Origin of the sequence: Halomonas beimenensis (assembly GCF_002549795.1) — a bacterium.
GTDB classification, from domain to species: domain Bacteria; phylum Pseudomonadota; class Gammaproteobacteria; order Pseudomonadales; family Halomonadaceae; genus Halomonas; species Halomonas beimenensis.
Genome location: NZ_CP021435.1, coordinates 3,540,970 through 3,595,955, shown reverse-complemented (window position 1 = coordinate 3,595,955; position 54,986 = coordinate 3,540,970). Strand labels below are relative to the sequence as shown.

Annotated in this window: 56 protein-coding genes and 1 tRNA gene (2 of these 57 only partly in view); 35 read left to right on the top strand and 22 right to left on the bottom strand. The window is 68.9% G+C overall.

The genetic code is table 11. The annotated features are described in order from the left end of the window. The 8 genes in view from BEI_RS16720 to BEI_RS16685 are tightly spaced (at most 10 nt apart) and all read left to right on the top strand, a layout consistent with a single transcriptional unit that may run on beyond the window. Positions 1–484 carry the 3' end of a carbon-phosphorus lyase complex subunit gene (locus BEI_RS16720; RefSeq protein WP_097790570.1) on the top strand. It extends 686 nt beyond the left edge of the window, so 484 of the gene's 1,170 nt are visible here — the last part of the coding sequence; its start codon lies beyond the left edge, outside the window; its stop codon occupies positions 482–484. Continuing rightward, positions 481–1,314, top strand: coding sequence for an alpha-D-ribose 1-methylphosphonate 5-phosphate C-P-lyase PhnJ (locus tag BEI_RS16715; protein ID WP_097790569.1), 834 nt, complete (start codon positions 481–483; stop codon positions 1,312–1,314). Before BEI_RS16720 ends, BEI_RS16715 begins: the two co-directional genes overlap by 4 nt. Then, positions 1,311–2,099 (top strand): phosphonate C-P lyase system protein PhnK, encoded by a 789-nt coding sequence (phnK, locus tag BEI_RS16710; protein WP_097790568.1) that lies wholly within the window; start codon positions 1,311–1,313, stop codon positions 2,097–2,099. Before BEI_RS16715 ends, phnK begins: the two co-directional genes overlap by 4 nt. Positions 2,100–2,109: 10 nt before the next feature. Beyond that, a complete protein-coding gene (gene phnL, locus BEI_RS16705) occupies positions 2,110–2,856 on the top strand; it encodes a phosphonate C-P lyase system protein PhnL (protein WP_227644506.1) in 747 nt (248 codons plus the stop codon). Beyond that, entirely contained in the window at positions 2,856–4,004 is a 1,149-nt protein-coding gene (locus BEI_RS16700) for an alpha-D-ribose 1-methylphosphonate 5-triphosphate diphosphatase (RefSeq protein WP_097790567.1), read from the top strand. The genes phnL and BEI_RS16700 overlap by 1 nt, the downstream gene beginning before the upstream one ends. Beyond that, a complete protein-coding gene (gene phnN, locus BEI_RS16695; RefSeq protein ID WP_097790566.1) occupies positions 4,004–4,546 on the top strand; it encodes a ribose 1,5-bisphosphokinase in 543 nt (180 codons plus the stop codon). Before BEI_RS16700 ends, phnN begins: the two co-directional genes overlap by 1 nt. Next, positions 4,543–5,340, top strand: a complete 798-nt coding sequence (gene phnP / locus BEI_RS16690; RefSeq protein WP_097791137.1) for a phosphonate metabolism protein PhnP — start codon at positions 4,543–4,545, stop codon at positions 5,338–5,340. The genes phnN and phnP overlap by 4 nt, the downstream gene beginning before the upstream one ends. Beyond that, positions 5,337–5,972, top strand: coding sequence for a DapH/DapD/GlmU-related protein (locus BEI_RS16685; protein WP_097790565.1), 636 nt, complete (start codon positions 5,337–5,339; stop codon positions 5,970–5,972). Before phnP ends, BEI_RS16685 begins: the two co-directional genes overlap by 4 nt. Before the next feature lie 15 nt (positions 5,973–5,987). Here BEI_RS16685 and BEI_RS16680 read toward each other — a convergent pair whose 3' ends face one another. After that, on the bottom strand, positions 5,988–7,418 hold the full coding sequence (locus BEI_RS16680; protein ID WP_097790564.1) for an amidase: 1,431 nt from the start codon (positions 7,416–7,418) through the stop codon (positions 5,988–5,990). A gap of 213 nt (positions 7,419–7,631) precedes the next feature. Between BEI_RS16680 and aptA the strand changes: the two genes are divergently transcribed. Then, positions 7,632–8,981, top strand: coding sequence for an omega-aminotransferase AptA (aptA, locus tag BEI_RS16675; RefSeq protein ID WP_097790563.1), 1,350 nt, complete (start codon positions 7,632–7,634; stop codon positions 8,979–8,981). A gap of 124 nt (positions 8,982–9,105) precedes the next feature. Next, positions 9,106–10,593: a CoA-acylating methylmalonate-semialdehyde dehydrogenase gene (locus BEI_RS16670; protein WP_097790562.1), complete on the top strand. Its 1,488-nt coding sequence runs from the start codon at positions 9,106–9,108 to the stop codon at positions 10,591–10,593. Between the two features lie 80 nt (positions 10,594–10,673). Here the strand turns inward: BEI_RS16670 and BEI_RS16665 are convergent, their stop codons facing one another. From BEI_RS16665 to BEI_RS16640, 6 genes are all read right to left on the bottom strand, one after another. After that, on the bottom strand, positions 10,674–11,060 hold the full coding sequence (locus tag BEI_RS16665; RefSeq protein ID WP_097790561.1) for a RidA family protein: 387 nt from the start codon (positions 11,058–11,060) through the stop codon (positions 10,674–10,676). 16 nt (positions 11,061–11,076) lie between these two features. Next, positions 11,077–11,844, bottom strand: coding sequence for a DUF3726 domain-containing protein (locus BEI_RS16660; RefSeq protein WP_097790560.1), 768 nt, complete (start codon positions 11,842–11,844; stop codon positions 11,077–11,079). After that, positions 11,841–13,592: a hypothetical protein gene (locus BEI_RS16655; RefSeq protein ID WP_097790559.1), complete on the bottom strand. Its 1,752-nt coding sequence runs from the start codon at positions 13,590–13,592 to the stop codon at positions 11,841–11,843. Before BEI_RS16655 ends, BEI_RS16660 begins: the two co-directional genes overlap by 4 nt. Further along, complete coding sequence (locus BEI_RS16650) at positions 13,585–15,174, bottom strand: BCCT family transporter (RefSeq protein WP_097790558.1); 1,590 nt, start codon at positions 15,172–15,174, stop codon at positions 13,585–13,587. Before BEI_RS16650 ends, BEI_RS16655 begins: the two co-directional genes overlap by 8 nt. A 66-nt stretch (positions 15,175–15,240) precedes the next feature. Further along, positions 15,241–16,248, bottom strand: coding sequence for a dipeptidase (locus BEI_RS16645; RefSeq protein ID WP_193765129.1), 1,008 nt, complete (start codon positions 16,246–16,248; stop codon positions 15,241–15,243). Positions 16,249–16,259: 11 nt separating this feature from the next. Then, the gene (locus BEI_RS16640; RefSeq protein WP_097790557.1) at positions 16,260–17,699 is read right to left on the bottom strand and encodes an aldehyde dehydrogenase family protein; all 1,440 of its coding nucleotides are present in this window, start codon (positions 17,697–17,699) and stop codon (positions 16,260–16,262) included. 115 nt (positions 17,700–17,814) lie between these two features. Between BEI_RS16640 and BEI_RS16635 the strand changes: the two genes are divergently transcribed. Both BEI_RS16635 and BEI_RS16630 read left to right on the top strand, forming a co-directional pair. Next, positions 17,815–18,705, top strand: a complete 891-nt coding sequence (locus BEI_RS16635; RefSeq protein ID WP_097790556.1) for a LysR family transcriptional regulator — start codon at positions 17,815–17,817, stop codon at positions 18,703–18,705. 125 nt (positions 18,706–18,830) lie between these two features. Continuing rightward, complete coding sequence (locus BEI_RS16630; RefSeq protein WP_097790555.1) at positions 18,831–19,340, top strand: SixA phosphatase family protein; 510 nt, start codon at positions 18,831–18,833, stop codon at positions 19,338–19,340. Positions 19,341–19,420: 80 nt separating this feature from the next. Here the strand turns inward: BEI_RS16630 and BEI_RS16625 are convergent, their stop codons facing one another. The 4 genes from BEI_RS16625 to speB all read right to left on the bottom strand — a co-directional run bounded on the left by BEI_RS16625 (position 19,421) and on the right by speB (position 24,947). Further along, the gene (locus tag BEI_RS16625; RefSeq protein WP_097790554.1) at positions 19,421–20,869 is read right to left on the bottom strand and encodes an aldehyde dehydrogenase family protein; all 1,449 of its coding nucleotides are present in this window, start codon (positions 20,867–20,869) and stop codon (positions 19,421–19,423) included. 21 nt (positions 20,870–20,890) lie between these two features. Continuing rightward, positions 20,891–22,534, bottom strand: a complete 1,644-nt coding sequence (locus BEI_RS16620) for a 5-guanidino-2-oxopentanoate decarboxylase (protein ID WP_227644505.1) — start codon at positions 22,532–22,534, stop codon at positions 20,891–20,893. An 11-nt stretch (positions 22,535–22,545) separates the two neighbouring features. Next, entirely contained in the window at positions 22,546–23,931 is a 1,386-nt protein-coding gene (locus BEI_RS16615) for a YjiH family protein (RefSeq protein ID WP_097790553.1), read from the bottom strand. Between the two features lie 65 nt (positions 23,932–23,996). Then, positions 23,997–24,947: an agmatinase gene (speB, locus tag BEI_RS16610; RefSeq protein WP_097790552.1), complete on the bottom strand. Its 951-nt coding sequence runs from the start codon at positions 24,945–24,947 to the stop codon at positions 23,997–23,999. Between the two features lie 174 nt (positions 24,948–25,121). Here speB and BEI_RS16605 point away from each other — a divergent pair, with 174 nt between their 5' ends. After that, positions 25,122–26,552, top strand: a complete 1,431-nt coding sequence (locus BEI_RS16605) for a sigma-54 interaction domain-containing protein (protein ID WP_097790551.1) — start codon at positions 25,122–25,124, stop codon at positions 26,550–26,552. A 99-nt stretch (positions 26,553–26,651) separates the two neighbouring features. Beyond that, positions 26,652–26,993: a YbjQ family protein gene (locus BEI_RS16600; protein WP_097790550.1), complete on the top strand. Its 342-nt coding sequence runs from the start codon at positions 26,652–26,654 to the stop codon at positions 26,991–26,993. An 86-nt stretch (positions 26,994–27,079) separates the two neighbouring features. Here the strand turns inward: BEI_RS16600 and BEI_RS16595 are convergent, their stop codons facing one another. The 7 genes from BEI_RS16595 to BEI_RS16565 all read right to left on the bottom strand — a co-directional run bounded on the left by BEI_RS16595 (position 27,080) and on the right by BEI_RS16565 (position 33,218). Next, on the bottom strand, positions 27,080–27,433 hold the full coding sequence (locus tag BEI_RS16595; RefSeq protein ID WP_097790549.1) for a RidA family protein: 354 nt from the start codon (positions 27,431–27,433) through the stop codon (positions 27,080–27,082). Position 27,434: 1 nt separating this feature from the next. Further along, entirely contained in the window at positions 27,435–28,844 is a 1,410-nt protein-coding gene (locus BEI_RS16590) for an FAD/NAD(P)-dependent oxidoreductase (protein ID WP_097790548.1), read from the bottom strand. Beyond that, positions 28,831–29,163: a (2Fe-2S)-binding protein gene (locus tag BEI_RS16585; RefSeq protein WP_097790547.1), complete on the bottom strand. Its 333-nt coding sequence runs from the start codon at positions 29,161–29,163 to the stop codon at positions 28,831–28,833. Before BEI_RS16585 ends, BEI_RS16590 begins: the two co-directional genes overlap by 14 nt. Then, entirely contained in the window at positions 29,141–30,265 is a 1,125-nt protein-coding gene (locus BEI_RS16580; RefSeq protein ID WP_097790546.1) for an NAD(P)/FAD-dependent oxidoreductase, read from the bottom strand. Before BEI_RS16580 ends, BEI_RS16585 begins: the two co-directional genes overlap by 23 nt. 66 nt (positions 30,266–30,331) lie before the next feature. Further along, a complete protein-coding gene (gene dctP, locus BEI_RS16575; RefSeq protein ID WP_097790545.1) occupies positions 30,332–31,330 on the bottom strand; it encodes a TRAP transporter substrate-binding protein DctP in 999 nt (332 codons plus the stop codon). A gap of 30 nt (positions 31,331–31,360) precedes the next feature. Next, positions 31,361–32,659, bottom strand: a complete 1,299-nt coding sequence (locus tag BEI_RS16570; RefSeq protein WP_097790544.1) for a TRAP transporter large permease — start codon at positions 32,657–32,659, stop codon at positions 31,361–31,363. Then, on the bottom strand, positions 32,652–33,218 hold the full coding sequence (locus tag BEI_RS16565; RefSeq protein ID WP_097790543.1) for a TRAP transporter small permease: 567 nt from the start codon (positions 33,216–33,218) through the stop codon (positions 32,652–32,654). Before BEI_RS16565 ends, BEI_RS16570 begins: the two co-directional genes overlap by 8 nt. Before the next feature lie 136 nt (positions 33,219–33,354). Between BEI_RS16565 and BEI_RS16560 the strand changes: the two genes are divergently transcribed. Continuing rightward, the gene (locus tag BEI_RS16560; protein ID WP_097790542.1) at positions 33,355–34,305 is read left to right on the top strand and encodes a LysR substrate-binding domain-containing protein; all 951 of its coding nucleotides are present in this window, start codon (positions 33,355–33,357) and stop codon (positions 34,303–34,305) included. Between the two features lie 106 nt (positions 34,306–34,411). Here BEI_RS16560 and BEI_RS16555 read toward each other — a convergent pair. Continuing rightward, a tRNA-Pro gene (locus tag BEI_RS16555) sits at positions 34,412–34,488 on the bottom strand. Between the two features lie 86 nt (positions 34,489–34,574). Beyond that, positions 34,575–35,582, bottom strand: a complete 1,008-nt coding sequence (gene ispB / locus BEI_RS16550; protein ID WP_097790541.1) for an octaprenyl diphosphate synthase — start codon at positions 35,580–35,582, stop codon at positions 34,575–34,577. 287 nt (positions 35,583–35,869) lie between these two features. Between ispB and rplU the strand changes: the two genes are divergently transcribed. From rplU to BEI_RS19065, 18 genes are all read left to right on the top strand, one after another. Next, positions 35,870–36,181, top strand: coding sequence for a 50S ribosomal protein L21 (rplU, locus tag BEI_RS16545; RefSeq protein WP_097790540.1), 312 nt, complete (start codon positions 35,870–35,872; stop codon positions 36,179–36,181). 34 nt (positions 36,182–36,215) lie between these two features. Continuing rightward, entirely contained in the window at positions 36,216–36,473 is a 258-nt protein-coding gene (rpmA, locus tag BEI_RS16540; protein ID WP_097790539.1) for a 50S ribosomal protein L27, read from the top strand. An 85-nt stretch (positions 36,474–36,558) separates the two neighbouring features. After that, a complete protein-coding gene (cgtA, locus tag BEI_RS16535) occupies positions 36,559–37,746 on the top strand; it encodes an Obg family GTPase CgtA (protein WP_097790538.1) in 1,188 nt (395 codons plus the stop codon). A 72-nt stretch (positions 37,747–37,818) separates the two neighbouring features. Next, complete coding sequence (gene proB / locus BEI_RS16530; RefSeq protein WP_097790537.1) at positions 37,819–38,958, top strand: glutamate 5-kinase; 1,140 nt, start codon at positions 37,819–37,821, stop codon at positions 38,956–38,958. A 229-nt stretch (positions 38,959–39,187) separates the two neighbouring features. Next, positions 39,188–39,454 (top strand): 30S ribosomal protein S20, encoded by a 267-nt coding sequence (gene rpsT, locus BEI_RS16525; protein WP_097790536.1) that lies wholly within the window; start codon positions 39,188–39,190, stop codon positions 39,452–39,454. A 208-nt stretch (positions 39,455–39,662) separates the two neighbouring features. Then, positions 39,663–41,186 carry a murein biosynthesis integral membrane protein MurJ gene (gene murJ / locus BEI_RS16520; RefSeq protein WP_097791134.1) on the top strand — a complete coding sequence of 508 codons (1,524 nt, stop codon included), beginning with the start codon at positions 39,663–39,665 and terminating at the stop codon, positions 41,184–41,186. A 63-nt stretch (positions 41,187–41,249) separates the two neighbouring features. Then, positions 41,250–41,861, top strand: coding sequence for a LemA family protein (locus tag BEI_RS16515; protein ID WP_097790535.1), 612 nt, complete (start codon positions 41,250–41,252; stop codon positions 41,859–41,861). Between the two features lie 2 nt (positions 41,862–41,863). Further along, positions 41,864–42,847, top strand: coding sequence for a TPM domain-containing protein (locus BEI_RS16510; protein ID WP_097790534.1), 984 nt, complete (start codon positions 41,864–41,866; stop codon positions 42,845–42,847). 104 nt (positions 42,848–42,951) lie between these two features. Then, on the top strand, positions 42,952–43,974 hold the full coding sequence (ribF, locus tag BEI_RS16505; RefSeq protein ID WP_097790533.1) for a bifunctional riboflavin kinase/FAD synthetase: 1,023 nt from the start codon (positions 42,952–42,954) through the stop codon (positions 43,972–43,974). A gap of 10 nt (positions 43,975–43,984) precedes the next feature. Then, a complete protein-coding gene (ileS, locus tag BEI_RS16500; RefSeq protein WP_097790532.1) occupies positions 43,985–46,819 on the top strand; it encodes an isoleucine--tRNA ligase in 2,835 nt (944 codons plus the stop codon). 10 nt (positions 46,820–46,829) lie between these two features. Next, a complete protein-coding gene (gene lspA, locus BEI_RS16495) occupies positions 46,830–47,357 on the top strand; it encodes a signal peptidase II (RefSeq protein WP_097791133.1) in 528 nt (175 codons plus the stop codon). 70 nt (positions 47,358–47,427) lie between these two features. Continuing rightward, the gene (fkpB, locus tag BEI_RS16490; RefSeq protein WP_097790531.1) at positions 47,428–47,883 is read left to right on the top strand and encodes an FKBP-type peptidyl-prolyl cis-trans isomerase; all 456 of its coding nucleotides are present in this window, start codon (positions 47,428–47,430) and stop codon (positions 47,881–47,883) included. Positions 47,884–47,967: 84 nt separating this feature from the next. After that, positions 47,968–48,948: a 4-hydroxy-3-methylbut-2-enyl diphosphate reductase gene (ispH, locus tag BEI_RS16485; protein WP_193765128.1), complete on the top strand. Its 981-nt coding sequence runs from the start codon at positions 47,968–47,970 to the stop codon at positions 48,946–48,948. A gap of 502 nt (positions 48,949–49,450) precedes the next feature. Beyond that, the gene (locus BEI_RS16480; protein WP_097790529.1) at positions 49,451–49,813 is read left to right on the top strand and encodes a type IV pilin protein; all 363 of its coding nucleotides are present in this window, start codon (positions 49,451–49,453) and stop codon (positions 49,811–49,813) included. Further along, complete coding sequence (locus BEI_RS16475) at positions 49,800–50,306, top strand: GspH/FimT family pseudopilin (protein WP_097790528.1); 507 nt, start codon at positions 49,800–49,802, stop codon at positions 50,304–50,306. The genes BEI_RS16480 and BEI_RS16475 overlap by 14 nt, the downstream gene beginning before the upstream one ends. Beyond that, positions 50,242–50,733, top strand: coding sequence for a type IV pilus modification protein PilV (pilV, locus tag BEI_RS16470; RefSeq protein ID WP_338035683.1), 492 nt, complete (start codon positions 50,242–50,244; stop codon positions 50,731–50,733). Before BEI_RS16475 ends, pilV begins: the two co-directional genes overlap by 65 nt. Then, the gene (locus BEI_RS16465) at positions 50,730–51,332 is read left to right on the top strand and encodes a PilW family protein (protein ID WP_097790527.1); all 603 of its coding nucleotides are present in this window, start codon (positions 50,730–50,732) and stop codon (positions 51,330–51,332) included. Before pilV ends, BEI_RS16465 begins: the two co-directional genes overlap by 4 nt. A gap of 24 nt (positions 51,333–51,356) precedes the next feature. Further along, positions 51,357–52,568: a hypothetical protein gene (locus tag BEI_RS19065; protein ID WP_153045806.1), complete on the top strand. Its 1,212-nt coding sequence runs from the start codon at positions 51,357–51,359 to the stop codon at positions 52,566–52,568. Positions 52,569–52,608: 40 nt separating this feature from the next. On the opposite strand, the gene BEI_RS16455 is transcribed toward BEI_RS19065, so the two are convergent. Then, positions 52,609–53,172, bottom strand: a complete 564-nt coding sequence (locus tag BEI_RS16455; RefSeq protein ID WP_097790525.1) for a GspH/FimT family pseudopilin — start codon at positions 53,170–53,172, stop codon at positions 52,609–52,611. A gap of 95 nt (positions 53,173–53,267) precedes the next feature. Between BEI_RS16455 and thiO the strand changes: the two genes are divergently transcribed. Beyond that, positions 53,268–54,371 (top strand): glycine oxidase ThiO, encoded by a 1,104-nt coding sequence (gene thiO / locus BEI_RS16450; protein ID WP_097790524.1) that lies wholly within the window; start codon positions 53,268–53,270, stop codon positions 54,369–54,371. 157 nt (positions 54,372–54,528) lie between these two features. Here the strand turns inward: thiO and BEI_RS16445 are convergent, their stop codons facing one another. Beyond that, positions 54,529–54,786, bottom strand: coding sequence for a PP0621 family protein (locus BEI_RS16445; protein WP_097790523.1), 258 nt, complete (start codon positions 54,784–54,786; stop codon positions 54,529–54,531). 100 nt (positions 54,787–54,886) lie between these two features. Between BEI_RS16445 and BEI_RS16440 the strand changes: the two genes are divergently transcribed. Continuing rightward, positions 54,887–54,986, top strand: partial view of an NAD+ synthase gene (locus tag BEI_RS16440; RefSeq protein WP_097790522.1) — the start only. 1,532 nt of this gene lie beyond the right edge of the window; the window shows 100 of its 1,632 coding nt (coding positions 1–100); its start codon is at positions 54,887–54,889; its stop codon lies off the right edge, out of view.

Here is a 54,986-nt window from a genome sequence, read left to right as displayed (position 1 = left end):
GGTGGAGGTGGAGATCGTGGTCGAGGAGCACGACGGCCCGGTGTGCATCGGCGAGATCGCCATCAGCGAGTGCCAGATGATCAATCAGTTCGCCGGCTCCCGGGAGATGGCGCCGCAGTTCACCCGCGGCTACGGCCTGGCGTTCGGCCGCAACGAGCGCAAGGCCATGGCCATGGCGCTGGTCGACCGGGCGCTGCGCGCCGAGGAGCTGGGGGAGCCGGTGGAGAGCCCCGCCCAGCAGGCGGAGTTCGTGCTGGCGCACGCCGACAGCGTCGAGGCCTCGGGCTTCGTCTCCCACCTCAAGCTTCCCCACTACGTGGACTTCCAGTCCGAGCTGGAGCTGCTGCGCCGCCTGCGTCGCGCCCATGGCGAGCCTCAGTCCGGCGGCGACGAGGACAGCAGCGAGGTGGCCGATGGCGGAAGCGGGGCGCAAGCACCGGCGGACACCCACCCCCCCAGCGAAACCGAGCAGGTGGCCCCATGAATGGCTATAACTTCGCCTATCTCGACGAGCAGACCAAGCGCATGATCCGCCGCGGCCTGCTCAAGGCCGTGGCCATCCCCGGCTACCAGGTGCCCTTCGGCGGCCGCGAGATGCCCATGCCCTACGGCTGGGGCACCGGCGGCATGCAGCTCACCGCCAGCATCCTCGGCGAGGACGACGTGCTCAAGGTGATCGACCAGGGCGCCGACGACACCACCAACGCGGTGAGCATCCGCGCCTTCTTCGAGCGGGTCGCCGGGGTCGAGACCACCACCGACACCGCCGCGGCGGACGTCATCCAGACCCGTCACCGCATCCCCGAGACCCCGCTCTCGGCCGGCCAGGTCCTGGTCTTCCAGGTGCCGATCCCCGAGCCGCTGCGCTTCATCGAGCCCAGCGAGGAGGAGACCCGGGTGATGCACGCCCTGGAGGAGTACGGGGTGATGCACGTCAAGCTCTACGAGGACATCGCCCGGCACGGCCATATCGCCACCACCTACGCCTACCCGGTGAAGGTCGACGGCCGCTACGTCACCGATCCCTCGCCGATTCCCAAGTTCGACAACCCCAAGCTGCACATGAGTGATGCGCTGATGCTGTTCGGCGCCGGCCGGGAGAAGCGCCTCTACGCCATCCCGCCCCACACCCGGGTCGAGAGCCTGGACTTCGAGGATCACCCCTTCGAGATCCAGGCCTGGGACGCACCCTGCGCGATGTGTGGCGCCCGGGACAGCTTCCTCGACGAGGTGATCACCGATGACGCCGGCGGGCGCATGTTCGTCTGCTCGGATACCGACTACTGCCAGAAGTGCCGCGAGGAGGTGGCATGAAGCGTCCGCAACTCGAGCGTCCCGCCCTGCTGGAGGCGCGGGACGTGACCCGCCTCTACGGTCCCGGCAAGGGCTGCGAGGCCATCGACTTCACCCTGCATGCCGGCGAGGTGCTGGGCATCGTCGGCGAGTCGGGCTCCGGCAAGTCGACCCTGCTGCGCACCCTGTGCGGCATGGAGGCCCCGGACGCCGGTCGGGTCCTCTACCACGGCCACGAGGGCGAGCTCGACCTCTACGCCATCGGCGAGGCACGGCGCCGGGCGCTGCTGCGCATGGAATGGGGGCTGGTCCACCAGAACCCCCGCGACGGCCTGCGCCTGGGCGTCTCCGCCGGCGCCAACGTCGGCGAGCGGCTGATGGCCCTGGGCCAGCGGCACTACGGCCAGCTGCGCGCCGCCGGCCAGGACTGGATGGGGCGCGTGGAACTCGACCCGGGCCGCATCGACGATGCCCCCCAGCACTTCTCCGGCGGCATGCAGCAGCGACTGCAGATCGCCCGCACCCTGGTCACCCGCCCGCGGCTGGTGTTCATGGACGAGCCCACTGGCGGCCTGGACGTCTCGGTGCAGGCACGGCTGCTCGACACGCTGCGTACCCTGGTGCGCGAGCTGGGCCTGTCCGTGGTGCTGGTGACCCACGACCTGGCCGTGGCCCGGCTGCTCGCCGACCGGCTGCTGGTGATGCGCCGCGGCCGGGTGGTGGAATCCGGCCTGACCGACCAGATCCTCGACGACCCGCAGCATGCCTATACCCAGCTGCTGGTGTCGTCGGTGCTGACGCCCTGAGGAGCTCGAGATGACCGCCATGAACCAACCCTTCCTGAGCGTCGAGTCCCTCGACAAGACCTTCGTGCTCCATGGCCAGGACGGCCTGCGCCTGGAGGTGATGCGCGACCTGTCGCTGACCCTGGCGCCGGGCGAATGCCTGGTGCTGGCCGGGCGCAGCGGCATCGGCAAGAGCACCCTGCTGAAGATGCTCCACGGCAGCTACCGGGTCACCGGCGGCCGCCTGCGCCTGCACTTCGAGGACGGCGAGCTGGACCTCGCCGACCTGCCGGCCCATGCCTGGCACCAGTTGCGGCGGGACGTGATCGGCTACGTCAGCCAGTTCCTGCGGGTGGTCCCGCGGGTGCCCGCCGTGGAAGTGGTGATGGAGCCGTTGCTGGCCCGCGGCGCCGATGCCGCGGAGGCCCGCGGCAAGGCCGAGGCCCTGCTGGCCCGGCTCAACCTGCCCGAGCGGCTATGGTCGTTGCCGCCGGGGACCTTCTCCGGTGGCGAGCAGCAGCGGGTCAATATCGCCCGGGGCTTCATCGGCGAGCATCCCCTGCTGCTGCTCGACGAGCCCACCGCCTCCCTGGACGCCGCCAACCGCGACGTAGTGGTGGAGCTGATCCGCGAGGCCAAGGCCCGTGGCACCGCCATGCTCGGCATCTTCCACGACGAGGACGTCCGCGAGCGAGTCGCCGATCGCCTGCTGCCCCTGGACCGCCACATGCGAGCCCGTACCCGCCTGCCCGACACCGATCCCCAGGAGACGCCGTGATGACCGCCACCGAACAGGTCCTGACCAACGCCCGCCTGATCCTCGAGGACGAGGTCGTGGCGGGCAGCCTGGCCATCCGCGATGGCATGATCGCCGGGCTGGATTCCGCCTCCAGCCGTACCACGACGGCCATCGACTGCCAGGGCGACTTCCTGATGCCGGGGCTCGTGGAGCTGCACACCGACAACATGGAGAAGTACTTTCAGCCGCGACCCAGGGTCGCCTGGCCGAGCCGACAGGCGGCGCTGGCCCACGACGCCCAGATGGCCGCCAGCGGCATCACCACGGTGTTCGATGCCGTGGCCATCGGCGACGTGGACGAGCAGAGCATGCGCCATGGGGCGCTGCACGAGATGGTCGGCGCCCTGGCCGGCATCGTCGACGATGGCCTGGCCCGGGTCGACCATCGCCTGCACCTGCGCTGCGAGGTCTGCCATCCCGAGACCCTGGCGCGGTTCGACGAGCTGGCCGACTCGGCGTTGCTGGGGCTGGTCTCGTTGATGGATCACGCCCCGGGCCAGCGTCAGTTCGCCAGCCTCGAGGCCTACCGCACCTACTACCAGGGCAAGTACGGCCTCGACGACCAGGCCCTGGAGACCTTCATCGCCAAGCAGCTGGCCAACAGCGAGCGCTACAGCGGCGAGCATCGGCGAGCCATCGCCGAGCGCTGCCGCGCCCGCGGCCTGGCCCTGGCCAGCCACGACGACGCCACCATCGCCCACGTGGCGGAGAGCCGGGAGTACGGCACCCGGGTGGCCGAGTTCCCCACCACCCGCGAGGCGGCCGAGGCCTCCCACCGCCAGGGCATGGCGGTGATGATGGGCGCGCCGAACGTGGTGCGCGGCGGCTCGCACTCCGGCAACATCGCGGCCAGCGAGCTGGTGCGTCTGGGCGTGCTCGACATCCTCTCCTCGGACTACTACCCAGCGGCGCTGCTCGATGCGGTCTTCCGCATCGCCGAGATGGAAGGCGGCTACTCCCTGCCCCGCGCCGTGGCCACCGCCACGTGGCATCCGGCGGCCGCCGTGGGGCTGGACGATCGCGGCCGGCTGGCCGAGGGACTGCGTGCCGACCTGCTGCGGGTCAAGCCGGTGGACGGTCACCCCCTGGTGCAGCGAGTCTGGAGCGCCGGCAGGCAGGTGCACTGATGGGCCGCCTGGTCTACCTGATGGGGGCCAGCGGCGTCGGCAAGGACTCCCTGCTCGACGCCGCCCGGGCCCGCCATCCCGACTGGCTGGTGGCCCATCGCTACGTGACCCGCGACAGCGGCGGCACCGAGAACGGCGTGGCCCTGACCCCGCACGAGTTCGCCGCGCGCCGTCGGCTGGGCCTGTTCTGCCTGACCTGGCAGGCCCATGGCCTGGACTATGGCCTCGGCATCGAACTCGAGGCCTGGCTGGCCCGGGATCAGACAGTGCTGCTCAACGGCAGCCGGCGGGCCCTGCCCGCGGCCCGGGCACGCTTCGGCGAGACCCTGATGCCGGTGCTCGTCACCGCCCCCGAGGCGGTGATCGCCGAGCGGCTTAGCCGCCGCGGCCGCGAGGACGAGGTCCAGATCGCCGCCCGGCTGGCCCGCCATCGCGAGCTGGCCGCGGCCCTGCCCGAGCTGCCCCGTCTCGACAATGGTGGCGCCCTGGACGACGCCCTGGTCGCCCTGGGGGCCTTGCTCGAGGAGGCATGCCGGGCATGAACTTCCGCTTCGTGGGCACCGGCGACAGCGCCCAGGTGCCGTGCTTCGGCTGCGACTGCCCGGCCTGCGCTCGGGCCCGGGTGCTGACCAGCCACCGGCGCGGCCCCTGCTGTGCCGAGGTGCGCCTCAACGGTCGACGGGTGTTGCTCGATGCCGGTCGCCCCGACCTGGCCGACAGCTGCGAGGGCGAGCGCCCGTCCACCATCCTGCTCACCCACTACCATGCCGATCACGTCCAGGGGCTCTTCCACCTTCGCTGGGGGACCGGCGCGCCGATCCCGGTGCATGGTCCCAAGGACGCCCACGGCTGTGCGGACCTCTACCGACACCCCGGCGTGCTGGACTTCCGGCCCGGACTCAAGCCCTTCCGGCCGCTCGAGGTGGAGGGGCTGACGGTGACGCCGGTACCGCTCAACCACAGCAAGCCGACGCTGGGCTACTGCCTGGACGACGGGGAAGGGCGCCTGGCCTATCTCACCGACACCCTCGGCCTGCCCGCCGAGACCGAGCGTTTCCTGCGCGACTGGACGCCGGATCTGGTGGTCCTCGACGCCACCCATCCGGCCGCCCACCGCGAGCCGCGCAACCACAACAACTTGCCCCTGGCCCTGGAGATCCTCGAGCGCCTGGGGACGCCCCAGGCCTACCTGACCCATATCGGCCATGACCTGGACGCCGAGCGACTGGCCGCGGCCACGTCGTTGCCGGATCGGGTGGCCCTCGCCCACGACGGCCTGTCGCTGCAGGTGCTGAGGGGCGGAGCCATGGCCTGCGACACGGAGACCGCCTCATGACCCAACCACCCTCCGCCCGACTCTCCCCGGCCCCCCGGGTCGCCGACTCGGCTCGCCTGCATGCCGCCGAGCTGGGGCGCTGGACCGAAGTCGGGGAACGCTGCGTGCTCAACCACGTCACCCTCGGCGACTACAGCTACATCGAGCGCGACGGCGACCTGATGTACGCCGGGGTGGGCAAGTTCACCTCCATCGCCGCGAGCGTGCGTCTCAACCCCAGCAACCACCCCTGGTGGCGGGCCACCCTGCACCATTTCACCTACCGGCCCGGCAAGTATGGCCTGGGTGACGCCGCCGAGGGCCTGGACGCGGAGGTGTTCCAATGGCGCGAGGGCAACCGGGTGATGATCGGCCACGACGCCTGGCTCGGCCACGGGGTGATCGTGCTGCCCGGCGTGACGGTCGGCAACGGCGCCATCGTCGGCGCCGGCAGCGTGGTCACCAGGGACGTGCCGGCCTACCACATCGCGGTGGGCAACCCCGCCCGGGTACTGCGGCCGCGGTTCGAGGACCCGACCCTCGCCGACCGACTCGAGGCCCTGGCCTGGTGGGACTGGCCAGAGGCGCGCATCCGCGATTGCCTGCCGCTCTTCCAGCAGGGGGCCGAGGCCTTCCTGGCGGCGGTGGAATAAGCCGACGCCAGTCGCTTACTCATTCCCGGCACGGCACGCGGTCTCGGGGAAGGAGCGTGGCAGTCGGGGCTCCAGCAGGCGGGCCGCGTGAAGCACCCTCAGGTCGTCGAAGCGGGCGCCGACCAGCTGCAGGCCCACCGGCAGGCCCCGGTCGTCCAGGCCGCAGGGCATCGAGAGGGCCGGCTGCTGGCTGAGGTTGAAGGGATAGGTGAAGGGCGTCCACTCCATCCACTCCTGGTAGGGGCCGTCCGGGGGCACGTCGTGGCCCGCGGCGAAGGGCGACAGCGGCAGGGTCGGCGTGACCAGCAGGTCGAAGCGCCGGTGGAAGTCCGCGAGTTGTGCGGTCAGTCGCTCCCGGGCCCGGCAGGCGGCCAGGTAGTCGCGGAGGGGGAGGGTGGCGCCGCGACGGGCGATGTCCAGCAGCCCCGGATCGAGCCGGCGGCGCTGGGCCTCGCTCCAGGCGTCGAGCAGCTGGGAGGCCCCGGCGAACCACAGGGTGTTGAAGGTCGCCAGGGGGCAGGCGATGCCGGGGGCGGCTTCCTCGACCCGGGCACCGAGCTCCCGCAGCCGTGTCGCCGCCTCCCGCACCCGGGCGGCGATGTCCGGGGCCACCTCCACGTAGCCCAGGTCGAGGCTCAGGGCAATGCGCCAGCCCCGCAGGTCGGGAGGCGGCGGCGTCCGCCAGTCGGGCCGCCGGGGATTGCCCAGGTGGCCGTCCCGGGCATCGGGCCGGGCCATCGCCTCCAGCATCAGCACGGCGTCCTCGACGCGGCGGGCGATCGGGCCGAGGTGGGACAGGGTGCCCATGGGGCTGGCCGGCCACTGGGGGACCCAGCCGAAGCTCGGCTTGATGCCGACGGTGCCGGTGAAGGCGGCGGGGATGCGAATCGAGCCGCCGGCGTCGCTGCCCTGGTGCAGCAGCCCCAGGTTGAGCGCCGCGGCGGCGGCGGCCCCACCCGAGGAGCCGCCGGGCGTGAGGCGGGGGTTCCAGGGGTTGCGGGTCACGCCGGTCAGCGGCGAGTCGGTGACCGCCTTCCAGCCGTATTCCGGGGTGGTGGTCTTGCCGAGGATCACCGCCCCCGCCTCGCGCAGGTGGGCGGCGACGGGGGCGTCCTGCTCCCCGAGGCCCTCGGCCGGCGTGGTTCGCGAGCCCAGCCGGGTCGGCATGTCGGCGGTGCGGGTCATGTCCTTGAGGGTGACCGGGAGGCCATCCAGGGGACCGCGGGGCGTGCCGGCCTTCCAGCGCGCCTCCGACGCCCGGGCCTCGGCCCGTGCGGCGTCCGGCGACAGGTGGGCGAAGGCGTTGATCGCGGGGTTCTCGCGCTCGATGCGGGCCAGGCAGTCCTCGACCAGCGCCAGCGGCGAGAGGGCGCCGCGGCGGAACCGCTTGAGGGCCTCGGTCGCGGACAGGGAGATCAGGCTCTCGTATGGCCGGGGGGATGACATGGCGGCACTCCTCGGCGTCGGCGACATTCGGCATCACGGCAAGGGCACCCCGGAGCGCCGCGCCTGCCTTCAGTGTGGCCGATGGGAGCGGCATTCGGCAGGTCGAGGGGATAACGTTAGTCAAGCCTGACGTTAACGACAGTAATGTACGGTTTTACCAATCTGTCGCCGGGGCCATGCTGAGGGTGTCCCTTACTCGACAGGAGCCGAACCATGCTGGAGCCGGACACCTACCGGGATCCCGTGGCCGATGGGCCGACCCGGCTGAACGACCACTACTGGATGCCGTTCAGTGCCAACCGGGACTTCCGCGATCACCCGCGGATGATCGTCGCCGCCGAGGGGCGTTACTTCATCGACGACCGCGGTCGGCGGCTGTTCGACTCGCTCTCGGGGCTCTGGACCTGCGGGGCCGGCCACAACCGCGAGGCGATCCAGCAGGCGGTGGCCCGTCAGCTGGGCCGCCTCGACTACGCGCCCGGTTTCCAGGTCGGTCACCCGCTGGCCTTCGCGCTGGCCGAGAGGGTCGCCTCGCTGACGCCACCGGGGCTCGATCACGTCTTCTTCACCGACTCCGGCTCCGAGTCCGCCGACACCGCCCTCAAGATGGCCAAGGCCTACTGGCGGCTGAAGGGGCGTCCCGAGAAGACCCGGCTGATCGGCCGCGCCAAGGGCTACCACGGCGTCAACATCGGCGGCACCAGCCTCGGCGGCATCGGCCCCAACCGCAAGCACTACGGGCCGCTGCTCGATGCCAGCCACCTGCCGCATACCCTGCAGGCCGATCGACGCTTCACCCGTGGCCAGGCCGAGACGGGCGCCGAACTCGCCGACGCCCTGCTCGAGCAGATCGCCCTGCATGACGCCTCGACCATCGGCGCGGTGATCGTCGAGCCCATGTCCGGCTCGGCGGGGGTGATCGTGCCTCCCCGGGGCTACCTGGAACGCCTCCGCGAGATCTGCACCGCCCATGACATCCTGTTGATCTTCGACGAGGTGATCACCGCCTTCGGCCGCAGCGGGGCACGCACCGGCGCGGAAGCCTTCGGCGTGACGCCGGACCTGATGACGGTGGCCAAGCAGCTCACCAACGGCGCCGTGCCGATGGGAGCGGTGATCGCCTCCCGCGAGATCCACGATGCCTTCATGGCCGGCGGCGGGCCCCGCCATGCCATCGAGTTCCCCCACGGCTACACCTACAGCGCCCACCCGGTGGCCTGCGCCGCGGGCAGGGCCGCCCTCGAGCTGTTCGAGCGCGAGGATTTCCCGGCCCAGGTGCGGGCCATCGCCCCGGCCTTCGAGGACCGGCTGCATGCCCTCAAGGGCCGGCCTCACGTGGTGGACATCCGCAACTACGGGCTGGCCGGCGCCATCCAGTTGGCGCCCCGAGACGGCGATCCGACGATTCGCCCCCGGGACGCCCACCTGGCGCTCTGGGAGGCCGGCTTCTATGTCCGCTACGGCGGCGACACCCTGCAGTTCGGCCCGCCCTTCGCCAGCACCGCGGCCGAACTGGAGCGGCTCTTCGACGCCGTGGCCACCACCCTGGACCGGCTCGACTAGTCAGGCCGGTTCGTTCCGACGACGTCTTCAGACCCGCACCGCCGTGGCGGTGCGGGCCGGCCGCCCCGATGCCGGGGCGGCCCCCATCGACGCATTTCCCCCCCTCATGACAGGAGATCACTTCATGACCCGGATCCCCCACTGGATCGACGGCGAGCGCCTGACCGGCGAGCGCAGCCTGCCGGTCAGCAATCCCGCCACCGGCGAGACCATTCGCGATGTCGCCGACGGCGACGCCGCCACCGTCGCGCGGGCGATCGCCGCCGCCGAGGCCGCCTTCCCGGCCTGGCGCGACACCCCGCCGGCCAGGCGCGCCCAGGTGATGTACCGCTTCAAGCGGCTGCTCGAGACCCATGCCGACCGGCTGGTCCACCTGGTCAGCGAGGAGCACGGCAAGACCCTGGAGGACGCCCGGGGCGAGCTGCGCCGCGGCATCGAGAACGTCGAGTACGCCTGCGGGGTGCCGGAGCTGCTCAAGGGCGAGTATTCCCACAACGTCGGTCCCGGTATCGACGCCTGGTCGAACTTCCGGCCGCTCGGCGTGGTGGCGGGCATCACGCCCTTCAACTTCCCGGCCATGGTGCCGCTGTGGATGTATCCCCTGGCCATCGCCTGCGGCAATGCCTTCATCCTCAAGCCTTCGGAGAAGGCGCCCTCCGCGGCATTGGCGGTGGCCGAGCTGCTCGAGGAGGCCGGCCTGCCCCGGGGCGTGATGAACGTGGTGCAGGGCGGGCGCGAGACCGTGGAGGCGCTGCTCGATGCCCCGTCGATCAAGGCGGTGTCCTTCGTCGGCTCCACCCCCATCGCCGAGGCGCTCTATGCCCGGGGGGCGGCCGCCGGAAAACGCGTCCAGGCCCTGGGCGGGGCCAAGAACCATGCCGTGGTGCTGCCGGACGCCGACATCGACAACGCCGCCGGCACCCTGATGGGGGCGGCCTACGGCAGCGCCGGGGAGCGCTGCATGGCGATCTCGGTGGCGGTGTGCGTGGGCGACGATACCGCCGACCGGCTGGTGGAAGCGCTCAAGCCGAGGATCGATGCCCTCAGGATCGGGCCCGGCACCGCGCCCGGCCTGGACATGGGCCCGCTGGTCACCGCCGAGCATCGCGATCGGGTGCTGGGCCACATCGAGGACGGCCTGGCCGAGGGCGCCGAGCTGGTGGCCGATGGGCGGAGCCTGCGCGTACCCGGACACGAGGACGGTTTCTTCGTCGGCGGCTGCCTGTTCGACCGGGTGACCCCGGCGATGCGGCTCTACCGGGAGGAAATCTTCGGCCCGGTGCTGTGCGTGGTGCGCGTCGCGAGCCTCGACGAGGCCATCGCCCTGACCAATGCCCATGAATACGGCAACGGCACCTGCCTGTTCACCCGTGACGGCGAGGCGGCCCGGCGCTTCGCTGACGCCATCGAGGTGGGCATGGTGGGCATCAACGTGCCGCTGCCCGTGCCGGTGGCCCATCACAGCTTCGGCGGCTGGAAGCGCTCGCTGTTCGGCGACCTGCATGCCTACGGCCCCGATGCGGTGCGCTTCTACACCCGCCGCAAGGCGATCTCCCAGCGTTGGCCGTCCCGCTACGAGGCCGGTCAGGCGGAGTTCGCCTTTCCTTCCTGAGGAGTCCGGCACGCCACGGGGGAGACCCAGGCCTCCCCCGCGGATGTCGCCCCGGTGTTGCCGGAGGCGGGCCTGGCGCCTCAGGCCTCGCCTGGCGCGACGGCGGCATAGGCCACCATCTCGACGAGCATCTCTTCCCGGGCGAAGCCGGAGACGATGATGGCGGCCCGGTTGGGGTAGGGCTCGCGGACGTACTCGGCGTAGACCCGGTTGACCGTGGCCAGGTCCTCCCGGGCGGTGACGTAGATCAGCACCTGGGTCAGGGCCTCCGGGCCGGCGCCCGCCTTCTCCAGGGTGTGGACCAGGTTGTCCAGGGTCTGGCGAGTCTGGGCCTCGATGCCGCCTTCCACCACCTGGCCATCGGCACCGATGGGGATCTGGGCGGTGAACAGGATGCCGTTGCCGACGACGGCCCATTCCAGGGGCGCCTTGGAGGCGAAGAGGTCGGTGCGTACGGGATGAATCATCGGTCGGTGTCTCGTCTCAGTCGTTGTCGTGGGTGCCGGCGCCGGCGCCTTCGCGGGAGGCGTCGGTGGCCTCCACCAGCATGCGGGTGGCGAGGTGCTTGAGGCGTTCCCAGACGGCCTCTTCCACCTCGATGCCCTCTTTCAGCGCCTGGTTGCGGCAGGCCAGCAGGTCCGATTCGTCGTGGCGCGCCAGCAGGTCGTAGCGGTAGTCCGAGCGCATCGCCGGCAGCAGGTCGACGTGGTTGGCCATCACCAGGGTGATGCCGTCGTTGGGCTCGTTCTCCTCCGGCACCTCCTGTACCGCGTAGACGCGGATCTCCGGCGCCGAGCCATTGGCCCGGAAGCCCACCACCTGCTCGGTGAGCGGCTGCTGGACGTTGCGCCAGAAGGCGGTGACGTTCATGCCGCGGCCGGCCAGGCGGGCCAGGTAGCCCATGATCAGCTGGCGGTTGTGGCAGTGGCGGATCTTGGTCACCGAGAGCCCGCGGGCCCGGGCCTTGGCGAAGCCGAGCTCCAGGGCCAGGGTGGAGCTGCGCAGCACGCTCTGGCCATGGCCGTCGACCACCGCCAGGTCGCCGTCCTGGTAGAGCACGCTGGGCAGCTCGTCGGGATCCTCGTCGAGCAGGAAGTCCAGGCCGCGGTTCAGGGCGGCCAGGCCGCCGAGGCCGAAGCACTGCATCCAAGCGACCATGTCGGCGGCATCCGCGGCGTCGGCCTCCTCGAAGCCCATGCCGATGAAGGCCTTGCGGCACAGGCCCTGCAGCTCGTTGTAGGACGCCTTCATGATGTCTCTCCTGCGCCTTGTGGTTGTGCCTGCCCGATGCCCTCGGGCTCCAGCGGGAAGCTCCAGTCGTCGAAGTCGGCCAGGTCCCGGGGCTCGGCGTTGAGCTCCTCGACCAGGGGCGCGCCCTGGAAGAGGGTGATGCGCACCCAGCGGTCCGACTTGGGATCGAAGCGGCTGGCGCCGAAGAACGCCAGCTTGGTGCGCAGCAGGTGCATGGGTTTCATGTCCCGGTGCCAGAGGTTGGCGCGGATCTCCCCGTAGGGCGTCTCCACCATCGACTGGATGCGCCGCACGATGTCCTTGTGGCGCGGGTGGGCGATCAAAAACTCCACCACCAGGGCGCGGGGGTTGGCCTCCAGGAAGTCGCTCAGGACCCCGTGGGTGTGGTGGACCCGGGGCGCGATGGCCAGCGGCAGTTCCTTCTCGGCGCCGGGCTCCTCGCCGCGCACGCCGAGCCGGGGCTCTTCCTTCTCGGCGGAGCGATACCAGAACCAGTGGCGCGCCTCGGGACGGTCGAAGTCCTCGGCCAGGGCCCAGTCATAGTGCGTCTCGATCAGCTGCTTGAGGCGCACCAGCGGCATGTCCGGGGTCAGCTCCAGGCGCTCCTCGGTGCCCATCCGGTCCTCCAGCGGATCGACCCGCTCGGGGTAGAGCTCGATCAGCAGGGTGTTGACCAGCTCCTGGGCCTCCAGAGGCAGGGTGCGCGCGCTCCAGGCCACCAGCTGTTGCCAGAGGTCCGGCTCCAGCGGCATCTCCTCGAGCCAGGCGATCACCTCCGGCAGGGCCGCCCCCAGGGCGGCGTTGCGCGCGCCCTGGTCGGCATCCTCGCTGACCGTCTGCGCCAGGTGCCGCATGGCGCGCCGGGTCAGGGCGATCAGCCGCCGGCGGCTGTCCTCGTCCGGCGTCTGCGCCAGGGCCAGGGCCAGGGCGGTCTCCCGACAGGTCACCCACTGCTGGATCAGCTGGGGATGGTTGATCAGGAAGGGGGCCATGCCGAGCCCGGTGGAATTGCCGATGCCCAGATAGCGACGCAGCTCGGTGGCCATGGGCACCGCGGTCTCGGGCGCCCGGCGGCGGGCGATGTGCTCCACCTGCTCGATGGAGAAGTGGCGCAGCAGGTAGACCGCCAGCATCTGGGCCGAGAAGGGCCGCTGGAAGTCGGGATTGTCCCGCAGGCGGACGTAGTCGGCGATGCCGAACTTGCCGTTGCCGTAGACCGCCGTGGTCCGGTAGAGGTAGCCGACCCGGGTCAGCCAGGCCGGGTCGGGCTGGTCGCCGGCGGACAGCGCCTCCACGAAATGGGTGAAGTTGCGCAGGCTGCGGTTGGCCCGTGACAGCACCAGCAGGCGCGGATGCTGGCGCCCGGCCTCCTGCAGCGGCACGTTGGCGGCCATCTGCTCGAGCAGGGCGTCGTCCACGTCGCCCTCGACCACCCCGAAGGTGACGTCCCAGGCCTGGGCGATCACCCGGTCGGAGCGCTGATCGTCCTCCAGGTGCTGGGAGAAGATCACCCCGTGATAGCGGCCCTGGGGCGTCTGCAGCCGATAGATGGCGATGCCGTGCCCCTGATCATCCAGGTCGAAGCGGGCGCGGCTGATCTGCCAGCGCTGGCGGGCCATCTGGCGGATGAGGCTGCGCACGAAGCTCAGGCGGCTGGCCGGCAGGCTGCCCAGACGCTCCAGGTCCATGACCTCCTCGGCGGGGCGCAGCGGCACCGAAGCGGGGGTCGGGTAGGCGAACTCAGTCATGCTTCTGCTCCAGATTGCGACGCGTGGACAGGCCCTGGGAGCGGGCCATGGCAAGGGCGGCCTGGGGCCCGGTCCACAGGGAAGGCAGCAGCACCAGCGACACCGGAATGGCGGTGAGCACGATGAACTGCTGCAGCACGCTGATCTGGCCGGCCCCCATGTACAGCAGGATGCCCGCCATCAGCGCCATGGCGATGCCCCAGAAGGCCCGCACCAGGGTGCTGGGACGGTCGTGGCCGGAGCCCACCACGGCGATGGCATAGCTCATGGAGTCGCCGGTGGTGGCGACGAAGATGGTGGTCAGCACCAGGATGGCCAGCGCCATCAGGGTGCCGCCGGGCAGCGCCTGGGCCACGGTGAGGGTGGCCACGTCGAACTGGAAGTTGTTCAGCGCCTCGGTCAGGTCGATGGCCCCGGTCAGCTGGTAGTGGATGCCCGAGCCGCCCAGCAGGGTGAACCAGACGGTGGTGGCGATCGGCGCCATCACCGCCACGGCCAGGATCATCTGGCGGATGGTGCGGCCCCGGGAGATGCGCGCCACGAAAATCGCCATCAGCGGGCCATAGCCGATGAACCAGGCGAAGAAGAACACCGTCCACCACTGCATCCACCAGTCGGGCGCGGTCTCGGCGGTCATGGTGGCCATGGCGAAGAAGGAGGTCAGGTACTCGCCGATGCCCTGGGTGTAGGCGTTGGTCAGGAACAGCGTGGGGCCGAACAGGAAGATCACCGCGGCGATGGCCAGCGCCAGGAAGACGTTGAAGCGGCTGAGCAGCTGGATGCCGCGATGGATGCCGGTCACCGCCGAGGTCACGTAGACCGCGGCCAGGGCCACCAGGATCACCAGCTGGGTGCCGTAGCCCTCGGAGACGCCGAACAGCTCGTGCAGGCCGAAGCTCACCTGGGTGGCCAGGAAGCCGATCGGGCCCACGGTGCCGGCGACCACGGCGATCACGCACAGGGCGTCGACCACGCCGCCGAAGGTGCCGCCCATCACTCGCTCGCCGAGGACCGGGTAGAGCAGGGTGCGGGGCTGCAGCGGCTGGCCCTTGTCGTAGTGGGCGTGGGCCAGCACCACCGCGGTCAGCGAGCCGAGTACCGCCCAGGCCAGGAAGCCCCAGTGCATGAAGGACTGGGCCAGGGCCCCGGCCACGGCCTCGGCGGTGCCCGCCTCGGTGGAGAAGGCCGGGGGCGTGACCACGAAGTGATAGACCGGCTCGCCGGCGGCGAAGAACACGCCCCCGCCGGCCAGCAGGGTGCACATGATGATCGACAGCCACTTGAAGGTGCTGATCTCCGGCGTGGCGCGGTTGCCGATCTTGGCGCTGGCGGCGGGGGAGACAGCCACGCCGAGGCCGATGAAGAAGGTCAACAGCAACAGCAGCTGGAAGTAGGAGCCCAGGGTGCGGGCCGTCCAGGCGAAGCCGGCGCCGATGGCACCGGCCACCATGTCGACGTCATACAGCGACAGGGCGACGAACAGCAGGATGAAGCCCACGCTGAGCGTCAGCACGACGGGGTCGCCCAGGCGGTGCTCCCGCGGCGCGGAGACCGCTGGGGTGGCGATATTGTGTTGTGTCATGTCGATGGCCTTTGGCTGAAGGGCCCGGCGGGCCCGTTGTTATTGTCGGTCAGGCGGTCGGTCTGGTCAGGCGGCGACGTCCCCGGCCCCGGCCGGGACGGCGGCGCGCTCCAGCAGCTCGACCCAGTTGCGTCCCATGACCCGGGCGATCGAGGTCTCGTCGAAGCCACGCCGACGCAGTCCCGCGATCAGGTTCGGGAAGTCCCGGCTGTCCCGCAGCCAGGACAGGGGACGGGGCCAGTCGGCGTTGGCCTGGCTGCCTTCGCCGTAGTCCATCTCCTTGGACCAGCGGCCGTTGCGCATCCACTCCAGCACCGAGGTCGGCTGGGCCTGGCACAGGTCGGTGCCGATGCCGATGTGCTCGATGCCCATCAGGTCGGCGGTGCGGGCGACCATGTCGCAGAAGTCCTCGAGGGAGCAGTCCGGCCCGTTCTTCAGGTGGAAGGGGTAGGCCGAGAAGCCCAGGATCCCGCCGGACTCGGCGATGGCCCGGAGCACCCTGTCCGACTTGTTGCGCTTGGCCGGATGGAAGGAGGCCGGGTTGGCGTGGGAGATGATCACCGGCCGCTCGGAGAGCTCCACGGCCTCCAGGGTCGAGCGCTCGGCGCTGTGGGACATGTCGATGACCATGCCCACCCGGTTCATCTCGCGGATCACCTGGCGGCCGAAGCGGGTGATGCCGCTGTCCTCGGCCTCGTAGCAGCCGCAGGCCAGCAGGCTCTGGTTATTGTAGGTCAGCTGCATGATCAGCAGCCCCAGGTCGCGCATCACCGCGACCATGTCGATGTCGTCCTCGATGGGCGAGCAGTTCTGGGCGCCGAGGAAGATGCCCACCTTGCCGGCCTGGCGGGCGCGCTCGATGTCGCCCGGCGCGCGCACCGGCATGATCAGGTCGCCATGGGCCTCGAAGCGGCGGTTCCACTCGCCCAGGCGCGACAGGGTCTCGCGGGTGTTCTCGTGATAGACCAGGGTGGCGTGGACGGCGTCGACGCCGCCCTCGCGCATCTGCTCGAAGATCTCCCGCGACCAGTTGGAGTACTGCAGGCCGTCGACGATGAGCATTTCCTTGGACATGGGCGATCTCCTCAGGCCTTGACGTAGCAGGTCTTGACCACGGTGTAGAACTCGCGGGCGTAGCGGCCCTGCTCCCGGGGACCGAAGCTGGAATCCTTGCGGCCGCCGAAGGGCACGTGGTAATCGGTGCCGGCGGTGGCCAGGTTGACCATCACGCAGCCGGTCTCGGCGCGGGCCTTGAAGTCATTGGCGAGCTTCAGGGAGTCGGTGATGATGCCGGCGGTGAGGCCGAAGTTGGTGTCGTTGAGGGTGGCGATGGCCTCCTCGTAGTCGCGGACCTTGATCACGCAGGCGATCGGCCCGAAGACCTCCTCACGGTTGATGGCCATGTCGTTGCGGGTGTCGACGAACAGCGTCGGCGCCATGAAGAAGCCGTCGGTGTCGCGCTCCAGGCGCTCGCCGCCGAAGGCCAGAGTGGCCCCGTCGGCCTTCGCGCGCTCGACCCAGGCCAGGTTGGACTCCAGCTGGCGGGCATCCACGGCGGGGCCGATGTGCACGCCGTCCTCCAGGGCGTGGCCGACCCGGATCGTCTTCAGCTTGTCGATCAGCTTCTCGACGAAGGCATCGTGGACCGCCTCGGTGACGATGAGGCGCGAGGAGGCGGTGCACTTCTGGCCGGTGCCGGAGTAGGCGCCGGCGAAGGCGGCTTCCACGGCCAGGTCCAGGTCGGCGTCGTCGGCGACGATCAGGGCGTTCTTGGAGCCCATCTCCAGCTGGCACTTGACCAGGTTGCCGGCGGTGGCGGCGGCCACGCGGCGGCCCACGTCCAGGGAGCCGGTGAAGCTCAGGGCATCGATCTCGGGGCTCGAGATGAGCGCATCGCCGACGCTGCTGCCCGGGCCCATCAGCAGGTTGAAGGTGCCGGCGGGCAGCGCCTGGCGGCTGATGATCTCGGTCAGCGCCCAGGCGCTGGCCGGCACCAGGTTGGCCGGCTTGAAGATCACGGCGTTGCCGAAGGCCAGCGCCGGGGCGATCTTCCACACGGCGGTGGCCATGGGGAAGTTCCAGGGGCTGATGATCCCCACCACGCCCACCGGCTCACGGCGGGTGTCCACCTCGATGCCCGGGCGCACGGAGTCGACCCGCTCGTCGATCTGGCGCAGCACCTCGGCGGCGTAGTAGTGGAAGAACTGCGCGGAGCGATAGACCTCGCCGACACCCTCGGCGCGCGTCTTGCCCTCTTCCCGGGCCAGCAGTTCGCCGAGCTCGTCCTTGCGGGCGGCCAGCTCGTCGCCGATGGCCATCAGCACGCCGTAGCGCTGCTCCAGGCCGCTCTGGCGCCATTCGGCGAGGCCGCGCTTGGCGGCGGCGATGGCCTGGCCGGCGTGGTCGACATCGGCCTGGGCATACTCGCCGATCGCGTCGCGGGTGTCGGAGGGGTTGAGGTTGGTGATGCTGCCCTGGCCGTCGATCCAGGCGCCGTCGATGTAGAGAGAATGAACGTGGGACATGGGGACCTCCTGTGTGACGTTGCCGTCATCCTAGGCGAGGGTCCAAGATAAGGATAATCAATAAAAAAGATAAAATGATAAGAGGCTCTTACCGTTTCGCCATGCCGAGGTCGCCATGCTGCCCGAGCTCAAGATCCAGCCCCTGCGCTATGTCCTGGCCATCGTCGATGCCGGTGGCTTCCATGCCGCCGCGCGCCAGCTGCATCGCACCCAGCCGGCGGTCTCCATGGCGGTGCGGGAACTGGAGCAGCGCCTGGGCGAGCCGCTGTTCGAGAAGGGCGGCAAGGCGACCCTCACGCCCTTCGGGGCCTATTGCCTGCCGCGTTTCCGGGCGCTGATCAATCAGCACGATCGCCTGAGCCGGGAACTGGTCGCCCAGGTGGAGAAGCGGGCCGGCCATCTCGACATGGCGGCGGTGCCCTCGGTGGCCAGCCGCCTGATGCCGCGCCTGCTCGGCGATTTCATCGCCCGCTACCCGAACCTCAGGGTCAGCCTCCAGGACGGCAACGCGGACTTCGTCAGCCGGATGGTGGCAGGCGGCGAGGTGGACCTGGGCTTCACCAGCCTCTGGCAGCAGGACGACGACCTGGCCTTCCTGCCCCTGATGCATGATGCCGTGGGCGTGGTGTGCCGGGATGACCATCCGCTGGCCCAGCGCCAGGCCCTGGACTGGAGGGAGCTTCAGGGGCATGCGCTGATCCGCAACGGCACCTCGCGGCTGCTGGAGGGCACCGAGGCGGCCCCGCTGCTGGCCCAGAGCGCCTTCGATATCTCCAACATGATCTCGCTGACCGCCATGCTGGTGGCCGGGGTCGGCATCACCACCCTGCCGCGGCTGGCCTTTCCCGAGGAGTACGCGCGACTGCGCTTCATTCCCCTCGCGACCCCGTATGTCGAACGCGAGCTGGGCCTGCTCAGGCTCCGCCAGCGCAGCCTGTCGCCCGCCGCCCAGGCCATGGAGGCCTTCATCATCCATGAACTGAACGGCGAGCCGGCGGCAGAGTGAGTCACCAGGGAGGGCATGATCCCGACGCGGACGCGTGGCCAGGGCGAGGAGCCGCCGGCTGCTATCATGAAAGCCCTCGATGCCAGCCATCCGACGCCCTATCGCTGAGCGAAGGGAGGAGTGCCATGCCCCGGGAGCTGCTGTTGCTGCGTCACGGCAAGTCCGACTGGTCGACGCCGGTGGACGACGTCGACCGTCCCCTGAAGAAGCGCGGACGTCGCGGCGCGCGGCGCATCGGAGTCTGGCTCGCCAAACAGGGCAAGGTGCCCGAGCGGATCCTCACGTCCCCCGCCTTGAGGGCAAAGGCCACCGCCGAATTGTGCGCCGAGGCGATGGGGCTGGCTCCCGCCGTCGTCGAGGTCGAAGAGGACCTGTACGCGGCCGGTCCCGAGGCCCTGGCGAGGGTCGTGGCGCGCTGTCCCGACGTGACCTCGCGACTCATGGTCGTCGGCCACAATCCCGGCCTCGAAGACTTCCTGACCTGGCTGCTGCCCGAGCCGCCACCCGTGCCCGAGGACGGCAAGCTGCTGCCCACCGCCGCGCTGGCGCGGGTCGAGCTCGACGGGGCCTGGGCGTCGCTCGGCCAGGGGGCGGGGCGGCTGGTCGAACTCGTCACGCCACGCCAGCTGTCGTGAGGGCGAACCGGCGGTGGTACCGGGCCGGAGCGAGTGACCCCGGCCGGATGCCGGGGGCAATGCCGTGGGCCCGGCTGGGCTCAGCCGGCCGGGCCGATCAGGTGCTTGACCTCGAGGTAGCCGGCCATGCCCCAGGGGCCCAGCTCGCGGCCGATGCCGCTGATTCCGAAGCCGCCCCAGCCGGCCTCCGGCAGCACCAGCTGCTCGCTGTTGAACCAGACGCTGCCGGCGCGCAGCGCCCGACCGACGCGCCGGGCTCGCCCGGCATCGCCCGAGATCACGGTGGCGGCCAGGCCGAAGGCGCTGTCGTTGGCCAGCGCGATCGCCTCGTCCTCGCTCGCGACGCTTCGCGCGCAGAGGACCGGGCCGAAGATCTCCTCTTGCCATAGCCGGCTGTCGACGGGCACGTCGCGATACAGGGTCGGGGCGACGAACTCGCCCCGGGCGGGCAGTTCCCGGTGACGAGCGTCGCGCACCGCCGTGAGGCCCTCCTCGGCGGCGATCGCCAGGTAGCCCTCCACGACCTGGCGCTGGCGGGCGCTGGTCATGGGCCCCATGTCGGTGTCGTCGGCCAGCGGATCCCCCAGGCGAAGGGCGTCGATGCGCTCGGCGAGGGCCGCGTAGAGGGGCTCGGCCAGGGAGGCGTGGACGATCAGCCGCGAGGTGGCCGAGCAGATCTGGCCGCTGTTGAAGTAGATGCCGGCCATCACCCAGTCGGCGGCGGCCTCGACCTCGGCGTCGTCGAGCACCAGGATCGGCGACTTGCCGCCAAGCTCCAGCGACACGCCCCGCACGCCCTGGGCGGCGGCGCGCATCACCCGCTCGCCCACGGCGTTGCTGCCGGTGAAGGACAGCTTGTCGATGCCCGGATGGGCGGTCAGGGGCGCGCCGATGCTCTCGCCGTCGCCGTGCACCAGGTTGAGCACCCCGGGCGGCAGGCCGATGGCCAGGGCGATCTCGGCCACCGCCTGCTCCGGCAGGGGGGTGACCTCGGAAGGCTTGAAGACCACCGTGCAACCCGCCGCCAGCGCCGGGGCGATCTTCCAGGCGCTGGTCACCAGCGGGAAGTTCCAGGGGGTGATCAGGCCCACCGCGCCGGCCGGATCCTCGTAGGTGCGCGCCTCGATGCCGTCCAGGCCGTGTTCGACGCGGCGGCCCTGACGCGCTTCCAGGGCCCGGGCCTGGCCGGCGTAGTAGCGGTAGCAGGCGATGGCGTCGTCCAGGTCGATGCCGGCCTCGGCCAGGGCCTTGCCGTTGTTGGTGGCCGAGAGGCGCATCAGTGCCTCGCGCCGTTCGGCGAGGGCCTCGGCGAACGCCTCCAGGTAGGCGGCCCGGCGCTCGCCTCCCAGGGCCTGCCAGGCGGGCAGGGCGCGACGGGCGGCGGCCACCGCGGCCTCCTCGACGTCGGGATCGCCGGCGGTGACCTCGGCGATCTGCTTTTGGCGATAGGGATCGGTCACCGCCAGGGATCGCTTCCCCCGGGAGGGGAGCCAGTGATTGTCGATAAACTGCTCGGTCAGTCGTTGCACGATAAGGCTCCGAATCCGGGATCAGGCATGGGCGACGGCCGCGGTCCAGGCGGCGGCGTCGATCTCGATCAGCAGGGGGCCGTCGGCGGGTCGGCTGGCCAGGGCGTGGGCCAGCTCGACAGGAGTGGTGACGCGAGTGGCCAGGCACCCGAAGCCGTGGGCCACGGTCAGGAAGTCCGGTGCCTGGATGTCGACGCCGAGGCGGGTGACTCCGGCGTCTTCCATGAAGCGGCGGATCTCCTCATAGCCCTGGTTGTGCCACAGCAGGATCACCACCGGCAGGCGCTCCTCCACCGCGCAGGCCAACTCGGGCAGGGTGAACATCACGCCGCCGTCGCCGACCAGGGCCACCACCGGCAGGTCGGGGCGGGCGAGGCTGGCGCCGAGGGCCGCCGGCAGGCCGTAGCCGAGGGTCCCGTAGCCGGTGGAGGCATTGAAGAAGCGCCGCGGGGCCGGCTGGGCGACCAGGTGGTTGGCGGCGTAGGTGGTGGCGCAGGAATCGCCGACCAGGATCGCCTCGGGCAGGGCCTCGCGCAGCGTGTCGAACAGCGGCACATAGGGCGAGAAGGCCGGATCCCGGTCGAGTCCCAGGGCTTGCCGCACGGTCCGGGCGCGTTCGTCGCCGCCGCGGGCCAGACAGGTGCCCTTGAGGCGCGCCGCCAGGGACTCGAGGGCCAGGCCGGCGTCGGCGACCAGCGCCAGGTCGGCGGCCTGGTTGCGGGCCAGCTGCTGCGGGTCGAGATCCATCCGGATCAGCCGGCCGCCCAATACGAAGCCGTCGTCGAAGACCACGTCGTAGTCGGTCTCGCCGAGCTCGGTGCCGATGGCCAGCACCACGTCGGCCTCCCGGGCCAGCTCGCGTACCGCGGGCAGCGAGGCATTGGCGCCCAGGTCCAGGGGATGGTCGCGTCCCAGCAGGCCCTTGGCATTGATGGTGGTGACGGCGGGGGCGTCCAGGGCCTCGACCAGGGTCCTCGCCGCCCCGGGGCTGTCCGCGCAGCCGCCGCCGAGCAGCACCAGCGGCCGCTCGGCGCTGGCCAGCCAGGCGGCGGCCTCGGCGATGGCGTCCGGGGCCGGGGCGGCCTTGGCCAGCGGCGACCGCCGCCAGCGGCGAGGCGAGCTCACCGGGGCATCGAACAGGTCGATGGGGATCTCGATGTGCACCGGCCCCGGACGTGCCCCCTCGAACACGGCGAAGGCTCGGGCCAGCACCTCGGGCAACCCCTCGGGGTCGAGCAGGGTGTGGCTGAAGCGCGAGACGCCGGCCAGCAGCTGTTGCTGGCTGGGCAGCTCGTGGAGCCGGCCCTGGCCGCGCCCCAGGGTATCGCGGCGATTGACGCTGGAGATCACCAGCATCGGGATCGAATCCGCCAGCGCCTGGCCCATGGCCGTGGCGATGTTGGTCATCCCGGGACCGGTGATGATGAAGCACACCCCGGGCCGGCCGGTGGCGCGGGCGTAGCCGTCGGCCATGAAGCCGGCGCCCTGTTCGTGGCGCGGGGTGACGTGCCGGAGGCCGCTCCCCTCGCCGCCCTCGAGCCCGCGATAGAGCTCGATGGTGTGCACCCCCGGGATGCCGAAGACGGTGTCCACGCCATAGGTATCGCGTAGCAGGCGGATCAGCAGCTCGGCGCAGGTCATGGAGGTTGGGTGTTCCTGGTTCATGGGGAGGTTCCTCAGCCGACCAGCCAGTGAGCCATCACCACGATGATCGGCAGGGTGATGACGGTACGCAGCAGGAAGATGACCACCAGCTCCCAGAGCTTGAGCGGGATCTTGGACTTGAGCAGCAGGGCGCCGATCTCGGACATGTAGATCAGCTGCGTCAGCGACAGGCAGGCGATCACGAAGCGGGTCAGCTCGCTCTCGATGTCGCTGGCCAGCACCGCCGGCAGGAACATGTCGGCGAAGCCGACCAGGGTGGCGGGAGCGGCGGCCTCGGCTTCGGGGATCCGCATCCACTCCAGCACCGGCACCATCGGATAGGACAGCCAGGTGAACAGCGGCGTGAACTCGGCCAGCACCAGGGCCACGGTACCGATGGCGATCACCAGCGGCAGCAGCCCGAAGAAGATGTCGGCGACGTTGAACAGGGCATGGCGCAGCAACCGGTGCGGACCGGGCGCCTTCTCGGCCCGGGCCACGGCCATGCCCAGGCTGTAGCGCAGCAGGTTCTGGTTGCCGGTGTTCTCTTCCTGGATGCGGCAGCCGACCGGCTCATGGTAGGTATCGGGCTTGCGCGACAGCGGCGGCAGGCGCGGGACGATCACCGCGGCGACCAGGCCGGCGACGACCACGGTCAGGTAGAAGGGCACGAACAGATGGTTGATGCCGATGAAGCTGGTCACCAGCAGGGCGAAGGCGATGGAGACGATGGAGAAATTGGTGGCGATGGCCGAGGCCTCGCGGCGATTGTAGAAGCCCTGCTCGTACTGCTGGGTGGTGATCAGCACGCCGACGGTGCCGGAGCCCATCCAGGAGGCGGTGGCGTCGATGGCGCTGCGCCCCGGCAGGCCGAACACCAGCCGGAACGGCGTTCGCACCAGGCTGCCGATGAACTCCATGAAGCCGAAGTCGACCAGGAAGGGCAGCAGGATGGCGGCGAAGAAGAAGAAGGTCAGCAGCACCGGGGCCAGGTCGTTGAGCATCACCCCGCCGGTATAGGCGGCGGTGATGAACGTCGGCCCCACCTGGAAGAAGGTCATCAGCGCGAAGCCGGCGCCGAGGGCGCGCATCACCACCCACAGGGGGGCCACGTCGAACAGCTCACGGAAGACGCCTTCCCGGGCCCAGTCGGGCCGGGCGAGCTTCACGTATCCGGTCAGCAGGACCGACAGGCACAGCACGACCGTGGCAATGCCCGGCAGGGCATCACCGAGCAGCGCCTTGAGGCTCTCGGCCATCAGGCCCATGCCGATGTTGATGGTGTCGCCCGTCGAGAAGGGCACCAGGAAGAGGCCCACGCCGAGCAGCGAGGGGATCAGGAACTTCAGCAGGCCGTGCCGGCTGATCGGCGCGGCCTCGGCGGCGAGGGTCGAGGCGGAATCCAGAGAGGACGGCATAGCGTTTCCCTATTGGCATTGTAATCGTCGGGCCCGGCCTGCGGGCCGGGATGGCACAGGGTGGCTCAGTCGCGGCGCTTGACGCCGGGCAGCACGCACAGCATCTCGTAGAGCAGGGTCGCGCCCATCAGGGCGGTGTTGCCGCTGGGGTCGTAGGGCGGGGCGACCTCGACCAGGTCGCCGCCGACCACGTTCAGCCCCCAGGCGCCGCGGACGATCTCGAGCCCCTGCTGGGCGGTGAGCCCGCCCATCTCCACGGTGCCGGTGCCGGGCGCCACGGAGGGGTCCAGGCCGTCGATGTCGAAGGAGATGTAGACGGGGGCGTCGCCCATCTGCTCGCGGACCTCGGCCATCAGCGGCGCCAGCGACTTGTACCAGCACTGCTCGGCGGTGACCACGCGGAAGCCCTGGTCACGGCACCAGTCGAAGTCGTCGGCGGCGTAGCCGGTGCCGCGCAGACCGATCTGTACCACGCGACGGCTGTCCAGTAGGCCTTCCTCCTGGGCGCGGCGGAAGGGACAGCCGTGGGCCATCTCCTCGCCGAACATCTGCTCGTTGACGTCGGCATGGGCGTCGATGTGGATCAATCCCACGGGGCCGTGCTTCCTGGCGATGGCGCGCAGCAGCGGCCAGGTCAGGGTGTGGTCGCCGCCCAGGGTCAGGGGCACGCAGCCATGGGACAGCACCTCGTCGTAGTAGCGGGTGATGATGTCCAGGTTCTTGGGCAGATTGAAGGTGTTGATCGGCACGTCGCCGATGTCCGCCACCTGCAGGCTGTCGAAGGGCGCGGCGCGGGTGGCCATGTTGTAGGGGCGCAGCATGCGCGACTCGTCGCGGATCTGGCGGGGCCCCAGGCGGGTGCCTGGGCGGTTGGAGGTGCCGATGTCCATGGGCACGCCGATGAAGGCGGCGTCGAGGCCGGCGGCGGCGTCCTGGGTGGGCAGCCGCATCATGGTGGCCGGACCGCCGAAGCGCGGCATCTCGTTACCGCCCAGTGGTTGGTTGAAGTCGCTCACGTCAGGCTTCCTGGTTCGATGGATGTCCTTTTTCTCCAAGCAGGAAGCGTGCCATCTTTGTAATGAATTGATAAAACGGGTTTTTTCTAGCCATTGATACAAGAATGGATCACGCGCCCGGACTGGGTGATACAATGATGAATCATTGATCCATTCCTGTATCGGTAGCGTCCCATGAGCGAGATCGACGGCCTGATCCTGCGCACCATCATCGAGACCGCCCATGACCACTTCTTCGTGGTCGATGCCGACGGCCGGGTCCTGGATGTCAGCCCCGCGGCGGCGGCGGTGTACGGCATGTCCCGCGAGGCGCTCTGCCGGACCACGGTGCAGGCGCTCGAGGCGCAGGGGGTCCTGAAGCCCTCGGTCAGCCTGGAGGTGATGCGCACCGGCAAGCCCGCGCAGCTGATGCAGGAGACCGGGACCGGCCGGCGGGTCGTCGCCCAGGCTCATCCGGTGTTCCGGGCCGGCCGGCTCGCGGCCGTGGTCAGCCGCTCCATGGACCTCACCGACCTCCAGCTGCTGCAGGAGGAGTACGCCCTGCTGCAACAGCGCTTCAGCGACCATCTCAGGCGCAGCGGCGTGGCCGACGAGCCGGGGCTGGAGACGGAGCTGGATGACCTGGAGGTGCGCAGCGGCGTGATGCGCGAGATCGCGTTGCTGATTCGGCGGGTGGCGCCGACGGAGGCCACGGTGCTGATGCTCGGCGAGTCCGGCGTGGGCAAGACCGCCTTTGCCCGCCAGCTGCACCGCTGGAGCCCTCGCCGTGAGGGCCCCTTCATCGACGTGAACTGCGGGGCCATCCCGGAGAGCCTCTTCGAGTCGGAGATGTTCGGCTATCGGCACGGCGCCTTCAGCGGCGCCGCGCCGGGCGGCAAGGCGGGCCTCATGGAGCAGGCCGAGGGGGGCACCCTCTTCCTGGACGAGATCGGCGAGCTGCCGCTGCCCATGCAGACGAAGCTGCTCAAGGTCATCCAGGACGGCACCGTCACCCGCCTGGGCGACACCCGGCCCCGCCAGCTCGACTTCCGGCTCGTGGTCGCCACCAACCAGGACCTGGCCCGCCGCGTCGAGGCGGGGCTGTTCCGGCTCGATCTCTACTACCGCCTCAACGTCATCCCCGTGACGCTGCCACCCTTGCGCGAGCGTCGCGAGGACATCCCGGGGCTGGTCGAGCGCCAGCTGGAGCGCCTGAACCGACGCTATGGGCGCCACAAGATCATCGCGCGTGAGGCCTGGCAGGAGCTCATGGGCCGGGACTGGCCCGGCAACGTGCGCGAGCTGGAGAACTGGCTCGAGCGGGCCTGGCTGTCGGCTCCCGACGACGTGATCCGCGGCCGGGACCGGGGCGAGGACGTGCCTCGGGACGTAATGGCGCCCGTCCCCTCCGGTCACCGCGGCGACGACGCCCCGGCCGGGACGTCGATCGCACCCGGCGAGTCGCTCAAGGCCGCCCTGGCGCGCACCGAGCGCGAGATCCTGGCCGGGCTATGTGGCGAGTTGCCTTCGACCTACGCCATCGCCGACCGCCTGGGCATCAGCCAGCCCAGCGTGGTGCGCAAGCTCAGGCAGCATGGCCTGCGGATCGACCGCGGCATCTCCTAGCGGCGCGTTGCAGGGCGCGCGGGAGGCGCCTACCTTGAGGACGTTCGCCGGCACCGCCCCGGGACCGGCTCCTGTCATCATGAGAAGAGGGAACCCCTCATGTCCGATCGCCTGCTGCTGACCACCTCGTCCCACCTCGAGGGCTATCGCGTCACCGAGCACCTCGACATCGTCTCCGCCGAGTGCGTGTTCGGCATGAACGTCTTCAAGGACATGTTCGCCGGCCTGCGCGACTTCTTCGGCGGGCGCAACAAGTCCTCCCAGGATGCCCTGCGCGACGCCCGCATCGCCTGCCTGGACGAATTGCGCCGGGAGGCGGAGACGCTGGGCGCCAACGCGGTGATCGCGGTGGACCTCGACTACAGCGAGATCTCCGGCGGCGGCAAGTCGATGCTGTTCCTGGTGGCCACCGGGACCGCTGTGAAGGTGGCGCGGGCCTGAAAGTCGGGGCGGAGTGACAACGAAAAGGGCCCCGCGATCTCTCGCGGGGCCCGCTCCAGGCATTTGGCCTGGGGCTCGAGGCGCTGTCAGCTTGCCAGGGCGGCCACCACGGAGATCTCGACCAGCAGCTCCGGGCTGGCCATGCGCGCTTCCACGCAGGCCCGGGCCGGGGCCTTGCCTTCCGGCACCCAGGCGTCCCAGACGCGGTTCATCTCCTCGAACAGTGCCATGTCCTTGAGGTAGAGGGTCGCGGAGAGCAGGTGGCCCCGATCGCTGCCGACGCTCTCCAGCAGGGCATCGACCTTGGCCAGCATGGTCTCGGTCTGGCCGGTAATGTCGGCGTGGCGGTCCTCGGCCACCTGGCCGCACAGGTAGACGGTGTCGTGATGGACGACGGCGCGACTCATGCGCACGCCGGTCTCGAAGCGTTGCAGGGGCATCTCAGTTCCTCGTCGGAGTGTCGGGGTCGCTCAGGCTGGCCAGTTCGCCCAGGCTGAGCGGCTTGATCGGGGGACGGATGTGGTAGTAGCCGACCGCGGCGACCGGCTCGTTGCATTGGTCGGCGATGACCTGGGAGACCGTCAGGCCACACAACCGGCCCTGGCAGGGGCCCATGCCAGCCCGGCAGAAGGCCTTGGCCTGGTTGGGGCCGCGACAGCCGGCATCGGCGATGCGGCGTAGTTCTCCCGCCGTGACCTCCTCGCAGCGGCAGACCACGGTGTCGTCCTCCGGGACCAGGAAGCGCCGGGCCGGCCGGTAGAGCACATCCAGGAAGGGGCGGATGGCCAGGTGGGGCGCCAGTCGGGCGCGCACGGGGGCGGCCAGTCGGTCGCGCGCCTCGGTATTCACCCGGCCCAGCTGCCCGGCGATGCCGAGCACGGCCAGACGCCCGGATTCCTCGGCGGCCTGGGCACCGGCGATGCCGCCGGAGTCGCCGGCCACGAACACCCCCGGGCGCGACGTCTCGCCCCAGGCATCGAGTCGGGGGCGCCAGCACTGCTGGGCCTCGTCCCAGTCGTGGGCCAGTTCCAGGGCCCGGGTCAGCTGGACATTGGGCACCACGCCCTGGTGCACCAGCAGGGTCCGGCACTCCCGCTCGCGGGATTCTCCCGCCTGTCGGTAGCGCAGGTGCGTCAGGCGCTCCCCGTCGCGGGAGAAGGCCTCCAGGCCGTCGACGCCCTTGAGGTGAGGGATGCCGGCGCGGCGAATCTCCCGAAGCAACCCCAGGCCCTTGGCCAGCAGGCTCGGGTTCTTCAGTGCGCCGGGGAGATGGCGTGCCGCGCGGCGCCAGTTGCCACGGGGCGAGGTGTCGAGCAGGGCCTCGACCCTCACCCCGGCGCGGGCCAGCTGGGCGGCGACCAGCAGCAGCAGGGGGCCGCTGCCGGCCAGCACGATGGGCCCGGGGGGCGCCATGGCACTGCTCTTGAGCAGGATCTGGGCGGCCCCGCCGGTCATCACGCCGGGGAGTGTCCAGCCCGGGAAGGGGACCGGGCGTTCCTGGGCGCCGGTGGCCACCAGCAGTCGCCGGGTGCGAAGCCGCTGGCTCACGCCCTCACGGGAGACGTCGAGGCTCAGGTCGTCCTCGATGCCCCAGACGGTCGTGCCCGGCCGGTAGTCCACTCCGCTGCGCTCGAAGGCCTCGAGCAGGTCGCGGCCATGATAGTAGTCCTGGCCGAGGATGCGCTCGTCCGCCAGGGGCGCGCGGCCGATGGCCCGGTAGATCTGGCCGCCGGCTTCCTCCTGCTCGTCGAGCAGGGCGCAGCGCAGTCCCTGTCGATGGGCTTCTTCGGCGGCGGCCATGCCGGCCGGACCGGCGCCGATGATGATCAGGTCGTAGTCAGGCGTGGTCATGAGCGCCCTCCCCATGCATGTCGCGCGCCCCGCATTGCCGGCGGATCCGCATGCCGTCCCGGACGGGAATCATGCAGCCCTGCTGGTTGGGTGCGCCGTCGATCTCGATCAGGCACTCGAAGCACACGCCCATCAGGCAGTAGGGCGCCCGCGGCGAGGCATCGGCCGGCGTGGTGCGGGAGGGCAGCAGGCCCGCGGCCAGCACCGCCGCGGCGGCGCTGTCATGGGCGCATACCTCGACGGGCTCGTCCTCCACGAATACCGTCACCTGGGCCCGCGAGCGGTTGGGAAGGCGTTCAAAGGGCGAAGCGTTGGGCATGGAACTCCTCCAGGGGCAGGTCGGTGTCATCGCGGGCGATCCAGTCCGCCAGCGGTCCCTCATGCAGGGCGCCGAGCGTCACGCCACTGTGACAGGTGACGAGATAGGCGCCGGGGCAGTCCCGGGAGGCCTCGTAGACGGGGTAGCCGTCGGGCGTCATGACGCGCAGGGCGCCCCAGGCCCGGACCATCCTGACATCGCGAAGCAGGGGAAAGAGCCGCACGGCCCGCCGGGCGATATGCGCCATGACGTCGGTGGTGGTGCCGCTGTCGAAGCCGACGTCCTCCTTGGAGTCGCCGATCTGCACGGTGCCCTCGCCGGTCTGGCGCACGTGGCCGGTGGGGTAGTGCAGGAAGGGGCGCACCCGCTCGGCGATCAGCACCTGCCCCCGATTGGGGAACACCGGGGCCGACAGGCCGACCTGGGGCGCCAGCTCGCGATTGCCCAGGCCCGCGGCCAGTACGACCTTGGCGCATGACCAGGCGCCGGTCGGGGTGGTGATCCGGAAGGACTCGCCGTGCCGATCGATGGCCTGGACGCGCCCGCCGTTGTCGATCACCCCGCCCTGGGCGCGGAAGCGCTCGGTCAGGGCCCGCAGCAGCAGCAGGGGATTCAGGTGGCCGTCCTCGGGGCACCAGGTGGCGCCGCTGACCCAGTCGCCGATGTCGGGGAAGTAGTCGCGTACCTGAGGCAGGTCCAGGGTCTCGTGGGGATAGTCGCCGCCCGCCGCGTCGCGCATCCTGGCCAGCATCCGTCGCCTGGCCTCGAGTTCGTCCTCGGTGAGGCACAGATAGAGTCCGCCCCGCTGCTGAAGCTGGACATCGATGCCCGTCTGCTCCTGCAGGCGTCCGGCCAGGTCCGGCCAGAGCCGGGCCGACCGGCGGGTGATGCTCGCATAGGCCGGTTGGGTATCCCCCTTGCCCTGGACCCATACCAGCCCGAAGTTGCCGCGGGAGGCGCGCAGGGCGATGTCGCCCTCGTCGAGCACGGCGACACTCAGGCCATGGCGCTGGAGCCCCAGCGCGATGGCCATGCCGACGAGTCCGCCGCCGATCACGCATGCGTCGGCGCTACGCGAGCCGTTTCGTGGCCTTGGCGTCATCGTGGTTACCTGAATGATGAACGAGATGGGAGGCAGGGCCCGGCCGGACGGCCGGGCCCTGAGCGATCAACGAATGGCCTGGTCGAGCACCGAGTTCGCCCAGTCGGCGCCGATGTCCTCGAGGATGACCGGCCAGACGCTGTCGCGGACGATCTCGGCGTGCCCGGCGATCTGCTCGTCGGAGACCGGCACGATGGTGCCGCCGGCCTCGGCCAGCAGCTGCTCGTTTCGCGCCTGATCCGCCTCGGCGCCTTCCCAGCGCGCGGCCTCGAAACGGGCGGCGGCCTCGTCCAGGGCGACCTGCTCGGACTCGTCCAGCTCGTCGTAGATGTCCTGGTTGATCAGCAGGTACCACATCTCGAAGTGGGTATTGAGCGGCAGGTAGTAGTTGGTGACGTCGCGGAAGGAGGCGTAGTAGCCCTCGGCTCCCGAGCCCATGACGCCGTCCACCACGCCCGTCTGCACCGCGGTGAAGGCGTCCGAGAACGGCAGCGGCGAGCCGATGTAGCCGATGTTGTCGGCCATCAGCTGGAAGGACTTCATGGGCGGCACGCGCAACTTGGCGCCCTTGTCGGCGTTCGGGTCGGCGGCGTTCTCGACCTCGCTGTTCAAGGCCACGCCGCCGAAGTAGACCGGCCAGGCGGCCAGCACATGGATGTTCTGGTCGGCATAGATGCCTTCGACCTCCTTGCGCATCGGCGCGCCATCGCGGAAGACCTCCCGGGCTTCTTCCCAGCTCTGCACCAGGTAGGGCAGGTAGGCCAGCTGGAAGCGCTTGTCGGCCCCGGAGGAGGGGGGCTGCACGGCCATGTCGATGGCGCCGAGGCTGACACGTTCCTGCACGACCGTGTAGTCGCCCAGGGCGTTGGCCGGGAAGAGGCGCACGCTCAGTTCGCCGTCGGTCGCGGCCGAGACGTCCTCGGCGAAGGCCGTGGCGGCGTCATCGATGGCCGTGTCCTGGGGACGCACGTGGGAGAGTTTCAGGGTGGTGGCCTCGGCGGCCGAGGACAGGGCGGCCGCGAGGGCGACCGCGCCGACGAGGGTTTTCATCTTCATGGTTTTCATTGTTGTCTCCTGATGAGAGCGGGTGGACGATCAATAGCCGAACAGGCCGGGCAGGAACTCGGACAGGTCGGGCCAGGCGGAAACCAGCACCACCACCGGGATGTAGCCGAACAGGATCAGCGTCATGGCGGGCTTCACCACCTCGGTGAAGCGCACCTTGCCGATCCGGGAGCCCAGGTAGAGGATGCTGGCGTAGGGAGGGGTCACGCCGCCCATGGCGGTGTTGACGCCCATGATGGCGGCGAACTGCACGGAGCTGACCCCCAGGGCCTCCATCAGCGGCAGCAGCAGCGGCGCCGTGAGGATGATCGCGGTGATGTCGTTGACGATCATGCCGATGAAGAACAGCAGCAGGTTGACCAGAAGCAGCAGCACGAACTTGTCGTCGGTGATCCGGAAGATCAGGTCGACCAGGGCCTGGGGGATGCTCTCCATGACGTAGATCTGGCTGAGCATCAGGCTGAACAGGATCATGATCAGGATGGCGCCGACCGCGGTGGCGGATTCCTTGCCGGATTCCAGCAGGGTCCGCCAGTTGAGGCCGCGGTAGATCAGGAAACCCACCGGCAGCGCATAGATCACGGCCACGGCCGCCGCCTCGGTCGGCGTCATGATGCCGCCGTAGATGCCGCCCAGGATGATGATCGGCATCATCAGCGCCGGCAGGGCATGGCCGGTGCGGCGCCCGGCTTCCCGCATCAGGCGGTCGAAGGGCAGTGGGGCGTCGAGCTCCAGGTCGAAGCGGCGGGACATGAACATGTTCACCAGGCAGAAGTTGAACATGATCAGCAGGCCCGGCCCGAGGGTGGCGAGGAAGCTGGCCAGGATGGAGGTGTCGGTCACCCAGCCATAGACGATCATGGTCACGCTGGGCGGAATCAGAAGGCCCAGGATCGAGGCGTTGGCGATCAGGGCGGTGGAGTAGGCCCGCGGATAGCCCTTGCGCTCCATTTCCGGAATCAGCAGCGGGCCGATGGCGGCGATGCCGGTCAGGCCGCTGCCCGAGATCGCGCCAATGATGGCGCAGCTCACCGCCGCCACGGCGCCGAGGCCGCCACGGATTCGGCCGACGAAGACGTTGACGAACTTCAGCAGGCTACCGGCGATGCCGCTCACGCTCATCAGGGTGCCGGCGAAGACGAACAAGGGGATGGCCAGCAGCACCGGGTTGGTCAGTTGACTGAACCCCCAGACCATCATGCCGCGCATGGTGGCCTCCCCGATCACGGTCATCACCATCAGCGCCGCACCGAAGCAGTAGGGCAGCGGGACCCCGAGGGTCAGCAGCAGGATCAGGACGGCGAAGGCCAGCAGGGCAATCTCAATCATGGCGGTTGTCCTTGTGAGGTTCGGTGAGGACCTGGAACTCATGCACCTCGGAGGTTTCCGGGTAGGCCGGATCCTCCGCTACGTGGTCCGGTCGCGATCGAAGGCCGGTCAGGAAGGCGAGATTGCGCAGCAGGTGCCACAGCGTGAAGGCGATCATCAGGGCGAGGCCGAGGAAGAGCGCGGCCTCGTAGATGATCGTGGGCAGATAGAGGGTCGGTGTCTCCTTGTCGGCGCGAAGGGCGTAGGTGAAGTAGTCCCAGGCCCACAGGGCCAGCCAGCCGGAGACGATCACGCTCAGGGTATCGGAGAGCGCCTGGAGAATGGCGCGGGCACGATCCGTCTTGAGGAAGATGTCCAGCACGTTGGCGCGGATCTGGGTGTCCTCACGGGAGGCATTGACGCTGCCCAGGATGTAGAGCCACATCGTGGGGATCACGGCGACCTCCTCGAGGCCCATGACCGGCGTCTCGAACAGGTAGCGCGTGATCACCTGGATGAACTGGCAGAGCGCGACCGTGCTGATCAGCAGGGTGAGGGTGTAGCGAAAGAGTCGTTCCATAGGGCCGTTCTCGCTTGTTGTGGTTGTCTGCCGGGGCCGTGCGGCATACGTGGCAATGGTGGGTGGGGTGGTATATAACATCAAATCGTTTATCTGTATGATTTGATAACATCATGTTGTTATTTGCGGGGCAGGCATGGCCAAACTGACCTACCGCCAGATCGAGGCGTTCCGAGCGGTGATGATCAGCGGCACGACCAGTGGGGCCGCGGAGATTCTCTGCGTCTCGCAGCCGGCCGTCAGCCGCCTGCTGGCGGATTTCGAGGACACGGTGGGGGTGGCGATGTTCGAGCGTCGTCGGCGCCGCCTGCATCCGACGCCCGAGGCGCGGTTCTTCTTCGAGGAAGTGGAGCGTGCCTTCGTCTCCCTGGAACAGCTGTCGCGCGCTGCGGAGGAGCTTCGGGAGTTTCACCTCGGCTCGCTGAGGATCGCCTCCATGCCGGCGGCCTCGGTCGAGTTCCTGCCCGACCTGACGGACCGCTTCAGCCAGGAGCATCCGGGGGTGTCGGTTACCCTTCAGGTGCGCAGCACCCAGCAGGTGGTCGACCTGGTGGCCACCCAGCAGTTCGACCTGGGCGTGATTTCCGGGATTCCCCTCGACGATCCCGCGGTGGAGGAGCGTCCCCTGGCCGACAGCCGTCTGGTATGCATCCTGCCGCCGGAGCATCGCCTGGCCGGCAGGGAGGTCATCGTCCCCCAGGATCTCGAGGGCGAGGTGTTCGTCTCGCTGGGCTCGGAGCAGAGCATCAGGCACACCATCGACGGCGTCTTCGAACGGGCGGGGGTCCGGCGCCAGCTGCTGATCGACACGCAGCTGCATTACGCCGCCTGTGCCTTCGTGCTGGCGGGATCGGGCGTGTCGCTGGTGGATCCCATCACGGCTTGGCACTACCGCCGGTTGGGGCTGGTCGTCAGGCGCTTCGAGCCACGGGTACGGTACCGCTACAGCGTGATCTTCCCCCGGCAGCGGGGGCAGTCGGGGCTGACGAAGTCGTTCCTCGCGCTGCTGGACAAGGCGCTCGAGGGACTGGAGGTCGAGTCGGGTGGGCTATTCGAGTCGGGCAGGCAAAGGGGGCGGCAAGGCTAGAGTCCTTCCCTGGGCGCTGAGGCGGTGTCCCTGAGAGGGAACATCACACCCACTGAAAAACGGCCACCGCTCGTGTGAGCTAAGTGGCCGTTTCTACTGAATTCTGTGGTCGGAGTAGCAGGATTCGAACCTACGACCTCTGCCTCCCGAAGGCAGCGCTCTACCAAGCTGAGCTATACTCCGATGTTCGCCGTATGCCTCGGCGACGGATGAGCATTATACGGAATCGAATGACGGACGCAAGCCCCTTGCCCATCCTCGGTGCGAAATCAGTTGCGGCGCTCCACCGCCAGGCGGGCCAGCTCGGCCATGTTGTCACGGTAGGGCGACTCGGGCAGGGCGTCCAGCCGGGCCAGGGCCTTGGCGGACATCTCCTCGGCCTTGGCGCGGGTGTAGTCCAGGGCGCCGGTGTCGTCGACGATGGTCAGCACCTCGTCGAGCCGCTCCAGGCCGCCCTGGCGGATCGCCTGGCGGATCACCTTGGCCTGCTCGGGGGTGCCCGCGGCCATGGCCTGGATCAGCGGCAGGGTCGGCTTGCCCTCGGCGAGGTCGTCGCCGACGTTCTTGCCCATGGCCTGGGCATCGCCCTGGTAGTCGAGCAGGTCGTCGATCAGCTGGAAGGCCAGGCCCAGGTAGCGGCCGTAATCGCGCAGGGCGGCTTCCTGCTCCGGGGTGGCCCCGGCGATGATGGCGCCACTGTGGGACGCCGCCTCGAACAGCATGGCGGTCTTGCCCTGGATGGTCTCGAAGTAGGCGGCCTCGTCGACGTCGGGATTGCCGACGTTGGTCAGCTGCTGCACCTCGCCCTCGGCGATGGTGCAGGTGGCGGCGGAGAGCACCTCCATGATGCGCATGGAGCCCACCTCCACCATCATCTGGAAGGAGCGGGAGTACAGGAAGTCGCCGACCAGCACCGAGGGAGCGTTGCCCCAGGCGTCGTTGGCCGTCGCCTTGCCCCGGCGCATGTGGGACTCGTCCACCACGTCGTCGTGGAGCAGGGTCGAGGTGTGCATGAACTCGATCAGGGTGGCCAGCGTCACATGCCGGTCGCCCTCGTAGCCCAGCGAGCGGGCGGCCAGCAGCACCAGCAGGGGGCGCAGGCGCTTGCCGCCGCTCTCGATGATGTATTGGCCGATGGTCTCCACCAGCGGGACCCGCGAGGCCAGCTGCGCGAGGATGGTGCGGTTGACGGCGGCGAAGTCCTCGGCGACGACGGCGTGGATGGGGGAGGCCGGCGTGGCGGCGGCGAGCTGTGGCGACGAAGGGTTGGCTGACATGGAGGCGATATCGACGAAGTGGTGGGGGCGGCGTGCGGCCTTTATCTCCGGGACGCCGGCCTGGGATTGACGGTCATGCTATGGGGCCCCCCGAGGGGCGTCAAGGCAAGCGCCGCCTGGCCTTGCGCCGCGACGGGGCGGAGGGAGTGGTGGTTGTGCGGCGCGGCGCGTGCGGTTATAATCCGCGACCCACTCATCTCGCTCCCTGTCAGATGGCTGCCGGAAGGGGCGCCACTCGAAGCAGGTCGATGAAGAGCCAACCCCCGATGAGTTCCGGAGAGACAAGCATGTACGCAGTTATCAAGAGCGGTGGCAAGCAGTACCGCGTTCAGGAAGGCCAGACTCTCAAGCTCGAGAAGCTGGAAGTGCCGACCGGCGACACCATCGAGTTCGATGAGGTCCTGCTGGTGGGCAGCGACGACGACGTCAAGGTCGGCGCCCCGACCGTCGATGGCGCCAAGGTCTCCGCCGAGGTCGTGGCCCACGGCCGTGGCGAGAAGGTGCGCATCATCAAGTTCCGTCGCCGCAAGCACAGCATGAAGCGTCAGGGCCACCGTCAGTGGTTCACCGAAGTCAAGATCACCGGGATCTCCGCGTAAGCGTCAGTTCCCCTGAACGAGCGAGGTATTTGCAATGGCTCATAAGAAGGCAGCCGGCTCCACTCGTAACGGCCGCGATTCCGAATCCAAGCGCCTTGGCGTGAAGCTGTTCGGTGGTCAGGCCGTGACCCCCGGCAACATCATCGTCCGCCAGCGCGGCACCAAGTTCCATGCCGGCACCGGCGTGGGCATCGGCAAGGACCACACCCTGTTCGCCCTGGACGAAGGCGTGGTCAAGTTCGAGACCAAGGGTCCGAAGAATCGCAAGTTCGTGAGCGTCGTCTCCGCCTGAGACCGCCCGGACCCCTAGCGAGAAGGCCCCGCCATGGCGGGGCCTTCTTGTATCATGGCGGTATGTGCCGCCGGGAGAATGACAGATGCAGTTCGTCGACGAAGCCTCGATCATCGTGGAAGCCGGCAAGGGCGGCAACGGCTGCCTGAGCTTCCGCCGCGAGAAGTACGTGCCCAAGGGCGGTCCCGACGGAGGCGACGGGGGCCATGGGGGCAGCGTCTACCTGATCGGTGACGACGCCCTCAACACCCTGATCGACTTCAAGTACCAGCGCTTCTACAAGGCGCAGAACGGCCAGCCCGGGCAGGGGCGGCAGATGAGCGGCCGCGCCGGCGAGGATCTGCACATCAAGGTCCCGGTGGGCACCACGGTGATCGACGAGGACACCCTGGAGGTGATCGCCGACGTCACCGAGATCGGCCAGGTGGTGCTGGTGGCCCAGGGCGGCATCCGGGGGCTCGGCAACATCCACTTCAAGTCGTCCACCAACCGGGCGCCGCGGCGCACCACGCCGGGCACCGAGGGCGAGCGCCGCAACCTGCGCTTCGAGATGAAGGTGATGGCCGACGTCGGCCTGCTGGGCCTGCCCAATGCCGGCAAGTCGACGCTGATCCGGGCGGTCTCCGCGGCCAAGCCCAAGGTCGCCAACTATCCCTTCACCACCCTGGTGCCGAACCTCGGCGTGGTGAAGCTCGGCCAGCACGAGCACTTCGTGATGGCCGACATCCCGGGCCTGATCGAGGGCGCGTCCGACGGCGCCGGGCTGGGCCTGCGCTTCCTCAAGCACCTGACCCGCACCCGGCTGCTGTTCCATGTGGTCGACGTGGCGCCCTTCGACGAGTCCGACCCGGTGGAGGCCGCCGAGGCCATCGTCCACGAGCTGGGGCAGTTCTCGCCGACGCTGGCCGAGCGGCCGCGCTGGCTGGTGCTCAACAAGCTCGACCTGCTGCCGGCGGAGGAGCGCGAGGCCGTGGCCGACGAGATCGTGCGTCGCCTGGGCTGGGACGGACCGGTGTTCCGCGTCTCGGCGATCAGCGGCGAAGGCACCGATGCCCTGGTGCAGGCGGCGCATCGCTGGCTCACCGAGCAGCGTCGGCTGGAGAATGAGGACGAGGAGGCCGCCGAGCACGAGCGCGAGATGCGTCGGCGCATGGAAGACGAGGCCGTGGCGCGCACCGAGGCGCGGCTGGGCCGCAAGCGCAAGCGGGACGACGAGGATGACGACGACTTCGACGACGATGATTATGATGTCGAGGTCGAATACGCCCCCTGACGGGAGGGGAGCCGGCTGCACTCGGCCGGTTCACCAGGTCCAATCTTTTTGAAGGCTCGAGCCGAGGAACGGATGGAGAGCAGCGAACGGGTACCCGGCCGGGAGGCCCTGAAGGGCATGCGGCGGGTGGTGGTGAAGATCGGCAGCGCGCTGCTGACCAACGACGGCCGCGGTCTCGACGAGTCGGGCATCGGCGGCTGGGTCGATCAGATCGCCGCGCTGCACCGGCGCGGCGTCGAGGTGGTGCTGGTGTCCTCCGGTGCCGTGGCCGCGGGCATGGTGCGCCTGGGCTGGCAGGTCCGGCCCTCCGCGGTGCATGCCCTCCAGGCCGCGGCGGCGGTGGGGCAGAACGGGCTCACCGAGTGTTACGAGGGCCACTTCGCCCGCCATGGCCTGACCACCGCTCAGGTGCTGCTGACCCACGACGACCTGTCCAACCGCAAGCGCTACCTCAATGCCCGCTCGGCGCTGCGCACCCTGGTGGACCTGCGCGTGGTGCCGGTGATCAACGAGAACGACACCGTGGTCACCGACGAGATCCGCTTCGGCGACAACGACACCCTGGGGGCCCTGCGGGCCAACCTGCTCGAGGCCGACGCCCTGGTGATCCTCACCGACCAGGAGGGGCTCTTCGACGCCGACCCCCGCCACGACCCGAACGCCCGGCTGATTTCCGAAGGGCGCGCCGACGACCCCCGGCTGGCCGAGGTGGCCGGTGGGGGCGGCGCCCTGGGGCGCGGCGGCATGACCACCAAGGTCCGGGCGGCCAGGCTCGCCGCTCGGTCGGGGGCGGTCACCGTCATCGCCAGCGGCCGCCAGCCCGAGGTGCTGACCCGGCTGTCGGACGGCGAGCGACTGGGCACCCTGCTCACCCCCGAGCGGGCGCCTATGGCGGCGCGCAAGCGCTGGCTCGCCGGGCAGCTGCAGGTGCGCGGCACCCTGACCCTGGATGCCGGGGCGGTGAAGGTGCTGCGCGGCAGCGGCTCCAGCCTGCTGCCGGTGGGCGTCAAGGCGCTGTCCGGGGACTTCGTGCGCGGCGACATGGTGCTGTGCGTCGACGAGGCCGGCCATCGGGTGGCCAAGGGGCTGGTCAACTACGGCGCCGACGAGGCCCGGCGCCTGCTCGGCCAGCCCAGTCACCGGATCGAGGGCATCCTCGGTTACATGGAGGCGCCGGAGCTTATTCATCGCGACAACCTGGTCGTCCTCTAAGGAGGAAGGCCAGGTGTGACGCGGCCTGGCGCCTTGACAAGGCTGGCAAGGCGCCAGGCCGCGTGATAGGATACGCCATCCTCTCAGACACGGCCCGTACGCGACTGCGCCCCGATGCGCGGTCGGCCGGATGGCCAGGCCGACGGGGATTTTTTCTTTCCCTGTTGGATCAACATGTTATCAATGCCGCCCACCTCGGCGGCGACAACTTTCTCCAAGGAGACAGTCAGTGGCTAACAGCAAGCAAGCCCGCAAGCGCGCCCGTCAGGCAGAAGGCCGTCGTGTTCTGAAGGCGAGCCAGCGCAGCATGGTCCGCACCTACGTCAAGCGCGTCATCAAGGCCATCAACGGCGGTGACCACGCCCAGGCCATGGACGCCTTCAAGCAGGCCCAGCCGATCATCGACCGCATCGCCGACAAGGACGTGCTGTCCAAGAAGAAGGCCGCCCGCCTGAAGAGCCGCCTGAACAAGCGCATCAAGGCCCTGGCCGCGTAAGCACGCCGGACGCCTACGGGTGCCCGCCGCGCGCGGGCACGCCGACGAAAAACCGGCCTCGGCCGGTTTTTTTGTGCCCGATGATCCCGACCCCGAATCGTCAAGGAATCTCGTCGTGACCGATTCCAACCCCCAGCAGTCGCCCGACGCCGCGTCGTCGGGAAGCGAGGCCCGAGACCGGGAAGTGGTGCCCAAGGGCGGCGGCCTGATGCGCTCGGGGCTGATCGTCAGCACCATGACCATGCTCTCCCGGGTGCTGGGGCTGGCCCGGGACGTGGTGATCGCCGCCCTGTTCGGGGCGGGGCAGGGGGCCGATGCCTTCTTCGTCGCCTTCAAGGTGCCGAACTTCCTGCGTCGGCTGTTCGCCGAGGGCGCCTTCAACCAGGCCTTCGTGCCGGTACTGTCGGAGTACGCGACCCAGCGCACCCGGGCGGAGGTGCGCGAGTTGCTGGATGCCGTGGCCGGTAGCCTGGCCGCGGTGCTGCTGCTGCTCACCGCACTGGCGATGCTGGCCGCTCCCTGGCTGGTGTGGCTCTTCGCCCCCGGCTTCGGCCGCGATCCGGCGAAGCTGGCGCTCACCGCCGACATGCTGCGGTTGACCTTCCCCTACCTGTTGCTGATCTCGCTGACCGCCTTCGCCGGCAGCGTGCTCAACACCTGGAACCGTTTCGCCGTGCCGGCCTTCACCCCGGTGCTGCTCAATCTGTCGCTGATCGGTTCCGCCCTGCTGCTGACGCCGATGATGAGCGAGCCGGCCCTGGCGCTGGCCTGGGGCGTGGTGATCGCCGGCGCCGCCCAGCTGCTCTTCCAGGTGCCCTTCCTGGCGCGCCTGGGGTTGCTGCCGCGGCCCTGGCCGAGCTTCGCCCATGAGGGGGTGCGGCGCATCCTCAGGTTGATGGCGCCGGCGCTGTTCGGGGTCTCGGTGTCCCAGGTCAACCTGTTGCTGGATACCGTCCTGGCCTCGCTGCTGGCGGCCGGCAGTGTGTCCTGGCTGTACTATTCGGATCGCCTGGTGGAGCTGCCGCTCGGCGTCTTCGGCATCGCCATCGGCACGGTGATCCTGCCGGCGCTGTCCAAGCGGCACGCCGAGCAGTCCGGCGACCACTTCGCCCGCATGCTCGACTGGGCGATCCGGGCGGTACTGCTGCTCGGCATGCCGGCGGCCCTGGCCCTGGCGGTGCTGGCCGAGCCGCTGCTGATCACGCTGTTCCACTACGGCGCCATGACCGACCAGGACATCGCCATGGCCGCCATGAGCCTGCGGGCCTACGCGTTCGGCCTGGTGGCCTTCATGCTGATCAAGGTGCTGGCGCCGGGGTTCTTCGCCCGCCAGGACACCAGGACGCCGGTGAAGGTGGGCATCATCGCCATGGTCGCCAACATGGTGTTCAACCTGTTGCTGATCTGGCCGCTGGCCCATGCCGGCCTGGCGCTCGCCACCTCGCTGTCGGCCTTCCTCAATGCCGGCCTGCTCGGCCACCTGCTGCGCAAGCAGGGGGTACTGCACTTCCAGCCCGGCTGGGGACGCTATGCCGTCCAGCTGCTGGGAGGCTGTGCGGTGATGGGCCTGGGCCTGGCCTGGTTGGCGCCCGACTGGCAGGCCTGGCTCGACTGGCCGCTGTGGCGGCGCGTCGGCTGGCTGGCGGGGCTGGTGGTGGCCGGTGCCGGGGCCTACTTCGCCTGGTTGGCCGCCTTCGGGGTGCGGCTGCGCCACTTCCGCATGACCGGTTGATTCCCGCCCTCCCTCGGCCCGCTATGCTGGACACAGGATGGTGTCGATGGCGGGGGAGGGACCATGGAGCCTGCAAGACGACAGCGACGGGTGGACGGCGGCAGCGTGCGGCTGCTGCTGTTCCTGCTGGTGGGAGTGGCGGCGATCGTCACGCTGGTGATGACCCATGATCGCCTCGTGGCCCGGGAGGAAGGGGTCGACGCGGCCTGGGCCGACGTCGAGAGCAGCCTGCAGCGCCGAGCCGACCTGGTGCCCAACCTGGTGCGCAGCCTCCGGGCGCACATGCGCTACGAGAGCGAGACCCTGTTGGCCCTGGTCCGCGAGCGAGCCGAGGCCCTGCGGGAGGGGCTGGCGGACGGCCAGGCAGGCAAGGCCGCCCATCTCGCCCGGCTGGAGGCGGCGCTGTCCCGGGAGCTGGCCGTGGTGATGCCGCGCCTGGTGGCGATGCCCGAGCTGCGCAGCGGCGACCAGTTCCTGCGTTTCCAGGCCCAGCTCGAGGGCAGCGAGAACCGCGTCAATGTCGCGCGGTTGCGCTACAACGCGGCGGTCCGTGACTACAACGACGCCCTTCGAGGCTTCCTGGGCCGCTGGGTGGCGGGCTCCCTGGACCTGGCGCCGCGGGACTACTTCGAGGCAGGCCCCGGTGCCGGGGCCGCGCCCGAGGTGGCCTTCTAGTCATGCGCCCACTGCCGGCGGCCGGCATCGTCCTGCTGCTCCTCGGGCTCGGCGTGCTCGGCTGGCAGGCCGCGACCCCGGGCGCGGCCGTCTCCCCCGGCCTGGTCGATGACCGGATCGGCTTGCTGTCGGTGGCCGAGCGGCGGCGGCTGGGGACCTACCATGCCTGGTTGCGCGAGCATCACGGCATCGACTACCGGGTGGTCGTCGGCCGGGGACTCGGCGACCTGGACCGCTTCGCCCTCGACTATGTCGAGCGTCACGGGGTCGGCGGCGAGGGTGGCCGCGGGCTGCTGCTGGTGCTGGATCCGGCGGCGAACCAGGTCCGCCTGGAGGTGGGCTACGGCCTGGAAGGGCGCTTCCCCGACGCCTTCGCCGCCTACCTCCAGGCGCGCCAGATGACCGAGTTCTTCGCCGTGGACCGCGTGGCCGACGGCATCCTGGCCGGCACCGAGCTGATCCTGGCCCAGGCCGGCGAAGACGCCGTGCCGGCCATCGCCGGCAGCGGCGGGGCCGGGGCGCGCCTGCCGGCCCGGCTGGGTGCGGGGCGCGCCGCCCCCGGCGAGGTCCCGGTCGCCGTCGAGGCGGGGGCCACGCCCCGGGAGGTGCTGGCGACCTATCGGCGAGCCATGGCGCGGCGCAACGACAATCCCGACCTGGCGATCTACGCGCGCGAGACGCGACGCCTGCTCGCCGGCCGCCTGATGACCCCGGCCCAGATGGACAACGTGGCGAAGAGCCTGGCGGCCTGCCCCGTGGTCGACGAGCGCCGTGCCCCCGAGGGGCGGCGCGTGGTACTGCTGGCCGCATCGGGCGAGCGCCGCTGCCCGCCCTACTTCCTGGTACGCCAGGACGGGGCCTGGCGCCTGGATCTGGCGGCCATGGGGCGCGCGGTGCGCTTCGACCAGCGCAACCGGTGGCGCCTGGCGGCCGGGGCACTGGGCGCCTATGCGTTCGCCTTCGAGGAGGTGGCCCGGGAACCCTGAGGGCATCCCCCGCCCGTCGCCAGGCAATGACCAAGCCGCGCCGGCTGTCAAGGGGCCGCCGGTCCGTTATAATCGGGCACTTTCACCCCAGCGCGATGACGCCCATGCAAGTGATTCGAGGACTGCACAACCTGCGCGACGAGCATCGTGGCTGCGTGGCCACCATCGGCAACTTCGATGGCGTCCATCGCGGCCACCAGGCGATCCTCGATCAATTGCGCGAGCGGGCACGGGCCCTCGCGCTGCCGGTGACGGTAGTGGTCTTCGAGCCCCAGCCCCGGGAGTTCTTCGCCGGCGAGCAGGCTCCGCCCCGGCTCACCCGGCTGCGCGACAAGGTCGAGCTGCTGGCCGAGCACGGCGCCGATCGGGTGCTGTGCCTGCCGTTCAATGACGCCCTTCGCGGGCTTACCGCCCGGGAATTCATCGAACGGGTGCTGGTGCGTGGGCTCGGCGTGCGCCACCTGGTGGTGGGGGACGACTTCCGCTTCGGCTGCGACCGGCGCGGCGACTTCTCGCTGCTGGAGGTGGAGGGCGCCGGGCAGGGCTTCGGGGTGGAGCATACCCGCACCTTCCTGCTCGACGGCGAGCGGGTCTCGAGCTCGCGGGTTCGCACCCTGCTGACCAGTGGCAACTTCGCCCAGGCGGCGCGGCTGCTGGGGCGGCCCTACCGGCTCGGCGGCCGGGTGGTGCCCGACCGCCAGCTCGGCCGGACCATCGGCGTGCCCACCGCCAACCTGCCCCAGCCCGCCCGCTCGCTGGCCCTGCAGGGGGTCTACGCGGTGCTGACCGAGCTGCCGGACGGTCGCCGGGTCGAGGGCGTGGCCAACATCGGCTGGCGACCCACGGTGGGCAGCCACCGCCCGGTGCTCGAGGTGCATCTCTTCGACTTCGACGGCGACCTCTACGGCGAGTTTCTGACCGTGCTGCCCTGCGCCAAGCTGCGCGGCGAGGTGAAGTTCGACGGCCTCGACGCGCTCAAGGCCCAGATTCGTGCCGACCAGGCGCGCGCCCGGCGCTACTTCGCCGGAACGGACGACTCTCTTCCTCTGGCATCGGCGCCGCTGGCGCGCGAGGCCGTGATTTCCGATACCTCGGCGGGGCTGCCCGCCGACCACGACGACGGCTGACCCCCAGGATATGAGCGACTACAAGCACACACTGAACCTGCCCGAAACCGACTTCCCGATGCGCGGCATGCTGCCCAAGCGTGAGCCCGCCCGGGTGGCCAAGTGGCAGGAGATGGACCTCTACCATCGCCTGCGTGAGGCGCGTCGCGGCCGCGAGCTGTTCGTGCTGCACGATGGCCCTCCCTACGCCAACGGCAGCATTCATATCGGTCACGCCGTCAACAAGATCCTCAAGGACATCATCGTCAAGTCCCGGAACCTGGCCGGCTATGATGCGCCCTATGTGCCGGGCTGGGACTGCCACGGCCTGCCCATCGAGCACAAGGTGGAGACCACCCACGGCAAGCATCTCGAGCCGGCGAAGGCTCGCGAGCTGTGCCGCGAGTACGCCGCCGATCAGATCCAGGGGCAGTTGTCCGACTTCGTGCGCCTGGGGGTGATCGGCGACTGGGAGAACCCCTATCGCTCCATGGACTACGCCAACGAGGCCGGCGAGATCCGCGCCCTGGCCGAGATGGTCAAGGGCGGCTACGTCTTCAAGGGCCTGAAGCCGGTGAACTGGTGCTTCGACTGCGGCTCGGCGCTGGCCGAAGCGGAGGTGGAGTACGCCGACAAGCAGTCCGATGCCATCGATGTGGCCTTCCCCTGCGCCGAGGACGACAAGCTGGCCGCGGCCTTCGGCCTCGAGGCGCTCGACAAGCCCGCCGCCGTGGTGATCTGGACCACCACCCCCTGGACCATCCCGGCCAACCAGGCGCTGAATATCCACCCCGAGTTCACCTATGCGCTGGTCGATACCGGCGATCGCCTGCTGCTGCTCGCCGAGGAGCTGGTGGAGTCCTGCCTGGCGCGCTTCGGCCTCGAGGGCGAGATCGTCGCCACCGCCACCGGCGAGCGCCTGGACGGCATCGCGTTCGCCCATCCCTTCTACGAGCGCCGCTCGCCGGTGTACCTCGCCGACTATGTGGAGATCGACGAGGGCAGCACCGGCATCGTGCACTCGGCCCCGGCCTACGGCGTCGACGACTTCGTCACCTGCCGCGCCCACGGCATGGACTTCAGCGACATCCTCAACCCGGTGCAGGGCGATGGCGTCTACGCCGAGGACCTGCCGTTCTTCGGCGGCCAGCTGATCTGGAAGGCCAACCTGCAGATCGTCGCCAAGCTCGACGAGGTCGGCGCCCTGATGGCCCACAAGACCATCACCCACAGCTACATGCACTGCTGGCGCCACAAGACGCCGGTGATCTACCGGGCCACCGCCCAGTGGTTCGTGGGCATGGACCTCGAGGGGCATGACGGCCGCACCCTGCGGGACAAGGCGCTGGAGGGCATCGAGGCCACCGCCTTCACGCCGGCCTGGGGCAAGGCGCGCCTGCACGCCATGATCGCCAACCGCCCCGACTGGTGCATCTCCCGCCAGCGCAACTGGGGCGTGCCGATCCCCTTCTTCCTGCACAAGCAGACCGGCGAGCTGCACCCGCGGACCACCGAGCTGATGGAGGAGGCCGCCCAGCGCGTCGAGCGCGAGGGCATCGACGCCTGGTTCCGCCTCGACCCGGCCGAACTGCTGGGAGGCGAGGCCGCCGACTACGACAAGGTCACCGACACCCTGGACGTCTGGTTCGATTCCGGCACCACCCATCGCCACGTGCTGCGCGGCTCGCACCCCCACGGCCATGAGCAGGGGCCCCGGGCCGACCTCTACCTGGAGGGCTCCGACCAGCACCGCGGCTGGTTCCACTCCTCGCTGCTCACCGGCTGCGCCATGGACGGGCATCCGCCCTACAAGGGGCTGCTGACCCACGGCTTCACCGTGGACGCCCATGGCCGCAAGATGTCCAAGTCCCTGGGCAACGTGGTGGCGCCCCAGGAGGTGATGGACAAGCTGGGCGCCGACATCCTGCGCCTGTGGGTGGCCTCCACCGACTACGGCGGCGAGATGGCGGTCTCCGACGAGATCCTCAAGCGCACCGCCGACGTCTACCGGCGCATCCGCAACACCTCCCGCTTCCTGCTGGCCAACCTCAACGGCTTCGAGCCCTCGCGGGATGCCCTGGCCTTCGACGACCTGCTGGCCCTGGACCAGTGGGTGGTGGACCGTGCCGCCCAGCTGCAGGATCGCATCCGGAAGGCCTACGAGGAGTACCGCTTCCTCGACGTCTACCAGCAGGTTCATGGCTTCTGCGCCCGGGAGCTCGGCGGCTTCTACCTGGACGTGATCAAGGACCGCCAGTACACCACCCAGGCGGACTCCGTGGCCCGGCGCAGCGCCCAGACCGCCCTCTACCACGTCGTCCAGGCGCTGGTGCGCTGGGTGGCGCCGATCCTGTCCTTCACCGCCGAGGAGATCTACGAGCACATCCCCGGCGAGCGCGGCGACAGCGTGCTGCTTGAGGAGTACTACACGGGGCTCGGCACCCTGGCCGAGGACGCGCCGCTGGGGCGGGACTTCTGGGAGGAGGTGCTCACCGTCAAGCAAGCGGTCAACAAGTGCCTCGAGGAGGCCCGCAACGCCAAGACCATCAAGGGCAGCCTGGCCGCCGAGGTCACCCTCTACGTCGACGAGAGCCTGCAGGCGACCCTGGCCAAGCTCGGCGACGAGCTGCGCTTCGTGATGCTGACCAGCGAGGTCCACCTGGCACCGCTGGGCGAGGCGAAAGACGCCGAGGCCACCGAGCTCGAGGGGCTCAAGGTCGCGGTGGCGGCCAGCGAGCACAAGAAGTGCGAGCGCTGCTGGCACCACCGCGAGGACGTGGGGGCCCACGTTGGCCACGAGGACCTCTGCGGACGCTGCGTGAGCAACCTGCCGGATGGCCCCGGCGAGATCCGCCACTATGCGTGAGGGGGTCACCATGCCCGAGACCCCGAAGGGCGCCGCCGAGGCGGCACCCATGCACAAGCCGCTGCGCTGGCTGTGGCTGGCGGTCGCCTGGGTCGTGCTGGACCTGGGCACCAAGGCCCTGGCCTCGAGCCTGCTGGCCTATGCCCAGCCGGTGGCGGTGCTGCCCTTCTTCGACCTGACGCTGCTGCACAACACCGGGGCGGCCTTCAGCTTCCTGGCCGACCACCCCGGCTGGCAGCGCTGGTTCTTCGCCACCGTCGCGGTGGCGGCCAGCGTCGGACTGACCCTCTGGCTGCGCCGCCTGAAGGCCGACGAGAAGTGGCTGGCGGCGTCGCTGGCGCTGATCATCGGCGGCGCCCTGGGCAACCTCTACGACCGGCTGGTCCACGGCTACGTGGTGGATTTCCTGTCCTTCCATGTCGCCGGCTGGTACTACCCGGCCTTCAACGTGGCGGACATCGGCATCACCCTGGGGGCCATCGGGCTGATCTGGGAGTCGGTGTTCGGCGAACGCCGCCGTGCCCGGCGCCGTCCCTGAGGAACCCGAAGCGCGCCTCGTCATCCAAGCGGCAGCACCCCGTGCCCCGACAATTGCTTCGAGAGAGACTATGAGCGACCAACACGCCCACCGCATCGACGAGGGCATGGAAGTGACCCTGCACTTCACCCTCAAGCTGGAAGACGGTACCCAGGTGGACTCCACCCGCGACAAGGCGCCGGCCACCTTCCAGGTGGGGGACGGCAACCTGCCGCCGGGCTTCGAGCAACCGCTCAAGGGCCTCGGCGCCGGCGAGTCCGGCAGCTTCGAGATCGCCCCCGAGCATGGCTTCGGCCAGCACAACCCCCAGAACATCCAGGTGCTCAAGCGCGAGGACTTCGACAGCGAGGAGCCCGAAGTGGGCATGGTGATGTCCTTCGCCGATCCCTCCGGCGGCGAACTCCCCGGGGTGATCAAGCGCGTCGACGATGAACAGGTGGAAGTGGACTTCAACCATCCCCTGGCGGGGCGTACCCTGACCTTCGAGGTCGAGATCATCGACGTGAAGCCCGCCACCACCCACTGAGCGAGGCGTGGCTGCCGGGGTGTCGTGGCAGTGCAGCTTGCTTGCTGCGCGATGGCGGCGCCTCTCGACCCATCCCATGCAACGATGCCCAGCATCAAGGCAAGGCAAATCATGCAAATCAAGCTGGCCAATCCCCGCGGCTTCTGCGCCGGCGTCGATCGCGCCATCGAGATCGTCAACCGGGCCCTGGACGTCTTCGATCCGCCCATCTACGTGCGTCACGAGGTGGTCCACAACCGCTTCGTCGTCGACAGCCTTCGCGAGCGCGGGGCCGTCTTCGTCGAGGAGCTCGACGAGGTCCCGGACGACGTCATCGTCATCTTCTCGGCCCACGGGGTGTCCCGGGCCGTGCAGGAGGAGGCCGAGCGTCGCGGACTCAAGGTGTTCGACGCCACCTGCCCGCTGGTCACCAAGGTCCACATGGAGGTGCTGCGCTACGCTCGCCGCGGCCAGGAGTGCATCCTGATCGGCCACGAGGGCCATCCCGAGGTGGAGGGCACCATGGGGCGCTACGACACCTCCCACGGCGGGCGCATCTACCTGGTCGAGGACGAGAAGGACGTGGCCGACCTCGAGGTGAAGGACCCGGCCCGGCTGGCCTTCGTGACCCAGACCACGCTCTCCATGGACGACACCGCCCGGGTGATCGACGCCCTCCGCGAGAAATTCCCCGAGATACAGGGACCGCGCAAGGACGATATCTGCTACGCGACCCAGAACCGCCAGGACGCCGTGCGCGAACTGGCCGCCGGCTGCGACCTGGTGCTGGTGGTGGGCAGTCCCAACAGCTCCAACTCCAACCGCCTGCGCGAACTCTCCGAGCGGGTCGGCACCGCTGCCTACCTGATCGACAACGCCGACCAGATCGACCCGGCCTGGCTCGAGGGCGTGAGCGCCGTGGGCGTGACCGCCGGCGCCAGCGCGCCCGAGGTGCTGGTCAAGGGCGTGATCGAGCGGCTCCAGGCCCTGGGGGCGACCGCCCCGGAGGAGCTCGCCGGCCGCGAGGAGACCATCACCTTCTCCATGCCCCGGGAGCTGCGCGAACGGGTCATCGCCAGCGAGTGAGCCGGCAGGCCCCATCGCGACGGGAAAACGCCGCCTTCCCCGCCGGGAAGGCGGCGTTTGTGTGAAGGCTGTCCCTGCAACAGGGTGAGGATCCTCATGTCTGGCGAGTCAGGATTGATCGCTTCGGCATAGTCGAGCGGGAAGGCAGCCGGACATGATCGCCGTTGCTCCCTGCATGGCTAAGACCGATTGGTAATGACAACAGATGCCTATATTCCAGACCGAGCCGTCATACAGGCGAGTGGCACCTTGCCTAGGTCCACGAAGCCCGTGGTCACGGTATTCCTCGCCGCACCGTCACCAGGAAGGCCAGCCCCTCTGCCTGGCGGGAGGTTTGCCGGCGCTCACCCCAAGGATGGGAGATGTCACACTCGCCCTATCGGAGTCCCGGAAGTTGATACATACTGAAACCAAATGTAACCAGGGTGGAGAGGCACGCGGAGTGACCAGGACGACCCCCCCTTGCCAAGCAGGAGCCCAGCGTCACCGCCCCACGCGGGCGATGCTCGGCTTCACGCTGATCGAGCTGATGATCACCGTGGCGGTGATCGCCATCCTCGCGGCCATCGCCTATCCCAGCTATACGCAGTACGTCCAGGAGGCCAGAAGGACGGATGGCATGTCGGCACTCAGCAATCTTGCAGGCCAGCTTGAGCGTTGTTACACGGTCAGCAACGATTACACGGCTGGGAGCTGTCCCAGCGGAACTTCGACATCGGATGAAGGCTTCTACTCGGTCAGTATTACCGCCTCTGCTTCCAGTTACACCTTGACTGCATCACCGCAGGGAGCTCAATCCACCGATGACTGCGGAAACTTGACCTTGAATCATCAGGGTGTGAGGACTCCCGATGGCTGCTGGTGATAACAAAATGGGAGGATTCACCCTGATCGAGTTGCTGGTCACTCTGGCCGTCGGGGTGATTCTGCTAACGGTAGCCGTACCGAGTTTTCAGGGGTTGATCGCTCAGAATCGTCTGGAAGCGGAGTACTATCAAGTGCTGTCGGGGTTCCGGTTCGCTCGGAGCGAAGCCTTGAAAAGAAGGGAGCCAGTCACGGCTGTCATGACGCCAGATGGTGATGGAGCTGGCTGGAGGCTCGAGGTCAAGCTCGATGATGGGTCTGGTCTTGGTGCAATCGACTGTACCAGTACAGCCGACCCGAACTGTTTGATGGTTCGAAATCATGAGGGGGCGATACCTGCCCTCACCATCACCAATTCGAATGTCACGTTCAATGCAGTAGGTAGGCTGGTCTCCGGTGGGGGGAATGTCCAGGTAGATATCACGCACGATGGCGATACGCAGCAGGTCTGTGTCGAGTTGTCGGGAAATGTGGTGGGGCGCAGTTGTGCTTAAGTCATCAGGAATACGGTGGCAGCATGGGTTCACTCTTCTTGAAGTGTTGATCGCCGTGCTTGTTCTGTCGGTGGGAGTTTTGGGTTTGGCCGCCATGGAGCTCAAGGGGCTGCAGTCAACGGGCGTGGCGTATCAGCGCACCCTGGCAACGGCCGCCGCTCAGGATGGGGTAGAGCGACTCTGGGCCGAGTTGTGGAGCGATAACACGACCTGTCCTGCCCCTGCCGACGTCACTGCTGCTTGGTATGCTGCCTGGAACGGTATCCTCGAGGAGATGGAAGACAGTGGCTCAGACATCGTGGCCGATGCATCGGACCCTTGTCTTTATACGGTGACCGTACGGTGGAGTGAGGGGCGCTTTAGCAGCGAGACGGATACCGCGAGACTCGTCTACCGGGCCAAGTTGCCCGGGGGAGTGGCGCCATGAAAGCTGCTGGCTCAAGATCTCAACAAGGCTTCACCTTGGTGGAGCTGATGATCGCCCTGGTGCTTGGCCTACTGGTCGTGCTGGGTGTGTCACAGGTTTACTTGATGACTCTGCAGTCCTCCCGGGCGATTGCCGATGTCGCGGCTCGGCAGGAAGTGGTTAGCTATTTCAGCAATGTCGTGGGCAATGAAGTGCGTGCTTCCTTCACCGCTTATCCAGTGAGTGGTGGGGTGCCTGATGCCAGTGCGGGAAATCTTCAAATCAATTACACGGATGATGCTGCAGACCCACCTTTCAGTGAGCTCTATTGCCCTGCATCAGAGGCTTTGGAAGCCTTGGAGTATTACAGTGAAGAGGATGCCGGGTTGGGAGAAAGCTTTCTGGTGGTTGTTCCCTTCTGCTCCGTCAGCGGGAATACCGGTGCGCAGAGGGTCCTGTCCGGGGTTGATGGCCTGGTGTTCGATCGAGGCACGGATGATCGCTTCATCGATGTGACCATGACGCTGTCGAGTTCGGACAACACGTTTTCGAATGCGGCGGCTTCCAAGAACACGATCGAAATGCGGATGGTCAGCCATTCGGTGTCAATTTTTGACTGATGGTCTTGAGCCACTGGAGGTCTTATGAAAATCAAACAGCAGGGGATGGCCTTGACGGTCAGCCTGGTACTCCTGGTCGGTGCTCTGGTGGTGGCGGTAGGAGGGTTGCAGACGGCTCAGCTCGAAGAAGCTTCGACCGGGAATAATAGAGCCAGTGCCAATGCCTTGATGGCCGCCGAATACGGAGCATCGGAGCAGCTTGCTGCGTTAAAGAGTTCCGGTCAAGGTCCTTCGGATTTCTCTGACTGTACCGGTTCGCCCTCTTATGGCGGACTGCAGTCCGTCTCGAATACCCAGGATGCTACGGCAGGCTTTCGAGTGGAAACATGTCGTTCCGGCGTAGATGCCATTCGCATCACCGTTCAGGGTGAAGCAGGCCAGATCGTCCGGACCATCCAGATAGGGTATACACAGGCCGACTCAACCTTCCTCGGCCTTTCTACCATAAACTTTCCAGGGCATATCAATTCCTTTGATGCACCCAACTCCAACTCTTTCATCGTCGAGGGGGCGGTCGATGAAAGTGTGAGTGGTGGTCAACGTCCAGCGATCTCGACACACTCTCCTGATGATGATCCTAGTGATCCATCTGATTCCGATTATGATACCGTCGTGAATGCGATCGAGGGTGCGGGGCGTGAAGATAATTACAATGGGGGTATCTCTACGGAAGTCAGTGAAAGCCTGTTGACCGATCCGGCGGCTTTTTCACAATTCGTGGCTGATATAAAGTCGTATGCGAATGATCCTGGCAATTCTAATGGCCAGGTGATTTCTGAAATCGATACCACCGGAAACGACAAGACGAATCTGGATAACATGATCACGGTCGTGGAGGGGGATCTGACGCTGAGTGGCAACGCCAGCGGCTCGGGCATACTGATCGTGGAGGGCGACTACGGCACCTCGGGGACGCCACAGTTCGATGGCCTGATTATCGTTCAGGGCGATACCTTCGGCATCTCCGGGGGTGGGCATGGCGGCATGAACGGTGCCTTGATCATGGCGCCAATGCCGCTTGTGACCACGACGGACGAGCAGGGAAATACCCAAACGAACTATTCGGATGCCGATGTCGTCACCAACGGAGGGGGGAATGCGGCCTACTCCTACGATGCGGATGCACTGACGGCGGCCTTTAATCTCTTGCCGACGTCCCTACAGCAGGAGTGGATGTCCAATAATGTCAGCACCTATGCGGAGACGGAGGTCACTAGTTGGCAAGAGCTCCTGTAAGCTCTCCGGTACCTGAGACATAGACTTCGGAACGCGAATCTCAGCAGTCGGGCGATGTGGGTTCGGTGCGTACACGCCCAGTGTTTCCAATAATGGCCGTTGCACTTTCGCTATTTCGTCCACAGATCGCGAAAGTGCCGTTATAGCCTTGTGACCAGCCGATGGCCGAAAACCGGATCGGTCGGTCATTTCGGTTGAACGATACGGTGACGCCATCTACGGGGTGAAGCGCCTGCAGGATGGTGTTTTCGGCCAGGCTGCCCCCCGTTGCTTCACCCTCGACGATGACCCAATCCAATGACCAGTCGTTGAAGTTGCAATGGGTGTAGGTGGGGCCCTGGCTCGCGCATACCGATATTGTACTCCGCTTCATGATGGCAGCATTCCTCGCCAGGGACAGCGCCCTCACGATGCGCTGGGTTTCCGCGGCGACCTCGTTGCGGGCGCTGAAGCGCTGGAAGCCGGGCACCGCCCAGGTGGCCAGGATGACCAGCACGGTCAGGGCGACCAGCAGTTCGATCAACGTCAGTCCGCGCTGGCCGTCCTTTGCGGGGCCGTGCTGCGGGCCGGTATGGTAAGGTCTAGCGACGGCGTCGGCGACCATGTCGGGCCTCCCGGGAAGTGCCGCTTTCCATTGAGCTGACTCTTACTATCCGTCGGCCGCCGTGCCCCCTCCGTCAGTCAACTCGGACACAGCTCGTGAGCGATTTTCTCGTCGTGGGCGGGGGCGTCATCGGCATGATGACGACCCTGCAACTGGCCGATGCCGGCCATTCGGTGACCCTGCTCGAACGCGGCCGTTGCGGTCGTGAGGCTTCCTGGGCCGGAGGCGGCATCGTCTCGCCGCTCTATCCCTGGCGCTATACGGCGCCCATCTCCCGTCTTTCCGGCTGGTCGGAAGGCTACTACCCCGAACTGGCCCTGCGGCTGTACGAGGAAACCGGGGTGGACCCGGAGTATCGCCAGAAAGGCCTGCTCTACCTGCGCGTCGAGGACGAGGCGCGCGCCATGGCCTGGGCCCGGGAGGTGGGTAAGCCGCTGGAGCGGGTATCGGCCGACTTCCTCTATGCCAAGGAACCGGAAGTCGCCCCAGGGTGTCAGGAGGCGCTGTGGATGCCGACCCTGGGCAGCATCCGCAATCCGCGGCTCACCCGGGCCCTCCATGCCCGCTTGAGCGCGATGCAAGGCGTTACCCTGCGCGAGGAGTGCGAGGTGCGGGGCTTCCGCCAGGCGGGCGGCCGGGTGACGGCCGTCGAGACCTCTCAGGGCCCGGTGGCCGCCGATCAGGTCCTCGTCTGTGGCGGCGCCTGGGCGGCGGCTCTGCTGGAGGAGGTCGGGATCACGCTGCCGGTGCGCCCGGTGAAGGGGCAGATGATCCTCTTCAAGGCGCCGCCCGGACTGGTGAACCGCGTCGTGCTGATGGATGGGCGCTACGTCATTCCCCGGGCCGATGGCCGCGTGCTCGCCGGCTCGACCCTGGAGGACGCGGGATTCGACAAGACGGTGTCCGGAGAGGCGAGAGAGTCGCTCTGGGCCTCGGCCACCCGGATCGTGCCGGCGCTGGCCGATTGCCTGGTGGAGCATCACTGGGCGGGGCTGCGTCCCGGTTCGCCGGATGGCGTGCCCTTCATCGGTGCGGTGCCCGGTCTCGAGAACCTGCACGTCAATGCCGGCCACTACCGCAACGGCCTGGTGCTGGCGCCGGCCGCGACGCGGCTGATGGTCGATGAGTTGCTGGGCCGGGCGCCGATCCTCGACCCGGCGCCCTATGCGCTGGAGGGGCGATTGGCAGGGGGCCTGTAATCAGTTCTTCGCCCCCGGGCGTGACTACCATGGTGGGAGCGCAGCTTCGCTGCGCGATACCGCCCGAAGGGCGGTCCTCTCTGGCTCCGAGGGCGCCTGGCGGCGCCATCGCCGATGCGTCGGACCGGCTCTGAAGAGCGCTCCCACGAACCCCCGCTCAACTCCCGTCCCGTCGCTCCTCCAGGTACTTGTCGCGGTGATCCCGGGAACAGAACCATTCGCCCTTGTCGCGCAGGGCGTCGTCCTCCGGCAGGTGCACCTGGCACCAGGCGCAGCGCACCATCTGCCCGCCCTCGGCCCCCGCCTGGGCCACCTGCTCGCGGTCCAGCTTCCATTCGCGGTACATGCGATAGAGCTTGAGGCCGGCGAAGAACAGCACGGCGAAGACGATCAGGCGGATCAGCAAGAGATTCATCCTTCGGTGACTCCCTGGTGCGGGCCGGTCGCCTTTGCCACTCGACCGCCCTTGCGGGACAATGCAGGTATCACAGGATTCTCGAGAGATTTCTACGCCCATGCAAGACCTGACGCTGGTGATGGCTCAGCTGGACCCCCTGGTCGGGGACATTCCCGGCAACACCGACCGAGCCATCGAGACGGTACGAGAAGCGCGCA

Bases quoted from the DNA above. Each gene is read 5' to 3' on its own strand.
- BEI_RS16715 (WP_097790569.1), top strand. From the start codon at position 481: ATGAATGGCTATAACTTCGCCTATCTCGACGAGCAGACCAAGCGCATG.
- phnK (WP_097790568.1), top strand. From the start codon at position 1,311: ATGAAGCGTCCGCAACTCGAGCGTCCCGCCCTGCTGGAGGCGCGGGAC.
- phnL (WP_227644506.1), top strand. From the start codon at position 2,110: ATGACCGCCATGAACCAACCCTTCCTGAGCGTCGAGTCCCTCGACAAG.
- BEI_RS16700 (WP_097790567.1), top strand. From the start codon at position 2,856: ATGACCGCCACCGAACAGGTCCTGACCAACGCCCGCCTGATCCTCGAG.
- phnN (WP_097790566.1), top strand. From the start codon at position 4,004: ATGGGCCGCCTGGTCTACCTGATGGGGGCCAGCGGCGTCGGCAAGGAC.
- phnP (WP_097791137.1), top strand. From the start codon at position 4,543: ATGAACTTCCGCTTCGTGGGCACCGGCGACAGCGCCCAGGTGCCGTGC.
- BEI_RS16685 (WP_097790565.1), top strand. From the start codon at position 5,337: ATGACCCAACCACCCTCCGCCCGACTCTCCCCGGCCCCCCGGGTCGCC.
- BEI_RS16680 (WP_097790564.1), bottom strand. From the start codon at position 7,418: ATGTCATCCCCCCGGCCATACGAGAGCCTGATCTCCCTGTCCGCGACC.
- aptA (WP_097790563.1), top strand. From the start codon at position 7,632: ATGCTGGAGCCGGACACCTACCGGGATCCCGTGGCCGATGGGCCGACC.
- BEI_RS16670 (WP_097790562.1), top strand. From the start codon at position 9,106: ATGACCCGGATCCCCCACTGGATCGACGGCGAGCGCCTGACCGGCGAG.
- BEI_RS16665 (WP_097790561.1), bottom strand. From the start codon at position 11,060: ATGATTCATCCCGTACGCACCGACCTCTTCGCCTCCAAGGCGCCCCTG.
- BEI_RS16660 (WP_097790560.1), bottom strand. From the start codon at position 11,844: ATGAAGGCGTCCTACAACGAGCTGCAGGGCCTGTGCCGCAAGGCCTTC.
- BEI_RS16655 (WP_097790559.1), bottom strand. From the start codon at position 13,592: ATGACTGAGTTCGCCTACCCGACCCCCGCTTCGGTGCCGCTGCGCCCC.
- BEI_RS16650 (WP_097790558.1), bottom strand. From the start codon at position 15,174: ATGACACAACACAATATCGCCACCCCAGCGGTCTCCGCGCCGCGGGAG.
- BEI_RS16645 (WP_193765129.1), bottom strand. From the start codon at position 16,248: ATGTCCAAGGAAATGCTCATCGTCGACGGCCTGCAGTACTCCAACTGG.
- BEI_RS16640 (WP_097790557.1), bottom strand. From the start codon at position 17,699: ATGTCCCACGTTCATTCTCTCTACATCGACGGCGCCTGGATCGACGGC.
- BEI_RS16635 (WP_097790556.1), top strand. From the start codon at position 17,815: ATGCTGCCCGAGCTCAAGATCCAGCCCCTGCGCTATGTCCTGGCCATC.
- BEI_RS16630 (WP_097790555.1), top strand. From the start codon at position 18,831: ATGCCCCGGGAGCTGCTGTTGCTGCGTCACGGCAAGTCCGACTGGTCG.
- BEI_RS16620 (WP_227644505.1), bottom strand. From the start codon at position 22,534: ATGAACCAGGAACACCCAACCTCCATGACCTGCGCCGAGCTGCTGATC.
- BEI_RS16615 (WP_097790553.1), bottom strand. From the start codon at position 23,931: ATGCCGTCCTCTCTGGATTCCGCCTCGACCCTCGCCGCCGAGGCCGCG.
- BEI_RS16605 (WP_097790551.1), top strand. From the start codon at position 25,122: ATGAGCGAGATCGACGGCCTGATCCTGCGCACCATCATCGAGACCGCC.
- BEI_RS16600 (WP_097790550.1), top strand. From the start codon at position 26,652: ATGTCCGATCGCCTGCTGCTGACCACCTCGTCCCACCTCGAGGGCTAT.
- BEI_RS16595 (WP_097790549.1), bottom strand. From the start codon at position 27,433: ATGCCCCTGCAACGCTTCGAGACCGGCGTGCGCATGAGTCGCGCCGTC.
- BEI_RS16590 (WP_097790548.1), bottom strand. From the start codon at position 28,844: ATGACCACGCCTGACTACGACCTGATCATCATCGGCGCCGGTCCGGCC.
- BEI_RS16585 (WP_097790547.1), bottom strand. From the start codon at position 29,163: ATGCCCAACGCTTCGCCCTTTGAACGCCTTCCCAACCGCTCGCGGGCC.
- BEI_RS16580 (WP_097790546.1), bottom strand. From the start codon at position 30,265: ATGACGCCAAGGCCACGAAACGGCTCGCGTAGCGCCGACGCATGCGTG.
- dctP (WP_097790545.1), bottom strand. From the start codon at position 31,330: ATGAAAACCATGAAGATGAAAACCCTCGTCGGCGCGGTCGCCCTCGCG.
- BEI_RS16570 (WP_097790544.1), bottom strand. From the start codon at position 32,659: ATGATTGAGATTGCCCTGCTGGCCTTCGCCGTCCTGATCCTGCTGCTG.
- BEI_RS16565 (WP_097790543.1), bottom strand. From the start codon at position 33,218: ATGGAACGACTCTTTCGCTACACCCTCACCCTGCTGATCAGCACGGTC.
- BEI_RS16560 (WP_097790542.1), top strand. From the start codon at position 33,355: ATGGCCAAACTGACCTACCGCCAGATCGAGGCGTTCCGAGCGGTGATG.
- ispB (WP_097790541.1), bottom strand. From the start codon at position 35,582: ATGTCAGCCAACCCTTCGTCGCCACAGCTCGCCGCCGCCACGCCGGCC.
- rplU (WP_097790540.1), top strand. From the start codon at position 35,870: ATGTACGCAGTTATCAAGAGCGGTGGCAAGCAGTACCGCGTTCAGGAA.
- rpmA (WP_097790539.1), top strand. From the start codon at position 36,216: ATGGCTCATAAGAAGGCAGCCGGCTCCACTCGTAACGGCCGCGATTCC.
- cgtA (WP_097790538.1), top strand. From the start codon at position 36,559: ATGCAGTTCGTCGACGAAGCCTCGATCATCGTGGAAGCCGGCAAGGGC.
- proB (WP_097790537.1), top strand. From the start codon at position 37,819: ATGGAGAGCAGCGAACGGGTACCCGGCCGGGAGGCCCTGAAGGGCATG.
- murJ (WP_097791134.1), top strand. From the start codon at position 39,663: ATGCGCTCGGGGCTGATCGTCAGCACCATGACCATGCTCTCCCGGGTG.
- BEI_RS16515 (WP_097790535.1), top strand. From the start codon at position 41,250: ATGGAGCCTGCAAGACGACAGCGACGGGTGGACGGCGGCAGCGTGCGG.
- BEI_RS16510 (WP_097790534.1), top strand. From the start codon at position 41,864: ATGCGCCCACTGCCGGCGGCCGGCATCGTCCTGCTGCTCCTCGGGCTC.
- ribF (WP_097790533.1), top strand. From the start codon at position 42,952: ATGCAAGTGATTCGAGGACTGCACAACCTGCGCGACGAGCATCGTGGC.
- ileS (WP_097790532.1), top strand. From the start codon at position 43,985: ATGAGCGACTACAAGCACACACTGAACCTGCCCGAAACCGACTTCCCG.
- lspA (WP_097791133.1), top strand. From the start codon at position 46,830: ATGCCCGAGACCCCGAAGGGCGCCGCCGAGGCGGCACCCATGCACAAG.
- fkpB (WP_097790531.1), top strand. From the start codon at position 47,428: ATGAGCGACCAACACGCCCACCGCATCGACGAGGGCATGGAAGTGACC.
- ispH (WP_193765128.1), top strand. From the start codon at position 47,968: ATGCCCAGCATCAAGGCAAGGCAAATCATGCAAATCAAGCTGGCCAAT.
- BEI_RS16480 (WP_097790529.1), top strand. From the start codon at position 49,451: ATGCTCGGCTTCACGCTGATCGAGCTGATGATCACCGTGGCGGTGATC.
- BEI_RS16475 (WP_097790528.1), top strand. From the start codon at position 49,800: ATGGCTGCTGGTGATAACAAAATGGGAGGATTCACCCTGATCGAGTTG.
- pilV (WP_338035683.1), top strand. From the start codon at position 50,242: ATGGCGATACGCAGCAGGTCTGTGTCGAGTTGTCGGGAAATGTGGTGG.
- BEI_RS16465 (WP_097790527.1), top strand. From the start codon at position 50,730: ATGAAAGCTGCTGGCTCAAGATCTCAACAAGGCTTCACCTTGGTGGAG.
- BEI_RS19065 (WP_153045806.1), top strand. From the start codon at position 51,357: ATGAAAATCAAACAGCAGGGGATGGCCTTGACGGTCAGCCTGGTACTC.
- BEI_RS16455 (WP_097790525.1), bottom strand. From the start codon at position 53,172: ATGGTCGCCGACGCCGTCGCTAGACCTTACCATACCGGCCCGCAGCAC.
- BEI_RS16445 (WP_097790523.1), bottom strand. From the start codon at position 54,786: ATGAATCTCTTGCTGATCCGCCTGATCGTCTTCGCCGTGCTGTTCTTC.